The organism is Polaromonas sp. (assembly GCF_012927455.1).
In the GTDB taxonomy this organism is placed as follows: domain Bacteria; phylum Pseudomonadota; class Gammaproteobacteria; order Burkholderiales; family Burkholderiaceae_C; genus Polaromonas.
The window spans coordinates 626,246-681,771 of the sequence record NZ_JABBPE010000002.1; the positions used below are offsets into that span (position 1 = coordinate 626,246).

57 protein-coding genes and 1 tRNA gene (2 of these 58 running past the window's edge) are annotated in these 55,526 nt (G+C 60.0%); 35 read left to right on the plus strand and 23 right to left on the minus strand.

Going from position 1 to position 55,526, the window contains the following annotated elements; genetic code table 11:
- On the minus strand, window positions 1-1,291 hold the 5' portion of the coding sequence (gene scpA, locus HHJ18_RS03495) for a methylmalonyl-CoA mutase (protein ID WP_296911554.1). It extends 878 nt beyond the left edge of the window; only the first 1,291 of its 2,169 coding nucleotides appear in the window; the start codon lies at window positions 1,289-1,291; its stop codon lies beyond the left edge, outside the window.
- A 207-nt stretch (window positions 1,292-1,498) separates the two neighbouring features.
- Here scpA and HHJ18_RS03500 point away from each other — a divergent pair, with 207 nt between their 5' ends.
- Window positions 1,499-2,134: a GntR family transcriptional regulator gene (locus HHJ18_RS03500; RefSeq protein ID WP_296911556.1), complete on the plus strand. Its 636-nt coding sequence runs from the start codon at window positions 1,499-1,501 to the stop codon at window positions 2,132-2,134.
- Window positions 2,135-2,159: 25 nt separating this feature from the next.
- Here the strand turns inward: HHJ18_RS03500 and HHJ18_RS03505 are convergent, their stop codons facing one another.
- From HHJ18_RS03505 to HHJ18_RS03530, 6 genes are all read right to left on the minus strand, one after another.
- Window positions 2,160-2,597 (minus strand): TIGR02594 family protein, encoded by a 438-nt coding sequence (locus HHJ18_RS03505; RefSeq protein ID WP_296911558.1) that lies wholly within the window; start codon window positions 2,595-2,597, stop codon window positions 2,160-2,162.
- 104 nt (window positions 2,598-2,701) lie between these two features.
- Entirely contained in the window at window positions 2,702-4,285 is a 1,584-nt protein-coding gene (locus HHJ18_RS03510; protein ID WP_296911560.1) for a SpoVR family protein, read from the minus strand.
- Complete coding sequence (locus HHJ18_RS03515; RefSeq protein WP_296911562.1) at window positions 4,282-5,553, minus strand: YeaH/YhbH family protein; 1,272 nt, start codon at window positions 5,551-5,553, stop codon at window positions 4,282-4,284. Before HHJ18_RS03515 ends, HHJ18_RS03510 begins: the two co-directional genes overlap by 4 nt.
- Before the next feature lie 51 nt (window positions 5,554-5,604).
- Window positions 5,605-7,527: a PrkA family serine protein kinase gene (locus HHJ18_RS03520; RefSeq protein ID WP_296911564.1), complete on the minus strand. Its 1,923-nt coding sequence runs from the start codon at window positions 7,525-7,527 to the stop codon at window positions 5,605-5,607.
- A 203-nt stretch (window positions 7,528-7,730) separates the two neighbouring features.
- Window positions 7,731-8,732: a tRNA dihydrouridine(20/20a) synthase DusA gene (gene dusA / locus HHJ18_RS03525; RefSeq protein ID WP_296911566.1), complete on the minus strand. Its 1,002-nt coding sequence runs from the start codon at window positions 8,730-8,732 to the stop codon at window positions 7,731-7,733.
- Between the two features lie 606 nt (window positions 8,733-9,338).
- Window positions 9,339-9,821 carry a hemerythrin domain-containing protein gene (locus HHJ18_RS03530; RefSeq protein ID WP_296911568.1) on the minus strand — a complete coding sequence of 161 codons (483 nt, stop codon included), beginning with the start codon at window positions 9,819-9,821 and terminating at the stop codon, window positions 9,339-9,341.
- A gap of 344 nt (window positions 9,822-10,165) precedes the next feature.
- On the opposite strand from HHJ18_RS03530, the gene HHJ18_RS03535 reads away from it, so the two are divergent.
- The 4 genes from HHJ18_RS03535 (at window position 10,166) to HHJ18_RS03550 (ending at window position 13,970) form a co-directional block, all read left to right on the plus strand.
- The gene (locus HHJ18_RS03535; protein ID WP_296911570.1) at window positions 10,166-11,980 is read left to right on the plus strand and encodes a M14 family zinc carboxypeptidase; all 1,815 of its coding nucleotides are present in this window, start codon (window positions 10,166-10,168) and stop codon (window positions 11,978-11,980) included.
- Window positions 11,981-12,090: 110 nt separating this feature from the next.
- Window positions 12,091-12,486: an RNA-binding protein gene (locus HHJ18_RS03540; protein ID WP_296911571.1), complete on the plus strand. Its 396-nt coding sequence runs from the start codon at window positions 12,091-12,093 to the stop codon at window positions 12,484-12,486.
- Between the two features lie 107 nt (window positions 12,487-12,593).
- Window positions 12,594-13,313 (plus strand): glutathione S-transferase N-terminal domain-containing protein, encoded by a 720-nt coding sequence (locus HHJ18_RS03545; protein ID WP_296911573.1) that lies wholly within the window; start codon window positions 12,594-12,596, stop codon window positions 13,311-13,313.
- A gap of 21 nt (window positions 13,314-13,334) precedes the next feature.
- Window positions 13,335-13,970, plus strand: a complete 636-nt coding sequence (locus HHJ18_RS03550) for a 2-hydroxychromene-2-carboxylate isomerase (protein ID WP_296911575.1) — start codon at window positions 13,335-13,337, stop codon at window positions 13,968-13,970.
- Window positions 13,971-14,013: 43 nt separating this feature from the next.
- Here HHJ18_RS03550 and phbB read toward each other — a convergent pair whose 3' ends face one another.
- From phbB to phaC, 3 genes are all read right to left on the minus strand, one after another.
- Entirely contained in the window at window positions 14,014-14,751 is a 738-nt protein-coding gene (gene phbB, locus HHJ18_RS03555) for an acetoacetyl-CoA reductase (RefSeq protein ID WP_296911577.1), read from the minus strand.
- A 103-nt stretch (window positions 14,752-14,854) separates the two neighbouring features.
- Window positions 14,855-16,033 carry an acetyl-CoA C-acetyltransferase gene (locus HHJ18_RS03560; RefSeq protein WP_296911579.1) on the minus strand — a complete coding sequence of 393 codons (1,179 nt, stop codon included), beginning with the start codon at window positions 16,031-16,033 and terminating at the stop codon, window positions 14,855-14,857.
- A gap of 85 nt (window positions 16,034-16,118) precedes the next feature.
- Window positions 16,119-17,882, minus strand: coding sequence for a class I poly(R)-hydroxyalkanoic acid synthase (gene phaC / locus HHJ18_RS03565; protein ID WP_296911581.1), 1,764 nt, complete (start codon window positions 17,880-17,882; stop codon window positions 16,119-16,121).
- A gap of 98 nt (window positions 17,883-17,980) precedes the next feature.
- On the opposite strand from phaC, the gene HHJ18_RS03570 reads away from it, so the two are divergent.
- Window positions 17,981-18,304 carry a hypothetical protein gene (locus HHJ18_RS03570; RefSeq protein ID WP_296911584.1) on the plus strand — a complete coding sequence of 108 codons (324 nt, stop codon included), beginning with the start codon at window positions 17,981-17,983 and terminating at the stop codon, window positions 18,302-18,304.
- Here the strand turns inward: HHJ18_RS03570 and pgeF are convergent.
- Together pgeF and maiA are read right to left on the minus strand one after the other, a co-directional pair.
- Window positions 18,221-19,075 (minus strand): peptidoglycan editing factor PgeF, encoded by an 855-nt coding sequence (gene pgeF / locus HHJ18_RS03575; RefSeq protein ID WP_296911586.1) that lies wholly within the window; start codon window positions 19,073-19,075, stop codon window positions 18,221-18,223. The genes HHJ18_RS03570 and pgeF overlap by 84 nt on opposite strands.
- Entirely contained in the window at window positions 19,075-19,722 is a 648-nt protein-coding gene (gene maiA / locus HHJ18_RS03580; RefSeq protein ID WP_296911588.1) for a maleylacetoacetate isomerase, read from the minus strand. Before maiA ends, pgeF begins: the two co-directional genes overlap by 1 nt.
- 147 nt (window positions 19,723-19,869) lie before the next feature.
- Between maiA and HHJ18_RS03585 the strand changes: the two genes are divergently transcribed.
- Window positions 19,870-20,913: an NADP-dependent oxidoreductase gene (locus HHJ18_RS03585; protein WP_296911590.1), complete on the plus strand. Its 1,044-nt coding sequence runs from the start codon at window positions 19,870-19,872 to the stop codon at window positions 20,911-20,913.
- Here HHJ18_RS03585 and HHJ18_RS03590 read toward each other — a convergent pair.
- The 4 genes from HHJ18_RS03590 to HHJ18_RS03605 are packed head-to-tail and all read right to left on the minus strand — an operon-like array spanning window position 20,905 to window position 23,219.
- Entirely contained in the window at window positions 20,905-21,612 is a 708-nt protein-coding gene (locus HHJ18_RS03590) for a hypothetical protein (RefSeq protein WP_296911592.1), read from the minus strand. The genes HHJ18_RS03585 and HHJ18_RS03590 overlap by 9 nt on opposite strands.
- On the minus strand, window positions 21,605-22,354 hold the full coding sequence (locus tag HHJ18_RS03595; protein WP_296911594.1) for a PhnD/SsuA/transferrin family substrate-binding protein: 750 nt from the start codon (window positions 22,352-22,354) through the stop codon (window positions 21,605-21,607). Before HHJ18_RS03595 ends, HHJ18_RS03590 begins: the two co-directional genes overlap by 8 nt.
- On the minus strand, window positions 22,351-22,845 hold the full coding sequence (locus HHJ18_RS03600) for a PAS domain-containing protein (RefSeq protein WP_296911596.1): 495 nt from the start codon (window positions 22,843-22,845) through the stop codon (window positions 22,351-22,353). Before HHJ18_RS03600 ends, HHJ18_RS03595 begins: the two co-directional genes overlap by 4 nt.
- 11 nt (window positions 22,846-22,856) lie before the next feature.
- Window positions 22,857-23,219 (minus strand): roadblock/LC7 domain-containing protein, encoded by a 363-nt coding sequence (locus tag HHJ18_RS03605; protein ID WP_296911598.1) that lies wholly within the window; start codon window positions 23,217-23,219, stop codon window positions 22,857-22,859.
- Window positions 23,220-23,472: 253 nt separating this feature from the next.
- Between HHJ18_RS03605 and HHJ18_RS03610 the strand changes: the two genes are divergently transcribed.
- Complete coding sequence (locus HHJ18_RS03610; protein WP_296911600.1) at window positions 23,473-23,775, plus strand: antibiotic biosynthesis monooxygenase family protein; 303 nt, start codon at window positions 23,473-23,475, stop codon at window positions 23,773-23,775.
- A gap of 32 nt (window positions 23,776-23,807) precedes the next feature.
- Here the strand turns inward: HHJ18_RS03610 and HHJ18_RS03615 are convergent, their stop codons facing one another.
- On the minus strand, window positions 23,808-24,248 hold the full coding sequence (locus tag HHJ18_RS03615; RefSeq protein ID WP_296911601.1) for a MarR family transcriptional regulator: 441 nt from the start codon (window positions 24,246-24,248) through the stop codon (window positions 23,808-23,810).
- A 95-nt stretch (window positions 24,249-24,343) separates the two neighbouring features.
- On the opposite strand from HHJ18_RS03615, the gene HHJ18_RS03620 reads away from it, so the two are divergent.
- The 11 genes from HHJ18_RS03620 to HHJ18_RS03670 all read left to right on the plus strand — a co-directional run bounded on the left by HHJ18_RS03620 (window position 24,344) and on the right by HHJ18_RS03670 (window position 35,064).
- Window positions 24,344-25,537, plus strand: a complete 1,194-nt coding sequence (locus HHJ18_RS03620; protein WP_296911603.1) for a 3-hydroxybenzoate 6-monooxygenase — start codon at window positions 24,344-24,346, stop codon at window positions 25,535-25,537.
- Window positions 25,538-25,562: 25 nt separating this feature from the next.
- Entirely contained in the window at window positions 25,563-26,579 is a 1,017-nt protein-coding gene (locus tag HHJ18_RS03625; protein ID WP_296911605.1) for a tripartite tricarboxylate transporter substrate-binding protein, read from the plus strand.
- Between the two features lie 46 nt (window positions 26,580-26,625).
- Window positions 26,626-27,993 (plus strand): FAD-dependent oxidoreductase, encoded by a 1,368-nt coding sequence (locus tag HHJ18_RS03630; protein WP_296911607.1) that lies wholly within the window; start codon window positions 26,626-26,628, stop codon window positions 27,991-27,993.
- Window positions 27,994-28,038: 45 nt separating this feature from the next.
- Window positions 28,039-29,112 carry a gentisate 1,2-dioxygenase gene (gtdA, locus tag HHJ18_RS03635; protein WP_296911609.1) on the plus strand — a complete coding sequence of 358 codons (1,074 nt, stop codon included), beginning with the start codon at window positions 28,039-28,041 and terminating at the stop codon, window positions 29,110-29,112.
- Window positions 29,109-29,804 carry a fumarylacetoacetate hydrolase family protein gene (locus tag HHJ18_RS03640; protein ID WP_296911611.1) on the plus strand — a complete coding sequence of 232 codons (696 nt, stop codon included), beginning with the start codon at window positions 29,109-29,111 and terminating at the stop codon, window positions 29,802-29,804. Before gtdA ends, HHJ18_RS03640 begins: the two co-directional genes overlap by 4 nt.
- Before the next feature lie 239 nt (window positions 29,805-30,043).
- Window positions 30,044-30,532 (plus strand): TRAP transporter small permease, encoded by a 489-nt coding sequence (locus HHJ18_RS03645; protein ID WP_296911613.1) that lies wholly within the window; start codon window positions 30,044-30,046, stop codon window positions 30,530-30,532.
- The gene (locus HHJ18_RS03650) at window positions 30,529-31,848 is read left to right on the plus strand and encodes a TRAP transporter large permease (protein WP_296911615.1); all 1,320 of its coding nucleotides are present in this window, start codon (window positions 30,529-30,531) and stop codon (window positions 31,846-31,848) included. Before HHJ18_RS03645 ends, HHJ18_RS03650 begins: the two co-directional genes overlap by 4 nt.
- Before the next feature lie 103 nt (window positions 31,849-31,951).
- Complete coding sequence (locus HHJ18_RS03655) at window positions 31,952-33,004, plus strand: TRAP transporter substrate-binding protein (RefSeq protein ID WP_296911617.1); 1,053 nt, start codon at window positions 31,952-31,954, stop codon at window positions 33,002-33,004.
- Window positions 33,005-33,190: 186 nt separating this feature from the next.
- A complete protein-coding gene (locus HHJ18_RS03660) occupies window positions 33,191-33,745 on the plus strand; it encodes an NUDIX hydrolase (protein ID WP_296911619.1) in 555 nt (184 codons plus the stop codon).
- A gap of 187 nt (window positions 33,746-33,932) precedes the next feature.
- The gene (locus HHJ18_RS03665; protein ID WP_296911621.1) at window positions 33,933-34,916 is read left to right on the plus strand and encodes a recombination-associated protein RdgC; all 984 of its coding nucleotides are present in this window, start codon (window positions 33,933-33,935) and stop codon (window positions 34,914-34,916) included.
- A gap of 72 nt (window positions 34,917-34,988) precedes the next feature.
- Window positions 34,989-35,064: transfer RNA gene (locus HHJ18_RS03670), tRNA-Ala, on the plus strand.
- Between the two features lie 830 nt (window positions 35,065-35,894).
- Here HHJ18_RS03670 and HHJ18_RS03675 read toward each other — a convergent pair.
- Both HHJ18_RS03675 and HHJ18_RS03680 read right to left on the minus strand, forming a co-directional pair.
- The gene (locus HHJ18_RS03675) at window positions 35,895-36,587 is read right to left on the minus strand and encodes an MSMEG_1061 family FMN-dependent PPOX-type flavoprotein (protein ID WP_296911623.1); all 693 of its coding nucleotides are present in this window, start codon (window positions 36,585-36,587) and stop codon (window positions 35,895-35,897) included.
- Window positions 36,587-37,039: a BBE domain-containing protein gene (locus HHJ18_RS03680; RefSeq protein ID WP_296911625.1), complete on the minus strand. Its 453-nt coding sequence runs from the start codon at window positions 37,037-37,039 to the stop codon at window positions 36,587-36,589. The genes HHJ18_RS03675 and HHJ18_RS03680 overlap by 1 nt, the downstream gene beginning before the upstream one ends.
- A gap of 199 nt (window positions 37,040-37,238) precedes the next feature.
- On the opposite strand from HHJ18_RS03680, the gene HHJ18_RS03685 reads away from it, so the two are divergent.
- Window positions 37,239-37,493: a hypothetical protein gene (locus HHJ18_RS03685; RefSeq protein ID WP_296911627.1), complete on the plus strand. Its 255-nt coding sequence runs from the start codon at window positions 37,239-37,241 to the stop codon at window positions 37,491-37,493.
- Between the two features lies 1 nt (window position 37,494).
- Entirely contained in the window at window positions 37,495-38,487 is a 993-nt protein-coding gene (locus HHJ18_RS03690) for an AraC family transcriptional regulator (RefSeq protein WP_296911629.1), read from the plus strand.
- Between the two features lie 750 nt (window positions 38,488-39,237).
- On the opposite strand, the gene HHJ18_RS03695 is transcribed toward HHJ18_RS03690, so the two are convergent.
- The gene (locus HHJ18_RS03695; protein ID WP_296911631.1) at window positions 39,238-40,167 is read right to left on the minus strand and encodes a LysR family transcriptional regulator; all 930 of its coding nucleotides are present in this window, start codon (window positions 40,165-40,167) and stop codon (window positions 39,238-39,240) included.
- Between the two features lie 106 nt (window positions 40,168-40,273).
- Here HHJ18_RS03695 and HHJ18_RS03700 point away from each other — a divergent pair, with 106 nt between their 5' ends.
- From HHJ18_RS03700 to HHJ18_RS03735, 8 genes are all read left to right on the plus strand, one after another.
- Window positions 40,274-41,755 carry a form I ribulose bisphosphate carboxylase large subunit gene (locus HHJ18_RS03700; protein ID WP_296911633.1) on the plus strand — a complete coding sequence of 494 codons (1,482 nt, stop codon included), beginning with the start codon at window positions 40,274-40,276 and terminating at the stop codon, window positions 41,753-41,755.
- A 12-nt stretch (window positions 41,756-41,767) separates the two neighbouring features.
- Entirely contained in the window at window positions 41,768-42,208 is a 441-nt protein-coding gene (locus HHJ18_RS03705) for a ribulose bisphosphate carboxylase small subunit (protein WP_296911635.1), read from the plus strand.
- A gap of 31 nt (window positions 42,209-42,239) precedes the next feature.
- On the plus strand, window positions 42,240-43,196 hold the full coding sequence (gene cbbX / locus HHJ18_RS03710) for a CbbX protein (protein ID WP_296911915.1): 957 nt from the start codon (window positions 42,240-42,242) through the stop codon (window positions 43,194-43,196).
- On the plus strand, window positions 43,193-43,933 hold the full coding sequence (locus HHJ18_RS03715) for an HAD-IA family hydrolase (RefSeq protein WP_296911637.1): 741 nt from the start codon (window positions 43,193-43,195) through the stop codon (window positions 43,931-43,933). The genes cbbX and HHJ18_RS03715 overlap by 4 nt, the downstream gene beginning before the upstream one ends.
- Window positions 43,934-43,965: 32 nt before the next feature.
- Window positions 43,966-45,069, plus strand: a complete 1,104-nt coding sequence (locus tag HHJ18_RS03720; RefSeq protein WP_296911639.1) for a class 1 fructose-bisphosphatase — start codon at window positions 43,966-43,968, stop codon at window positions 45,067-45,069.
- Between the two features lie 86 nt (window positions 45,070-45,155).
- Entirely contained in the window at window positions 45,156-46,031 is an 876-nt protein-coding gene (locus tag HHJ18_RS03725) for a phosphoribulokinase (RefSeq protein WP_296911643.1), read from the plus strand.
- Window positions 46,032-46,097: 66 nt separating this feature from the next.
- Window positions 46,098-48,224, plus strand: coding sequence for a transketolase (gene tkt, locus HHJ18_RS03730; protein ID WP_296911645.1), 2,127 nt, complete (start codon window positions 46,098-46,100; stop codon window positions 48,222-48,224).
- Window positions 48,225-48,242: 18 nt separating this feature from the next.
- Window positions 48,243-48,917, plus strand: coding sequence for an HAD family hydrolase (locus HHJ18_RS03735; protein ID WP_296911647.1), 675 nt, complete (start codon window positions 48,243-48,245; stop codon window positions 48,915-48,917).
- A 101-nt stretch (window positions 48,918-49,018) separates the two neighbouring features.
- On the opposite strand, the gene HHJ18_RS03740 is transcribed toward HHJ18_RS03735, so the two are convergent.
- From HHJ18_RS03740 to HHJ18_RS03750, 3 genes are read right to left on the minus strand one after another with little or no spacing between them, the layout of a single operon-like run.
- Window positions 49,019-49,486: a hypothetical protein gene (locus HHJ18_RS03740; RefSeq protein WP_296911649.1), complete on the minus strand. Its 468-nt coding sequence runs from the start codon at window positions 49,484-49,486 to the stop codon at window positions 49,019-49,021.
- Window positions 49,486-50,835, minus strand: coding sequence for a heavy metal sensor histidine kinase (locus HHJ18_RS03745; RefSeq protein WP_296911651.1), 1,350 nt, complete (start codon window positions 50,833-50,835; stop codon window positions 49,486-49,488). Before HHJ18_RS03745 ends, HHJ18_RS03740 begins: the two co-directional genes overlap by 1 nt.
- Window positions 50,832-51,518: a heavy metal response regulator transcription factor gene (locus tag HHJ18_RS03750; RefSeq protein WP_296911917.1), complete on the minus strand. Its 687-nt coding sequence runs from the start codon at window positions 51,516-51,518 to the stop codon at window positions 50,832-50,834. Before HHJ18_RS03750 ends, HHJ18_RS03745 begins: the two co-directional genes overlap by 4 nt.
- A gap of 159 nt (window positions 51,519-51,677) precedes the next feature.
- Here HHJ18_RS03750 and HHJ18_RS03755 point away from each other — a divergent pair, with 159 nt between their 5' ends.
- The 6 genes from HHJ18_RS03755 to HHJ18_RS03780 all read left to right on the plus strand — a co-directional run.
- On the plus strand, window positions 51,678-52,025 hold the full coding sequence (locus HHJ18_RS03755) for a DUF4148 domain-containing protein (RefSeq protein ID WP_296911653.1): 348 nt from the start codon (window positions 51,678-51,680) through the stop codon (window positions 52,023-52,025).
- Between the two features lie 235 nt (window positions 52,026-52,260).
- Entirely contained in the window at window positions 52,261-52,626 is a 366-nt protein-coding gene (locus HHJ18_RS03760) for a copper-binding protein (RefSeq protein WP_296911655.1), read from the plus strand.
- 238 nt (window positions 52,627-52,864) lie between these two features.
- Window positions 52,865-53,221 (plus strand): hypothetical protein, encoded by a 357-nt coding sequence (locus tag HHJ18_RS03765; protein WP_296911657.1) that lies wholly within the window; start codon window positions 52,865-52,867, stop codon window positions 53,219-53,221.
- Between the two features lie 134 nt (window positions 53,222-53,355).
- Complete coding sequence (locus tag HHJ18_RS03770; RefSeq protein ID WP_296911659.1) at window positions 53,356-54,693, plus strand: TolC family protein; 1,338 nt, start codon at window positions 53,356-53,358, stop codon at window positions 54,691-54,693.
- A 39-nt stretch (window positions 54,694-54,732) separates the two neighbouring features.
- Window positions 54,733-55,293, plus strand: coding sequence for a hypothetical protein (locus HHJ18_RS03775; RefSeq protein WP_296911660.1), 561 nt, complete (start codon window positions 54,733-54,735; stop codon window positions 55,291-55,293).
- Window positions 55,290-55,526, plus strand: partial view of an HlyD family efflux transporter periplasmic adaptor subunit gene (locus HHJ18_RS03780; protein ID WP_296911662.1) — the start only. It continues 897 nt past the right edge of the window; the window shows 237 of its 1,134 coding nt (coding positions 1-237); the start codon lies at window positions 55,290-55,292; the stop codon falls past the right edge of the window. The genes HHJ18_RS03775 and HHJ18_RS03780 overlap by 4 nt, the downstream gene beginning before the upstream one ends.

Here is a 55,526-nt window from a genome sequence, read left to right on the forward strand (position 1 = left end):
CCATGGCTTCTACTTCTTCGATGATGGCCCAGGCGGCATCGGCCATGTCCTGGGTGAGTTTTTCCATCATGTAGCTGCCGGCCCAGGGGTCAATCACGCTGGTGATGTGAGTTTCCTCCTGGATGATGAGCTGGGTGTTGCGGGCAATGCGTGAGCTGAATTCTGTGGGCAGCGCGATCGCTTCGTCAAAGCTGTTGGTGTGCAAACTTTGCGTGCCGCCAAATACCGCCGCCATGGCTTCGATGGTGGTGCGCACCACATTGTTGTACGGGTCCTGCTCGGTCAGGCTCCAGCCGCTGGTCTGGCAATGAGTGCGCAGCATCAGGCTCTTGGGGTTCTTCGCGTCAAAACTTTTCATGATGCGGCACCAGAGCAGACGGGCGGCGCGCATCTTGGCGACTTCCAGGTAGAAGTTCATGCCGATGGCCCAGAAAAAACTCAGGCGTCCGGCAAAGCCATCAACATCGAGCCCCTTGCCCAGTGCAGTTTTGACATATTCCTTGCCGTCTGCCAATGTAAAGGCCAATTCGAGCGCCTGGTTCGCGCCGGCTTCCTGCATGTGATAACCCGAGATCGAGATCGAGTTGAACTTCGGCATCTTCTGCGCCGTGTACTCGATGATGTCGCCAATGATGCGAATGCTGGGCAGCGGCGGGTAAATATAGGTGTTGCGAACCATGAACTCCTTGAGGATGTCGTTCTGGATCGTTCCGCTTAGTTGGTCCTGGCTCACACCCTGCTCTTCGGCCGCCACCACATAGCCCGCCAACACTGGCAGCACCGCGCCGTTCATGGTCATGGAAACACTGACCTTGTCGAGCGGGATCTGTTTGAAGAGGATTTTCATGTCCTCAACGCTGTCGATAGCTACGCCGGCCTTGCCCACATCGCCGGTCACGCGCGGGTGGTCGCTGTCGTAGCCGCGGTGCGTCGCCAGATCAAACGCGACAGACACGCCCTGTCCACCTGCGGCGAGCGCCTTGCGGTAAAACGCATTGGATTCTTCAGCAGTCGAAAAGCCGGCGTATTGGCGAATCGTCCATGGCCTGACGGAGTACATCGTGGCCTGCGGGCCGCGAATAAAGGGCTCAAACCCTGGCAATGTATTGGTGTACGCCAGGTCCTTGGTGTCCTCAGCCGTATACAGAGGCTTGACACTGATGCCGTCTGGCGTTTGCCAGTTCAAGGCATTCACATCACCGCCGGGGGCTGATTTGGCCGCCGCCTTGGCCCAGTCGTCCAGGTTGCTGGCGTTGAAAAAAGTAGACGGCGAAGTTTTTTTGGGGCTCATAGCAGGTTTTGCGGCAAGAAATGAAGCTGGCTGCCAAGCCTTTTTACTCGCTTTTTTGACAGTTGGGCAAGTTTACATCATTTATAATTATTGATGCAAAATTAGGTTTGATGTAAACTTTCGCCACTTTTGACCCGATTTCTGTTGGCTGTTGAATATTCCCGCAGTGCTGCGCTTAACCGCCGAAACCATTGAATTAACTCATACATGGCCGTAGTTTCCCTTACCCCCCGGGCGCTTTACGTAGAAGTGGCGGAGCTGTTGCGCGAGCGCATTTTCAGCCGCGAACTGGCACCGGGCAGTTGGATTGACGAGCTCAAGCTGGCCGAGGAATACGGCATCAGCCGCACGCCCCTTCGGGAAGCCCTGAAGGTGCTGGCGACCGAGGGACTGGTCACCATGAAAGTGCGGCGCGGCGCCTACGTGACAGAGGTGTCTGAGCGCGACTTGACCGATGTTTACCACTTGCTGGCCCTGCTTGAAAGCGATGCCGCCGGAGTGGTTGCGACCCAGGCAAGTGAATCGCAGCTCCATGAACTGCAGGACTTGCACCGCGAACTGGAAAAGGCGACGGGCAACCGGGAACGCTTTTTTGAAATCAACGAAGCATTTCACACGCGCCTGCTGGAAATTGCCAACAACCGCTGGCGCGACCAGATGGTGGCGGACCTGCGAAAAGTGATGAAGCTGAACCGCCACAACTCACTACTCAAAAGCGGACGCATTGAGGAATCGCTGGCCGAGCACCGCGCCATCATGGCGGCGCTGAGCGCGCGCGACGCCGAGGCGACAGCACTGCGCATGCGCGAACATTTCAGAAGCGGGCTGGAAGCGGCGAATTAATGCTGAAAGCCCTGATCCTTGGCAGCTATTTATTAGAGCCTGCCGCCGCAGGCCAGCGGTAGCCCAGCACGCACTCCAGCGGATAAAAATGCTCACGTACCTGCTCAAGCTGATTACCGCCGAGTAGATAAATATATTGCGCATCAGCGCGCAGATAGAAACCGACATGACCTTTCCAACTGCCTGGATCGTCGCGGTACAACACCACCAGGCAACCAGACACCGGTTTTTCCAGCGCCTGGCCCCACGCAAGCCATGAGCGCGCAAGCGCTGAGCCGGTACCCGCTATACCCACTTGGGCCAGACACCAATTCACAAACGAGGAACACCACGATGCCTTGTCGTCATAACCACGAAGGTTTGTCACTTCGTGGTATTGCCTGATGCGCGGGTTGCTCTGCCCGGCCGGGTATTGGGCCACGCCGACTTCAGCCGTGGCAACTGGCAGCCAATGTGGCTTCATGAGACTTTAGGATTTGACATAAATGGGGAAGCCCGATGCGCGAGATTGCAAAAGTCGGCGCGAAACAGGCCGGGCCATCACTAAGGCCTGCGGCCCGGTGAACATCACACCACCGCGCCCGGATGCGGCGTCGGCGCCACCTTCCACTGCTTGATTATTTTTCCGTGCTGGTCAACACTTTCAAGCCGTACCAAAAAGCCCCACAAACGCCCAACATGCTTGATGACTTCCTGCGCATCATCGTTGAGCGGGCGGTTATTGTGCTGCGTGTGGCGCAAGGTTAATGAACGGTCGCCGCGAACATCGACGTTCCATACCTGGATGTTGGGCTCGCGGAAGCTCAAGTCGTTCTGGCGCGCCAACGCCTCGCGCACGTGCCGGTAACCGCTGTCATCGTGAATGGCAGAGACTTCAAGGTCGGCCTCGGTGTCGTCGTCAACGATGGAAAACAGCCGGAACTCGCGTATTAGCCGGGGGGACAGGTATTGGCCGATAAAACTCTCGTCCCGAAAATGCCGCATGGCGTAATCAAGCGTCTCGCGCCAATCGGAGCCCGCCACATCCGGAAACCAGCGTTTGTCTTCGTCGGTAGGGCTTTCGCACATCCGCCTAAGGTCGCTGAACATGGCAAAGCCAAGCGCGTAGGGATTGATCCCGCTGTAACCGGGATGGTTTGGCGGCGGCTGGTAAACCACATTGGTATGGGAGCGCAGGCACTCAATCATGAAACCGTCGCTTAACAGTCCGTCGTCATACATGGCATTGAGCAAGGTGTAATGCCAGAACGTTGCCCAGCCCTCATTCATGATCTGAGTCTGACGCTGCGGATAGAAGTACTGCGCGATCTTGCGCACGATCCGTATCACCTCGCGCTGCCAGGGTTCGAGCAAAGGCGCGTTCTTTTCGATGAAGTACAGAATATTTTCCTGCGGCTCCGCCGGAAATCGGCGGTTGGTCTTTTCAGCCGGCTTGTCGGCCGCCTTTGGCAGCGTACGCCACAAGTCATTGATCTGCTGCTGCAAGTAGACTTCGCGGTCCTTGCGGCGCATTTCTTCTTCGGCAAGCGACAGCTTTTGCGAACGCTGGTAGCGATCAACGCCGTGGCTCATCAGCACGTGACAGCTGTCCAGCAGTTCTTCGACCGCATCGACCCCATGGCGCTCCTCGCACTCGGCGATATAGGTTCTGGCATACACCAGGTAATCGATGATCGAGCTTGCATCGGTCCACATCCGGAAGAGGTAGTTGCCCTTGAAGAACGAGTTGTGACCGTAGCAGGCGTGGGCCATCACCAGCGCCTGCATCGGCAAAGTGTTTTCCTCCATCAAGTAGGCAATGCAGGGATCCGAATTGATGACGATCTCATAGGCCAGTCCCATATGGCCGCGACGGTAGCTTTTTTCGGTGGTGATGTACTGCTTGCCGAACGACCAGTGCCGGTAGTTGACCGGCATGCCGACCGAGGCATACGCATCAATCATCTGACCCGCAGTGATCACTTCGAGTTGCACCGGGTAGGTCTTCAGCCCAAAGCGCTTTGCCATGCGCTCGATCTCGGTATGGTAAGTCGTGATCAGCTCAAAGGTCCAGTCGGACGGGCTGGGCAACGGGGTGCGACCCTGCCCCCGCCCTGGCGCCGGTACATCCTTGGGACCGTCAGCGTCCGCAGAGGTTAGAGGGGTACTCATGCAGGCTGCCCTTTCTTGAAAAGCTCACGGAACACCGGATAAATCTCGGACGCGTCGGTGATTTTTTGCATGGCAAAGTTTGGGTGAGCTTCGCGCACCTGGGAATACACCTCCCACAGGTTCTGACGTTCTTCAGCCACCTGAATATAAGCAAAGTAGCGCGATGCCGGCAGCAGTTTTTCAACCAGCAGTTCCCGGCATTTGGCCGAGTCCTGGTGCCAGTTGTCGCCATCGGAAGCCTGAGCTCCGTAGATGTTCCATTCGGTTGGGGAGTAGCGGGCCTGGATGATCTGGTGCATCAACGTTAAGGCACTGGACACCACGGTTCCCCCGCTTTCCGTTGATTGAAAAAACTCTTGTTCCGAGACTTCGGAGGCCTGGGTGTGGTGGCGAATAAAAACGACATCCGTCTTCTGGTAATGCCGCATCAGGAAGAGGTACAGCAGAATGAAAAATCGTTTGGCCAGATCCTTGCGCGCCTCGTCCATCGACCCCGAAACATCCATCAAACAGAACATCACAGCTTTGGAAGCCGGCAAAGGCACTCTGACCCGGTTACGAAAACGCAGATCAAAAGGGTCGAGAAACGGAATTCTCATGAGCCGGCGTCCCAAGGCCTCAATCTGGGCTTTCAGCGCAAGTATCTCGCTGCGTGGCGTGAGCGCATCACGCTGCATCGCGACCAGCAACGCTTGCAATTCCCTCATTTGTTTTCGGGCATCACCGCCCATGGCGATACGCCGGCTAAGCGCGATGCGCATTGATCGCACGACATGCAGGTTGGTCGGCGTACCTTCTGAAATAAAACCAGCACGCTGCATTTTCCATTCCAGCGCATCGGGCAGCAGCTGTGTACGCACCAGATGCGGTAGAGCCAGATCATCGAAGAAATACTGCATGAACTCTTCACGCGTGATGCGAAACACAAAGTCATCTTCGCTGACGCCGTCCGGACTGGCACCCGGACCCTGTCCGCCACCCCCGCCCTTTTTCGGCCGGGAAATATGATCGCCACGCACGAATTCCTCGTTACCGGGGTGCACCCGCTCCTGCGTGCCTCCCGGCCCGTGGCCAAACACTGGCTCTGACACATCCCGACGCGGCAAGGTGATGTCTTCGCCCTGCTCTATGTCGCGGATACCCCGACCCGCGACGGCTTTGCGAACAGCGTCCCGAATCTGATCGCGGTAGCGCCGCAGGAACCGTTCTCGGTTGCCTATCGATTTGTTCTTGCCCGACAAGCGCCTATCGATGACTTGCTGGAGCATCCTGATCCCCGGTTGGTCTGTAAAGGCGCGCGCAGTACATCACTGCGGGCTTCAGGAACTCTTGCGAACTCTGAGGTACCACTCGCACAGCAAGCGCACCTGACGGGCGCTATACCCCTTGGCCACCATGCGGTTGAGGAAGTCTTCGTGCTTTTGCTTCTCTTCCGCGCTCGCCTTGGCGTTGAATGAAATGACAGGCAACAGGTCTTCCGTATTCGAAAACATTTTCTTTTCGATCACCGCGCGCAGCTTCTCGTAACTGGTCCAGGCCGGATTCTTGCCGGCGTTGTTAGCGCGTGCGCGCAGCACGAAGTTGACGATCTCGTTACGGAAATCCTTCGGGTTACTGATGCCAGCCGGTTTTTCTATTTTCTCCAACTCGGCATTGAGCGCCGAACGGTCAAAGATCTCGCCTGTATCGGTATCCCGGTACTCCTGGTCCTGAATCCAGAAATCTGCGTAGGTCACGTAGCGGTCGAAAATGTTTTGTCCGTATTCCGAGTACGACTCTAGATAGGCAGTCTGAATTTCCTTGCCGATGAATTCTGCGTAGCGCACCGCCAGATTTTCCTTGATGAACGCGAGGTAGCGCTGCTCGATCTCGGGCGTGAATTGCTCACGCTCGATTTGCTGCTCCAACACGTACATCAGATGTACCGGGTTGGCGGCGATTTCGGTGGAATCAAAATTGAAAACCTTGGAGATGATCTTGAAAGCGAAGCGGGTCGAGACACCGCTCATGCCTTCGTCCACCCCGGCGTAGTCACGATACTCCTGGTAGCTTTTGGCTTTCGGGTCGGTGTCTTTCAGATTTTCACCGTCGTACACCTGCATCTTGCTGAAGATGCTGGAGTTTTCAGGCTCTTTGAGGCGCGTCAGCACGGCAAACTGCGCCATCATCTTCAGCGTGCCGGGTGCGCAGATCGCGCCGGCCAACGAAGAGTTGCGAATCAGTTTTTCGTAGATCTTGACCTCCTCTGACGAGCGCAGACAATACGGCACTTTGACGATGTAAATCCGGTCCAGAAAAGCCTCGTTATTTTTGTTGTTTTTAAATGCTTTCCATTCGCTTTCATTGGAGTGCGCCATCACAATGCCGTCGAAAGGAATCGCACCAAACCCTTCCGTTCCCTTAAAATTTCCCTCCTGGGTTGCTGTCAACAAGGGGTGCAGCACCTTGATCGGCGCCTTGAACATCTCGACGAACTCGAGCAGGCCTTGATTGGCCAGGCACAAGCCACCGGAATAGCTGTAGGCGTCCGGATCGTCCTGGGCGAAAGTTTCCAGCTTGCGAATATCAATCTTGCCGACCAACGAGGAAATATCTTGATTGTTTTCATCGCCGGGTTCGGTCTTGGCGATCGCGCACTGCCGCAGGACGGACGGGAAACGCTTGACGACCCGGAATTTTCGGATGTCGCCGCCGAACTCTTCCAGACGCTTAACCGCCCAAGGCGACATGATGCGCTGAAGGTAGCGCGGAGCAATGCCGTATTGAGATTGAAGCACCGGAGCATCTTCGGCGCTGTTGAACAGGCCTAGCGGCGACTCATTAACAGGCGAGTCTTTCAACGCATAAAACGGCACCTGCTCCATCATCTGTTTGAGCCGCTCTGCTATCGAAGACTTGCCGCCACCGACCGGTCCTAACAGGTAAAGAATCTGCTTCTTTTCCTCCAGTCCCTGCGCCGCATGGCGAAAGTAAGACACCACCTGTTCGATCGGGTCTTCCAGCCCATAGAAATCGCGGAAGGCCGGGTAGATCTTGATCACCTTGTTGCCAAAGATGCGCGACAAGCGCTGATCATGGTGGGTGTCAAATATCTCCGGCTCACCGATTGCCGCAAGAATACGTTCGGCCGCAGTTGCATAAACAAGCGGGGTTTTTTTGCAAAGCTCGAGGTACCCCTCAAGCGACAATTCTTCTTCCCGCGTCTGTTCATAACGCGTCAGAAAGTTACGGACAACATCCATAAAACCTCCTTCTCAGGCGGGGCCTGTGAACCACATCAAGTTGAGAAACTATCAACACCACTTTACCGTATACCTGACCTGAATGTATACCCTGACTCGGGTGAAGGATAGAGTGCAAATACGACAAAAAGTTCTACATCAGCAGGTCAACATCAAAGGCATCTCATTGAAGACCTGATTTTTGCCACTGTTGAATTATTTGTTCAAGCCGTTTTTTGCACTTCGCTGTGCGATAGCAGCATTACGTCACGCGGCTGCAGATCTTTAAGCTTGTGATCGCTCCACACTTGGCGCCAGCGTCGCGCTCCAGGCAGACCGTGGCGCAACCCCAGCATATGCCGTGCAATTGAACTCCAGGGCGTGCCATGCGCGGCTGCCTCTTGGGCCATGTAATGCACCATCTGCTCTTCGACAGTTTCGCGGGTCAGTTCGGCGATCGGCTCCGCTCCGTAAAACGCTGCATCCCACGACGCCAGCCACCACGGATTGTGATAAGCCTCGCGGCCCACCATGACACCATCGAGCCCGCGGAGTTGCTCGGCAACTTGTTCAGGGGTGGTGATTCCCCCATTTACGACGATGTTGAGGCCGGGAAATTCAGCCTTGAGGCGCTGTACCAGTTCGTAGCGCAGTGGCGGCACCTCGCGGTTTTCCTTTGGACTAAGACCCTTTAGCCAAGCGTTTCGCGCATGCACGATGAAGGTTGGGCAGCCGGCCTCACTCACAGCCCCCACAAAGTCGCGCACAAACTCATAACTCTCGTTTTTGTCAATGCCAATCCGGTGTTTGACGGTGATTGGCACTGCCACCACATCGACCATGGCTTTGACGCAGTCGGCCACCAGTTGAGGCTCGGCCATCAGACAGGCGCCAAACGCGCCGCGCTGCACGCGCTCGCTAGGGCATCCACAATTGAGGTTGATTTCGTCATACTCCCACAACTCACCTAGCTTGGCGCAGCGCGCCAGATCGGCCGGCTCGCTGCCTCCAAGCTGCAGCGCCACGGGATGCTCTTGGGCATTGAAGCGCAGGTGACGCGCGACATCGCCATGAAGCAGCGCCCCAGTGGTCACCATCTCGGTGTAAAGCAAGACGTTTTTGCTGAGCAGCCGGTGAAAGTAACGGCAGTGGCGGTCAGTCCAATCCATCATCGGGGCGACGGACAACTTCCAGTGACTGGCGGGAACCGGGGTAAGACTTGGCATGCACCGATTATCCCAGCCCGTTTTGGCGCCTGGCGCCTTTGAGACTTTGCCCTCAAGCCACGCCTCCAATACCGCTACGACCAGTTGATCAATTTTGCCCATGAACTGCTCGTAACTGCGAGTCTTGACGAAGGCGAAAGCCCAAGCGGTCGCGGATATCCTGGCTGAGGGCGGCGTGCCCGGCCACACAAGGCGCAGCTTAAAGCTACTCGGGCAATATCGGACAGAATTCGAATCCAGCTTTATGACCAAGGCGCATCGGCCGTATTGGCTTATTTTTTTTGCTGCCACTGGGTAGCTGCTGGAGTGCGGTCGGGATAAGCAGAGCACTGTGACCCCGCCCGCAACTCGCGCAGCGTAATTGAAACAAAAATCCGGCTCTTGCGGCTATCTGGCCCAGCGCACGAGGATGCTAGCGATATCAATCGCCCCTCTTAAACAACAGCCTTATTTTCACGCCGTTTAAATTGATCACCCAATCCAGGAACCCGTTGAAATGACACCGCACCGACCATGGCATCCGATGCGCAGTCGCCTGGCAGTGGCGGCACACTTTCGCGCACGGGATGCCTTGGAGGATGCTGCTGTCGACAATTTCAGACCATCTCAGGCCTCTGATTTGTATTCTTCCATCAACTCCATTTTTCGTTGGCTGAGTTCATCGGCCATGAACACCAGGTCCAACTTTGACTTACGCGCCTTCACAAAAATTTCTTCGCGTTCTTCCTTGACATGGTGGTCGATATATTCGCCCAGCACCGTAACTCTGGCGTCGTACAAATCGTCTTCGGGGCTCATCCCCGAAATCTGCGCAATCAGGTCTTTGGCGGTACCGTGTTCCACTTCGGCTTCATCAAACAAGAAATCATCGTCGATGGCATCGCGGAGTTGGGGATAGAAAATTTCCTCTTCAATTTGCGCATGTACAGTCAATTCCTGGCAAATCTGCTCAGCGATGCCCAGTTTTTCTTCTGAGGGTGCGTCGGCATTACAAAGCTTCTTGTAGTCGTTGAAAAGTTTCTTGACTGCCACATGATCGGCGTCCAGCAGGTCTACGGCATCATTTTTCTTGGCGAGTGCTTTAGGCATGACGAGTCCTCTTTCATGTTAAGAAATTGTGGATGGGATAGCAGCAGGCCCACCAGTCCGCAAACCTGCCGCTCAGTAAATTTAGGCAGGCACTAGCGACTAACCTGTCGGACACCCCTGAGGAAGCATGTAGGAGAAAATGAACTCGCCACACACACTTACCGCAGGCAGTCGCTGGGCCAAAAAATGCGTTTTTCTCAAGCGCAACTGCCTGCCGCCTATGTTCTCAGGACGGGTACTATAAGTGGTCACGCAAGCGCAGCATGGTTGCGTAACCGGTGAGCAACGCCTAATCAATGACCAACGAGCCCATGCTCAGGGCCCAGGAAAAAACGATGCAACCCATGCCGCTCTCCCTACGCACAACCCCTGCTGATGGTCCGCTCTGGTGGATTCACAAGCGCAGGCTGGCCATGCTCCTGCCGCCAGCGCTGGTTACTCTTTTGATTGCCTGTACTTCTGTGCCGCTGCCCCCCTGGACGCCGGCTAATGCGCCCGCCACAAGCGCGCCCGGCGGCGCTGAGACAAGCAAGCCGCCCCCACCCGTTGCCGTAGAGACATTCCCGGTGGCGCCGCCTGCGACCTTTGGACCACCCACCGCGCCCGCCAATCAGCCGGCACCGTATAGCGAAGCAGTGGCTGCCCGCTTTGCAGCACCATCGGTGAGTTACAGCACCCCCGGCCTGCAAAGCGGCCGCATTGCCTTCACCAGCCAGTCCGAAATTCAGGCTTGGTTGCGCGACCAGGCGGCGTCTGCGTCACGATCAGGCATCAAAGCCGCCGTACTTCCCTTTGGCAAATCTCAGCGCGGCGAAACATTGGAGGCGCTGGTCCTGACCCGCGGCAGCGCCACAGACCCAGCGGCATTGATGGCGACCGGACGGCCGACCGTTCTGCTGATTGGTCAGCAGCATGGGGACGAACCTGCCGGCAGCGAGGCACTGCTGGTGATTGCAAGGGAATTGGCGCAAGGTCTGCTCCAAGCGACGCTTGAACGCATCAACGTGGTGATAGTTGCGCGTGCCAATCCCGATGGCGCTGACCAAAACCAGCGCGGCACCACGGGCGGGCTGGACATGAACCGCGACCACTTGCTGCTCAACACGCCGGAGGCACAGGCGCTGGCCGCGCTTACGCGCGACTATCTCCCCACGGTGGTAGTAAATGCCCATGAATACAGCCCCGTAAACCTTTTCCTGGAAAAATTTGGCGCAGTCCAGAAATTCGACGCGTTGTTGCAGTACGCCACCAATGCCAATACCTCAGAATTTCTAACCAAGGCCGCCGAAGAATGGTACCGCCGCCCGCTGCTTGCCGCGCTCAAGGGCCAGGGTCTTACAACAGAGTGGTACTACACCACCTCGTCCGATCTGGCCGATAGAAAAGTTTCTATGGGTGATTTACGGCCCGATTCCGGCCGCAATGTGGGCGGGTTGAAAAATGCTGTCAGCCTGCTGGTCCAAAGCCGCGGCACGGGCTTGGGCCGATTGCATATCCAGCGGCGTGTGCACACCCATGTCACGGCTCTCAGCAGCGTGCTGGCCAGCACGGCACAGCGCGCCGTCGAACTCAGCCAGTTGCGCCCGTATATTGACAAGGCCATCAGTGCCCAAGCCTGCAAAGGTGAGGCCATCGTGCAAGCCGCTCCCACCGAGGCCCAGTACGATCTGGTTATGCTGGACCCGGTCAGCGGGACCGACAAGGCCGTCACGGTCGATTGGGACTCGGCGCTGGCACTGCGCAGCCTCAAGACACGCGCACGTCCGTGCGGTTACTGGTTATCGGCGGCATCCAGCACAGCGGTCGAGCGGCTACGCTTGCACGGCGTGAAGGTTCTTCGCATCACCGAGCCCGGCTCTCTGCTTGGCGACAGCTACCGGGAGATCTCGCGCTCGGAGGGCGAGCGCCAGGATGGGCGCGAGCCTGTCCCAGGCGCCAGCCCTATCGTTCTGGCGCAGGTCAGCCTGACGCGCAGCGTGGTCGATGTAGCGCGCGGCAGTTATTATGTGCCGCTCAATCAGCCTTTGGGCAACCTGGTGCTCGCGGCGCTGGAACCCGACACCCAGAGCAGCTACTTTGCCAACCGGATTCTTGACGGCCTACAAAGCACAGTGCGCGTGATGGTGGAGCCCAACCTCAAGCTCGAAGAATTGCTCTAAGTTTGCGGAGGCAAGTACCTTACAGACGATAAAGGCCGCATCCGATTGCGCTCAATCTCTTTTTGCTGGTTAATGCGGGAAGTAATTAGCTGATTCATAAGGAGGTTTGCATGAAAAACTTTGAACTCACCCAAAAAATGTTGAGCTTAGGCGGCGTTTTTTACCCTACGGGTTATGCCTTCATCATGTTTCCATCCGTTGAAGATGCAATGCAGGTGGCCCGCGAACTGGAAACAAGCACTGACGGCATCATGCTGCTGACACCGACGACCATCCTGTCTCAAATCGGCAAGGCAGATGACCATTCGGATGTGGCGCTACCCAGTGTGGGAACTGAAGGCACCACCGTCCGCAAATACGTGGACTTGGCCCGGGAAGGCCACCACGCACTTATGATTCCAACTCACTCCGAGAAAACCACGGAGCAGGTAATGTCAGTGGTACGCAAGCTGCCTTTTTCATATGCACAAAGGTACCACCTGCTGGCAATTGAAGATTTGGAGTAGGCCTTCTGCCGGCCCCATCAGAGCAGCCAGCTCGGACAGGAACACCCTCGCAATCTTCGTTAAGGCGCAAGAGTCAACTCAACACGTCAAACGCCGGAGAACTTTTGATGATTGACCTGCATTACTGGCCCACACCCAACGGATGGAAAATTTCCATCATGCTGGAAGAATGCGGACTGCCCTACCGCTTTGTGCCTGTCAACATTGGCAAAGGGGCACAGTTTTCAGATGATTTTCTGGCCATAAGCCCGAACAACCGCATGCCGGCCCTCGTCGACCGCGCACCCGAAGGCGGGGGTGCGCCCGTGGCGGTGTTTGAAAGCGGTGCCATTTTGCTGTACCTGGCAGAGAAAACCGGGTGCTTCCTGTCCGCTGAGCTGCGGGAGCGTTACCAGACACTGCAGTGGTTAATGTGGCAGATGGGCGGACTGGGGCCGATGGCCGGGCAAAACGGCCATTTCCTGTTGTACGCGCCTGAAAAGATTCCTTATGCCATAGACCGTTACGGCCAGGAGGTGGACCGGCTTTACGGCGTTCTCAACGCACAGCTGGCGCGTACCGGCGCTTATGTTGCTGGCCCAGACTATGGTATCGCCGATATGGCTATTTTCCCCTGGGTACGCACGCACAAGGCGCAGCAGGTTGATCTGCAAAAATTTCCACAGGTGCAGCGCTGGTACGACACGCTGTTCCAGCGACCCGCCGTCAGACGCGGGCTGGACCTGGGCAAAGAACTGCGCGCCCCGGCCCTGACGGATGAAGCACGCAAAGCCCTGTTTGGCCAGACCGCGCAAAGCGTGCAACAGGGAGAACACAAAAGTGTTTAACCTCAAAAAAGCGAGACCCGAATGATTGAATTTTTCTTTGACTGCTCCAGTCCCTGGACCTACCTGGCCTTTCGCAACCTTCAGCCGCTGGCGGCCGAACTCAAAGAGCCGATCAGCTGGCGGCCGGTGCTGGTGGGCGGCATTTTCAACAGCGTCAATCAAGGCATTTATACGGCACGCGAAGACATGAACGCGCCCAAGAATCGCTACATACTCAAAGACGTGCAAGACAGCGCACGCGAGGCAGGGCTAAAGATCAGATTTCCGCCCCAGGTTTTTCCGGTCAACAGCGTCAAGGCGATGCGCGGCTGCCTGTGGATTGCCCAGGACCCGCAGGCGCGGGGTCGTTTCGTCGACTTTGTTGAGGCCGTGTTTGCAGCCTATTTTGGCCAAGACGAAGACATCTCCCAAGACGAGGTGCTCGCCAAAATCTGTCGCAAGGTCGGCCTTGACGAGCAGGCATTTTTCGCAGGCATTGTCATGCCAAACATCAAGGAACAGCTGAAAGCCAACACCGACGAAGCCGTCCGGCGCGGCGCTTTTGGCTCCCCCACTTTCTTCGTCGGCGATGACATGTATTTCGGCAATGACCGCTTGTCACTGGTGCGGTCGGCCGTGCTGCGCGCGCGGGGTAACGCCCCGCCGTCACCGCCATAAAAAAACCCGCCGAAGCGGGTTTTTTTATGGCGCGTGAGCGCACTCAGCCCATGTGCAGGCCGCCGTTGAGCGAGAAATCCGCACCGGTGGCATAGCCGCCTTCGTCCGATGCAATCCAGGAAATGATGGATGCAATCTCTTCGGGCTGGCCCAGCCGCTTGGCCGGTACGCCCGCGACAATTTTCTCCAGCACCTCGGGGCGTATAGCCTTGACCATGTCGGTGCCGATGTAACCCGGACTCACGGTGTTGACGGTCACACCCTTGCTGGCCACTTCCTGGGCCAGCGCCATGGTGAAGCCGTGCAGGCCAGCCTTGGCGGTTGAATAATTCACCTGGCCAAATTGGCCTTTCTGGCCGTTGACCGACGATATGTTGACGACGCGACCAAAACCGGCCTGAACCATGTCTTCAATGACCTGCTTGGTCACATTGAACATGCTGTCAAGGTTGGTCGAAATAACGGCATCCCAATCGGACTTGCTCATTTTTCGAAACTGTCCGTCGCGCGTAATGCCAGCGTTGTTCACCAGCACCGTGACCGGGCCATGGTCGGCCTTGACTTTGTCGAAGGCCGCCACCGTGGAATCCCAATCGCCCACGTTGCCCACGGATGCGTGAAAGGTGTAGCCCAGGGCCTTTTGCTCGTCCAGCCATTTGGTGAAATCACGCGTTGGCCCGCAGCCCGCCACCACCGTGAAGCCATCTTTGGCCAGCCTCTGGCAGATGGCGGTTCCGATACCGCCCATACCACCCGTGACGTAAGCTACTCGTGTTGTCATTGCCTTCTCCTTGATTTTGTAACTGTTGCGAAATTATTTTGCTATTAAATTAATAGCTGACTACGCCCGTTCTTATTGGGCGTAAGCTTGTTTTAGCTGATATTCAGCGTTCCACACAGAGGGCAACCCCCATACCGCCACCAATGCACAGACTGGCAATGCCTTTTTTGGCGTCGCGGCGCACCATTTCGTGCAGCAGCGTTACCAGGATGCGGCAACCGGACGCGCCAATCGGGTGACCAATGGCAATAGCGCCGCCGTTGACGTTGACCTTGCTGGTGTCCCAGCCCATCTCATTGTTCACCGCACAGGCCTGCGCCGCAAAAGCTTCGTTGATTTCGAGCAGGTCCAGCTCTTGCGCCTTCCAACCGGCCCGGGCCAGCGCCTTGGTCGATGCCGGCACCGGCCCCATACCCATGAAGGCCGGATCCAGTCCCGTGGTGGCGTAGCTGGCAATGCGCGCCAGCGGCTTCAAACCCAGCGCCGCAGCCTTTTTGGCGGTCATGACCATGACGGCGGCCGCGCCATCGTTCAGGCCCGACGCGTTGCCAGCGGTGACACTACCGGCCTTGTCAAACGCCGGGCGCAAACCGGCCAGCACATCAGCATTGGTTTTGCGGTTGATGAACTCATCGGCAGCAAACAGCATCGGTTCGCCTTTTTTCTGCGGTAGGGAAATAGGAATGATCTCGTCCTTGAAACGGCCGGCATCCTGCGCGGCTGCGGCCTTGGTCTGGCTGGCCAGCGCCAGCGCGTCCTGCGCTTCACGGCCTATGCTGTATTTTTTGGCAACGTTTTCTGCCGTGATGCCCATGTGGTACTGGTTGTAGACGTCCCAGAGACCGTCAACGATCATGGTGTCAACCATCTTCCAGTCGCCCATGCGCTGGCCTTCGCGCGAACCGTTCAGGACGTGCGGCGAGGCACTCATGTTTTCCTGGCCCCCGGCAATCACGATTTCGCTGTCACCGGTTGCCACGGCTTGCGCGGCCAGCATGACGGACTTCAGCCCCGAGCCGCAGACCGCGTTGATCGTCAGGCCCGGAATACCGTGCGGGAAACCGGCCTTGATGACCGCCTGGCGCGCCGGATTTTGGCCGACACCGGCCGCCAGAACCTGGCCCATGATGACTTCACCGACCTGTTCGGCGCTCAAACCGGAGCGCTCCAGCACCGCCTTGATGACGGCGGCGCCCAACTCGGTTGCCGGCATTTTTGCCAGCGAGCCACCAAATTTTCCGACTGCGCTGCGGCCGGCTGAAACGATAACGATGTCTTCCATGATGCTGATCCCGTTGTGAAGTGATGAGTGAATGTAAATGTGAATGTGAATGTAATTGTCAGAGTGAAATTAGCCTGGTCGCGCTTCAGGCCTTGACCTTGACATAGCTTCCCGGCGCAGCCTCAATAACCCTGTGCTTGCGGCTGCCGTAGCCTTTGGGCGCAGCCACCTGCTTGCCGGCATGCCCTTGGAGCCAGTCGGCCCAGTCTGGCCACCAGCTGCCGGGGTGCTCGGTCGAGCCCTTGAGCCAGTCGGCCTGCGCCACGGGAAATTTGCCGTGTGGCAGCTTGTCATGGGTCCAGTAGCTGCGCTTGTTTTTGGTGGGCGGATTGATGACGCCGGCAATATGGCCCGAAGCGCCCATCACAAAACGCTTTTTGCCGGGGAGAACCTGCGTCGACGCATAGGCACCGCCAATCGGCACGATATGGTCCTCACGCGAACCGTAGATATAGACCGGCATATCGAGCTGGCTCAAATCGACTTTCTCGCCACACACCACGGTTTTGCCCGGCTTGATCAGGTTGTTTTCGAAATAGGTGTTGCGCAAATACCAGGCGTAAAACGGGCCGGGCAGATTGGTCGAATCACTGTTCCAGTAAAGCAAGTCAAACGGCGGCGGTGTTTCGCCTTTGAGGTAATTGCCGACCACGTAATTCCACACCAGGTCGTTGGGACGCAGAAAACTGAATGTGGATGCCAGCTCCTGCCCCTTGAGCAGCCCGCCCTTGCCCATCTCTGACTCGCGCTGGCTGACGGAAGCTTCGTCAATAAAAATGTCCAGAATGCCGGTATCGCCAAAGTCAAGCATTGAGGTCAGCAGCGTGACACTGGCCACCGGCTTTTCACCGCGCGCTGCCAGCACCGCCAGCGCGGTTCCCAAAATGGTGCCGCCCACGCAGAAACCCAGGGCATTGATGGTTTTGGCACCGGTTATTTCTTGCACCACCTCGATGGCCTTGATGGCGGCGTGCTCGATGTAGTCGTCCCAGCTCTTGCCGGCCATCGACTCATCGGGGTTGCGCCAGCTCACCACGAAAGTGCGGTGGCCTTGCGCCACCGCATAGCGGATCAGTGAGTTCTCGGGCTGCAGATCAAGAATGTAAAACTTGTTGATGCAGGGCGGCACGAACAGGAAAGGCTTTTCGTGGACCTTGGCGGTCAGCGCCTTGTATTCAAGCAGCTGGAAGAATTCGTTTTCAAACACCACCGCGCCCTCGGTCGTGGCAACGTTTTTGCCAACCTCAAAAACGCTCTCGTCGGTCATCGACACATGGCCCTGCTTCATGTCGTGCATCAGGTTTTGCAGGCCCTTGGCGATGCTTTCCCCCTTGCTGTCTATGGCTTTTTGCTGGGCTTCGGCATTCAGGGCCAGAAAATTGCTGGGTGCGCAAGCCGCCATCCACTGCTCGACCGCGAAGCGAATCCGTGCCCGGGTTTTGGCATCGCCTTCCACCGCCTCGGCCAGTCCCATCAGCGCACTGGCGTTGATCAAATAGGTGGAAGCAGCAAACCCCGAAACCGGATTGGCCTTCCACGCCTCAGAGGAAAAGCGTCGATCAGGCGGAGCTTGTGCCGCCCCATCGGCGCTGGCCAGCAGGCCCTTGTTCCATAGCGCCGAGGCATCTTCAAGGTAGCGCTGCTGCAGCGCCTGCAGCTTGAGTGGATCGAAGTGTATGGGTGGCTGAGCCTGGCTCGGCTGAGGCAGCTTGAATTGAGACAGGTCCATGGGAGGAAAACCTGCCGGCATGCCGACCGGCGCCAAAGCGCCCATGGCCTGCTGCAGGCCCGCACCAAAGGTTTCTTGCATCTGTTGGGCCAGCTGGGCCCAGTTTGCGTCAGAATTCATCGTGTCTCCTTGCTGGTTGGGGTCTTGCTGACCCTTTTTATATCCCCTTTCAGTATCGTGTTATTTGCTTCTGAATTCCTGACAAAACTGGGAGTTTTATGTATTTGATCGTTATCGCCTGGATCTATGTCGTGCTCATGATGAGTGTGGCCGAAGCCACCAACAGCACCGGTACTTTGCTGGGCGCATTGATTACATTTGTACTTTATGGGCTGGTACCGGTGGCGCTGGTGATTTACCTGATGGGCGCGCCGGCACGCAGCAAGGCGATCAAGAAACGTGAGGCGGACGAACGGGCACGTCGCAGCGCGGCCGAATCGGCTGGATCTGGCGCGGCGTCAGTCCAGCCAGATGCAGGCGGCCATGCGCCCGGTAGTTCCGAAGCCGCTGCTGGCGTCGCGCCGGTGCGAAAAGAACCTTAAGGGGTTGCTCACGGTGCACCAGGGCGCGCTGCCGTCGTTGCCATAAATCTGTGTAACGCCCAACGCCTGCAAGCGCAGGCGCGCCAGGCCTTGCAGATCGGCCAAATACTTGCATTCCCCGCTTGCATCGGCTGGCGCCAGGGCGACAAAACAGCGGCTGGCTTTGGGCTGCGCCGCGACAAACGCCGCCCTCACTTCAGCTCCCACCTCAAAGGCCGAAGGTCCAATGCACGGGCCCAGCCATGCTATTGTTTTAATAGCTGCTTGCGCCCGTCCTGATTGGGCTAGAGCCCTAAATGATGCATAAACGGCCTCCAGAACGCCGTTTTGACCGGCTTCAAGGCCGCCCCCCGCCAGACCGCGCCAGCCGGCATGCGCGGCAGCCACCACATCGCCCACCTCGGTACTCAGCAGCACCGGCAGGCAGTCGGCCACCATGACGGTGCAAGCCAGTTGGCGCTGCGTCGTCACGCAGGCGTCCGCCTGCAGTCCATCGCTGCTGGCGCTGTCCAGCGTCAGCACCGCGCTGCCATGAACCTGCTTGAGAAATACTGCCCGAGTGCCGCTGGCGCGTTGCAGCAGCGCGCGGTTGGCCTGGACCTGCGCCGGCTGGTCGCCCACATGGTCGCCCAGGTTCATGCTGGCATAAGGCGCGGAAGAAACCCCGCCGGCACGCGTGGTAAACAGCGCCCGGACATTGCCAGGCGCTGGCCAGTCGGGCACTACCCAGTCGACGGGCCAGGCGCCGGGCGCCGCAGGCAGGCTTTGCATCAAGCCTCGAAGTCGGGACAGGCCGACGGTTGCGCCTTCTGAAAAGCCGGCAATGCCATGCAGGCCTCGAAGGCCGCCATGGTGCGCGGCAAGCCGTCAAGGTTCACGTCAAAACGCCTGGCATTAAAGATTTGCGGCACCAGGCAGCAGTCGGCCAGCGTAGGCGTGTCGCCGTAGCAAAATCGGAAATGGCGGGCGGCCGGCAACTGGCTGAGCTGCCGCTCGAAAGCTTCCAGCCCGTCACGACACCAATGCCGGTACCAGCTGTTCTTGGCCTCGTCCACCACCTTCAGCTCCTTCACCAAATACTTGAGCACGCGCAGGTTGTTCAGCGGATGAATTTCGCAGGCAATTGACTGCGCCAGCGCGCGCACCTTGGTGCGGCCCAGGGCATCGACGGGCAGCAGCGCTGGCGCGGGATGCTTCTCGTCAAGGTATTCAATGATGGCCATCGATTGCGACAACCTTTCGCCATCTACCTCCAGCATGGGCACCAGCGTGTCAGCCGACAGCGCCGCATAAGGTTCATTCCTGTGGTCCCCCTTGGCAATATGGACCGCAACGTATTCGTGGGGCAGCCCCTTGAGTTCAAGCGCAATACGCACGCGAAAGGAGGCGGACGAGCGGAAATAGCTGTAAAGTTTCATGGAGAAAGCATAAACCGAAACAGTCCGTGGAGGCATTCCGCAGCCCGCCTGGTTGGCCCGGGAAGAATCGCCTGCGCGACTGAACGGCGGGACCGGCGCCACTACCATCACCCCTCCTGCAACAACCCGATAAACCTGGAGACACCCATGAGCGCCATCGCCGCCCTTGCTGACTTGACCAACCACCAGGTCTGCCTGGCCAGCCGCCCGGTCGGCCTGCCGACCCGCGCCAATTGGACCTTTTCCAGCGAGCCGGTGGCAGCACCCGGCCCCGGCGGCGTGCTGGTCAAGACGCTGTACCTGTCGCTCGACCCGGCCATGCGCGGCTGGATGAACGAAGGCAAAAGTTATATCGCGCCGGTGGAGCTTGGCGCCGTCATGCGCGCCGGCGGCGTGGGCCAGGTGATCGCCTCGCAAAACCCGGCGTTTGCCGTGGGCGACTATGTCAATGCCGGGCTGGATGTGCAGGAATACTGCCTGATTGCGCAGGACCAATTAAAGCGCAGCGGCATGTTCAGGATAGACCCGCGCCTGGGGCTGACGCCCTGGCTCAATGTGTTGGGCATGCCCGGCATGACCGGCTACTTTGGCCTGTTTGACGTTGGCCAGCCCAAAGCTGGCGACACCCTGGTGGTGTCCGGCGCGGCCGGCGCGGTAGGCCAGACGGTGGGGCAACTTGCCAAGCTCAAGGGTTGCCGCGTGGTGGGCATCGCTGGCGGCCAGGCCAAGTGCGACTGGGTCGTCAACGAGCTGGGCTTTGACGCCTGCATCGACTACAAGAACGGCGATGTAAAGGCCGGCCTGAAAGAGCACTGCCCCAAAGGCGTAGACATCTATTTTGACAATGTAGGCGGCGAGATTCTCGACACCGTGCTGACCCGCATTAGCCGCGGTGCCCGCATCATCATTTGCGGCGCCATCAGCCAGTACAACAACACCACGCCCGTCAAAGGCCCGGCCAATTACCTTTCGCTACTGGTGAACCGCGCCCGCATGGAAGGCATTGTGGTGTTTGACTATGCCGACCGTTACCCGCAGGCGGTGGCCGAATTGGCGGGCTACCTGAAAGCCGGCACGATGAAAAGCAGGGAAGACGTGGTGCAGGGCCTGGACAATTTCCCAGAGGCCCTGCTCAAGCTGTTCAACGGCGAGAACTTTGGCAAGCTGGTGTTGCAGGTGGCATCAGAGTAAGCCGCCCAGTGCCGGGTGTACCGGGTGTGCCGGACCTACCGGGCCAGCGGGCGTTTGCGTCTTGCCGGCCGCACCGAAGCGGTTTCCCGCCTGCTTGATAGCCCAGAACAGCTCGAGCAGTGCCGGGTTGTTCAGCCGCGGCTCTCCCATAATAATTAGCCAGTAGCCGGCACCGTCGACCCAGAACGGCACAAACGAACAGCTCGGTTGCAAGAACGGAGCGCCGCCATGAAAGGCCACGCAACGGGTGGCACCATCCCAGCCACGCCGCGCCTGGCGCGCAGCAAATTCCGAATAGTCGGCGGCGGCAGCGCTCACAATCTCGGCCTGGTCCTGCGCCATGCCGGCCCGCCCCAGGCAGAAGCCCCCCTCCGACGCCAGCACCGCGCGGCACTCACCCGACAGCGAAGCGATCACCCTCGGCAAGAAGTCGTCCAGCCGCGCCTTCGGGCTCTGCACCGGGCGGCGCAAGGGCTGTACCCAGCCGTTGACTACGGCGCTTGAGAAAACGGCCGGTGCCTGCACATGGGCGCTGGTCCAGTCCACCATGTCCAGCGTCCACTCGCCGGCCAGCAGGGCTTGCAAGGCCAGTTCGGTCTCACCCGGCGTCTTGCAGGCAAACGCGTGCAGGGCGCCCGCCGGCGTCAGCGCGAACCATTGAGCGGCCGGGCTGCGCGTGCTTTTAGTGTTGTTAGTCAAGCAGCGCGTCCATCAGATCCATCATGACCTCGGCATCTTCCGGTGTCATGGCCTCGAAACCCTTGGGCAGACCCAGCGCGTCGAGCACTGCGTCGTCCCCCTTCTCGTGACCGATGCCGAGCAGCGCCTCGCGCAAGAAGGGTAAATTGCTAAGCATCCGAGGATGCGCCAACATGACGTGAGAAATATCACTAATCTGGCTTTCAATCAACACGCGCATCTGGCTGCGCGTGGTCTGCGTCAGCGAGGCATAGACCTCGGCCAGGAAGAACGCGGCCTGCACCTTGCCGCTGATCGCCAGTCGGGCGGCGGCCTGGAAGCTGTCCACGACGACCCATTCGATCATGGGTTCGATCAGGTCGGCCGGCTCCAGCAGACGCAAACCGATCAGCTTGATGTCCTGGTGCTCGGTCAACGCGATACGGTTGCCCGGCTTGATGTCCTCGACCCTGTGCAGAGCGGATTCAACCTCGGTTGCGATCACCATCTCGTCGAAGCACTGGGCCGGCCGCGCGAACGGGACATAGCCTTGGTCGCGAATCATGCGGGTGGCATCAAAGGGGTTGGCATACACCAGGTCGGCTTTGTCCTGCGCCAGCAAGGCGGCCTGCTCGGTCGGGCTGGCCGGCGTCAGCAGGTGCAGGCGCAGCCCGGATCGGCGCTGCAGCGTCGTGTTGAGCATGTGCCAACCGGCGAAACGCTGCGGCGCGAAGTCGGGGGCGATCAGAAAATTGAGGGTCATGAGGCAGCCTTCTCTTGCTCCAGCCATTGACGGTAAAGCGGGATCAGTACGGCGATGCAGGTACGCGAGGGCTTGCGGCGCACCGAGGTATAGCCGGTGCATTGGCCGTTGCGTATATTGGGTACAGTCGTAGCGTAGACCCAATAGTAGGCGCCGTCGCGCCGCAAATTCTTCACGTAGCCATGCCATTTCCGGCCTTGCGCGACGGTTTCCCACAAATCCTGAAAGACCCGCTTGGGCATGTCGGGATGGCGAAGGATGTGGTGCGAGGCGCCTATCAGTTCCTCGCACGTCCAGCCGCTGGTTTCGACAAAAGCGTCATTGGCATGCGTGATGAGGCCGGCCAGGTCGGCGCGGGAAACGATCAGGCGCCCGTTCGGAAACGGCACTTCAACATTGGTAGGGAAGACGGTGCGCGACTGGCCATCTGCGTAGTTCAGGCGCACCGCCACTGCGTCGGCGGACAGAGCCGTCATGTCGGAGAGCGGCATGCTGATCACCATCAGAGCAGATGCGACAGCGTTTCGGCTGCGCGCTTGATATCGAGGAAGATCAGACCCAGCTTGGCGTCGGACTTGGCCAGCACCGTCAGCACGGCCTCGGGGCCGACGGCACTCATGATCACATAACCGCGCTCGCCCTGGATCAGCACGCGCTCCAGCGAACCGCGCGTCAGCTCATGCGCGGCACGGTCGCCCAGCGACAGCAGGGCTGCGGACATTGCGCCCATGCGGTCCTCGTCCATGCCACGCGGCAGCGCCGAGGCCATCATCAGGCCGTCAATGGAAATCAGCGCCGACGCCTCGATATCGGCCGTTGAGCCATTCAGTTCTTTCAGCGCCTGCTGAAACTTGTCTGTGCGCATCCTCTTCCACTCCTTGACGTCGACCGAAACACCAGCCGTACATTAGATGGAATTGACGTCTTGTTACCTTTGACATAAATCAAACTTATTAGTAACAAAGTCTGCGGGGGCAGTAGACAACCTATGGCGATGCAAAATCGACGCCCACGGGCGCAGTATGCGCACAGACGCGCCTGACGGTTTGAGGTGAAGAGACCTCTGTTGCGCAACCAACCCGCTATGACCAGCCTATGAAACTAAAACAGGAGACTCCATGATTCTCGAACTCGCCGACATCCGCATTCAGCCCGGCCAGCAGGACGCTTTTGACGAAGCCATTCAGCGCGCCATCCGCACCGTGGTTGGCAAAGCCAAGGGATTTCAGGGCTACAAGGTCAACAAAGGCATCGAAAGCCCCGAGCGCTACCTGCTGCAGATTTTTTGGGAAACGCTGGAAAACCACACCGTGGACTTTCGCGGCTCTCCAGCGTTTACGGAGTGGCGCGCCATTGTGGGACCGTTTTTTGCCGGCCCGCCCACGGTGGAGCATTTCGAGCTGCTGGCCAAATCGGACTGAGTTGAACCTTTCGGTGGTGCAGCACCGGCTTATTAACTGTCCGCTTCGTGCCCGGCAATCAGCTTGCCAAGCAGCAAGCCAAATTGGGCTCGTTCGTCTTCGTCGAGCGGGCCGACGATACGTTGCTGGGCACGGCTCACCGCGCGCTGCATTTGTAAGGCGATCTGCTCGCCTTGCGGAGCGATCCAGAGAAGTTTGCGGCGTTTGTCAGCCGGATCAGCCACCCGCTTCACCCATTCCTTGGCTTCGAGCCGGCCAATCACCGAGCCAAGTGTTGCCGGATCAAACACAACCCGCCCCGCCAACGTGATCTGATCCTCGCCGGGGCGGTCTATCAGCGCATTCAGAATGGCAAACTGCACCGGCGTCGCATCAAAAGCGGCGGTCTCTTCCATGAAGATGGCCACCGCCAGCTGATGCGCCCGCCGAATCAAATGCCCGGGCGCTGCGGTGAAGTTAAAGCTTTTTGTCATGGTTTCAAGTTTAAATCTCAAGGGTAATCACCCAGACAACCCACCGTCATAGTAAGCATACTTATTATTAATCCAGCCCGCTACAGGCATCCAACATGGCACAAACAACTTCCTTCATTATTTCGGGCGGCGGCATTGGCGGCCTGGCAGCCGCGCTGGTGCTGGCGCAGGATGGCCATGCGGTGAGCGTGCTGGAACAGGCTGACGCCTTCAGCGAAATTGGCGCCGGCATCCAGCTCGGCCCCAATACCTTTCGGATGTTCGACTACATGGGCCTGACGGAAGCCGTCAACCGGGTGGCATTTTTCCCGCCCGGGCTGGGCATGAACGACGTGCGCACCGGCGAAAAAATCGTGCGCGTCAAGCTTGGCGACCTGGCCCGCGCTACTTACGGCTTTCCTTATGGTGTGATTTACCGAGCCGACCTGCACCAGCTGCTGCTGCAGGCCTGTCAGACGCGGCCCGGCATCACCCTGCGCACGCTGGCCAAGGTCGAATCCTTTGAGCAATCGGCCGACGGCGTGCGCGTGCAGCTGGCCGGTGGCGAAAGCGTGCAGGGCAGCGCCTTGATTGGCGCCGACGGCCTGTGGAGCAAGATCCGTGAAGTGATCGTGGGCGACGGCAAACCCCGCGTGTCGGGCCAGGTGGCCTATCGCGCGGTGCTCAGGCGCGAACAGGTTCCGGCCCACTTGTGGAATGACGACGTGACCCTGTGGGGCGGCGAAAAAACCCATCTGGTGCATTACCCGCTGCGCCGCGGGGAGCTGTTCAACCTGGTGGCGGTGTTTCACAGCGATAAATACGACGAAGGCTGGAACACCTTCGGCGACAGCGCCGAGCTGACTGAGCGTTTCGCCCAGGCCTGCCCGCAGGTCAGGGAATTGCTGGACAAGATCGACACCTGGAAGATGTGGCTGCTGGGCGACCGCGAACCGGTGAAAAACTGGACCGACCGGCGCGTGACGCTGCTGGGCGACGCCGCCCACCCCATGCTGCAGTACCTGGCCCAGGGTGCCGGCCAGGCGATTGAAGACGCCGTGGTGCTGCGCGAAGCCTTGCGCTTCACGCGTGGCGACGTGCCGCGTGCCTTTCAGAAGTACCAGCAGGCCCGGTATTTGCGCACTGGCCGGGTGCAGCTGACGGCGCGTTTTTACGGCGACATTTACCACGCGGCGGGGGTTCAGCGCGAGCTGCGCAACCAGTTGTTCCAGAGCGGAACCGAAAGCGCCGGCTTTGCCGGACTGAAGTGGATGTATGACGGAATCGAGCCATCAAAGCTGTTCCAATGAAGAATTCAAGGCCTTCGGAGAACCCATGAGACTGCTTGCCGCGTACTTCGCGTACATCGCGTATTTGCGCGCTACATTTTTGATAGCTGCTTGCGCCCTACCCATATGGGCTACAGCCCAAAATGACATGCAAAATGGCAAAACCGGGGCAGTCTGGCCGACGCGCGCCGTGCGCATCCTGGTGGGTTTCCCCGGTGGCTCGACACCCGACATGGCGGCACGCACCCTGGCCGAGCCGCTGGCCAAAGCGCTAGGCCAGCCGGTCATCATTGAAAACCGGCCAGGCGCGTCCGGCAACATTGCCGCTGACCAGGTTGCCAAGGCCAATGACGGCCACACGCTGGGCGTCGTCATCAATGGCAACCTGACTTCGGCCAAGCTGCTTTTCCCCAAGCTGCCTTACGACCCGGCCAAAGACTTCGCCCCGATCTCGCTGCTGGCCACCGCGCCGCTGCTGCTGGTGGCGCCCGCCAGCCAGCCGGGCGGCGCCGCATTCTTCGCGGCCGCGCGGCGCGGTGGCAGTCAATGGAACTACGGCTCGGTCGGCAATGGCTCGGTGGCGCATCTGGGCATGGAGCTGCTGAAAAGCCGCGCCCCGGGCGTGGCGCCGCTGCATGTGCCCTATCCGGGCAACCCGCAGGTCGTCACCGCCATGCTGGGTGGGCAGATCCAGATGGCGCTGATGCCACCGGGCGTGGCGATGCCGCATGTGCGCTCGGGCAAGCTGCGCGCGATTGGCCTGGCCGGTGGCCGCAGTGCGCTGGTGCCGGATGTGCCGCCGCTGGCCGACGCCGGTCTGCGCAACGTTAACCTGGAAGTGTGGACGGCGCTGGTCGGCCCGGTCAGCCTGTCCAAGGCTGCCCAGACGCGGCTGGCCCAAGAAGTACCGCGCATCCTGCGTGAGGCGGACACCCGGCAAAAACTGTTCGACCAGGGTTGGCAGGCGGTGGGCAGCTCGCCCGAAGGCTTGAAGCGTCGCATCCAGGACGAAGCCGCGATGCTGGGCAGCATCATCCAGACGCGCGGCATCAAAATTGAATAATCCAAATAATCGCTGAAAAACCGGATAAGTAGCCGCTCACGCAGCCATGTCATTCATCACCGAACCCGCCCGCAGCCTGCCCGTTTACGGCGAGTTCGACGTGGTCGTGCTCGGTGGCGGGCCGGCCGGCCTGGCCGCCAGCGTGAGTGCGGCGCGCCGCGGCGCACGCACCTTGCTGGTCGAGCGCTACGGTTTTCTGGGCGGCATGGGCACGGCCGGTGGCGTCACCAACTTTGCCGGCCTGTATGGCAAAAAAAATGGCGAGATGCGGCAGGTCGTGCATGGCGTGGTCGACGAGCTGCTGCAACGCATCGCTGCGCTAGGCGGGCTGAATGAGCCGCAGGACGGCATGCAGGGCCGCATCCGCGTGCGCTCCTACGATGTCTCGGCCTACAAATGCGCGGCCGACCAGCTGCTGCTGGCCGCCGGGGTGCAGTTGCTGTTTCACGCCTGGGCCGGCGCCGTCGTCATGCAGGGCCGCCACATCAGCGCGCTGCTGGTGGAAACCAAATCGGGCCGTCAGGCGATTCGCGCCCAGCGCTTCATCGACTGCTCGGGCGATGCGGACCTGGCGCATTTCGCCGGCGTGCCGTTTGAGCTGGGCGACGGCCAGGGCAGCGCGCTGTTTCCCTCGACCATGTTCCGCGTCGGCCATGTCGATGGCGCGCGCGCGCTGGCGGCGGTCGGTGAGTTCAAGGCCATCAACGCCCTGATGGCGCAAAGCCAGGCGAGCCAGCCCGGCCGCTACCAATTTCCCCGTGAAGGCGCGATTCTCAGGCCCCAGAAAAACCCCAGCGAATGGCGCGCCAATGTCACGCAGATACGCAACGCGGCCGGCAGCGCCATGGACGCCACCGACGCACGCCAGCTAAGCGAGGGCGAGTTGGAAGGGCGGCGCCAGATCACCGAATACTTCCGTTTTTTGCGCGCTGAAGTACCGGGCTTTGAGCAGTCGGCCATCGTCGACATTGCGGCGCAGGTCGGCATCCGCGAAACCCGGCGTATTCAGGGTGCCTATGCGCTGAGCGGCGAAGACATCCTGTCGTCGGCGCGCTTCGATGACGCCATCGGCATCAACGCCTGGCCGATGGAGCTGCATGCCGAGGGCCGGGTCGATTGGCAATTTCCGCGCACTATCGACGCGGCGCAAGGACGCGCCTTCAACGACTTGCCCTGGCGCATGCTGCTGCCTACCGGCGTCAACAACCTGCTGGTGGCCGGGCGTTGCGCCTCGATGACGCACGAAGGCCAGTCCGCCGCGCGGGCCAGCGGCGCCTGCTTTGTGATGGGCCAGGCGGCGGGCACGGCGGCGGCGCAGTTGCCAGCCGGTCAAAGCTTTAGTGAGACCGACGTGCCGCAGCTGAAACAGCAGCTGTTGCAGGACGGCGTGTATTTCGACGATGGCGATGCGTGACGCGCCGTTCGAGCAGCAAACCATCAATAAAAACTGGACCTCACCATGGACATGACAGATCCTGCCAGCCTTGCCACGGAGCGCAAGGCGTTTTACGAAGCCATTGCCTCTTACAGCATGACGCCGCTATGGGAGGTGCTGCACGCGCTGGTGCCGCCCTCGCCCGCCACGCCCTGCCAGCCGGCGCTCTGGAAATACGCCGACGTGCGGCCTTACCTGATGCGCGCGGGCCAGCTCATCACGGCCGAAGAAGCCGTGCGGCGGGTGCTGATTCTGGAAAATCCCGCCTTGCGCGGACAGTCGTGCATCACCCAATCGCTGTATGCCGGCCTGCAACTGATACTGCCCGGCGAGGTGGCGCCCAGTCACCGACATACGCAAAGCGCACTGCGCTTTGTGGTGGAAGGCAACGGGGCATACACCGCGGTAGACGGTGAACGCACGCACATGGCGCCGGGCGACTTCATCATCACCCCGAGCTGGACCTGGCACGACCATGGCCACCAAGGCGCTGTTGAAGCCGATGCGCCCGTGGTCTGGCTCGATGGTCTGGACATTCCCATGCTGCGCTTCTTCGATGCCGGTTTTGCGGAAAACGGCACTGCCAAACAGCAGGTCGTGACCAAAGCTGAAGGCCTGAGCCGCCACCGCTACGGCGCCAACATGCTGCCGGTGCGCTATGACGCGCCTTTCGGCCAGACCTCCCCGATCTTCAGCTACCCCTACGAACGCACGCGCGAGGCCCTGTTTGAGCTGGAAACACATGCCGAAATCGATGCCTGGGACGGCGCCAAGCTGCGTTATGTGAACCCGGCCAGCGGCGGCTCACCGATGCCGACCATGGCCACCTTCATGCAGCGGCTGCCAGCGGGCTTTGCCGGCAAACCCTATCGCCAGACCGATGGTGCGGTGTTCAGCGTGGTCGAGGGCTCAGGCAGCGTGACCCTAAGCCGCAATGATCAGCTTTGGACCTTTGAATTCGGCCCGCGCGACCACTTTGTGATTCCATCGTGGCACACTGCGCAACTGCATTCGATGCAAGGTTGTGTGCTGTTCAGTTTTTCAGATCGCCCGGTGCATCAGGCCTTGGGCATACATAAAGAGGATAGGCTGCCATGAGTTTTGTATTTACACCACCCGCCATGGTCTCCGTGCCTGTTGTGGGTTCCGAAAATCGTTTTCCGGTTCACCGCATTTACTGTGTCGGCCGCAACTACGAAGAGCACGCCAAGGAAATGGGTTTCACGGGCCGCGAGCCGCCCTTCTTCTTCATGAAACCAGCCGACGCCCTGGTCGTCGTCGAAGCGGACAGCACCGGCACCATGCCCTACCCCAGCCTGACCAAAAACTTTCACCACGAAATTGAACTGGTGGTGGCCATTGGCACCGGGGGAAAAAACATCAAGGCCGCTGACGCCCACAAGCATATTTATGGCTACGCCGTTGGCCTGGACATGACACGCCGCGATCTGCAGGGCGAGATGAAAAAACAAGGTCGCCCCTGGTGCATCGGAAAGGCCTTTGACCACTCCGCACCGATTGGCCCGATCACGCCGGTCGCGCAAGCCGGCGACGCCCAGAACGCCGAAATCTCCCTGCAGGTGAACGGCCAGGAGCGCCAGCGCAGCCATGTGTCCAAGCTGATCTGGAATATTGGCGAAACCATAGAGCACTTGTCGGCCGCCTGGGAATTGCAGCCGGGCGACCTGATTTACAGCGGCACCCCCGAAGGCGTGGCGGCCGTGGTGTCGGGCGACACCCTGGTCGGCAAGGTGGCAGGCCTGAGCACGCTGACCATCCAGGTCGCGTAGGCCTGACTGCCCGCGAAAAATTTCCTTGCACGCCCGTTGTGCTTCGACGTTCGCGGGTAGCTTGCGCAATGCACGCGCGGCCGTTTAGACCATCGCGCAAATACCCGACCCGCTCGGGGAAACCCGCCTGACCCGCTGCGGCGGGCTTCTTCATAATTAGCCTGAGGCAAGGCGCCGGGTGGTGCGGCCTTCACCTCAACGCCTAGATCAACCCATGAACCCACCGGCTGGAGACAAGTTTGAAAATTCTTGAAAACCTCGCAAAACTGTGCGCCATCATCGCGGGCGTGCTGTTGACCGGCATCACCTTGATGACCTGCGCCAGCCTGATAGGCCGCAACACCACCGGCGACTCCATCGTCGGCGCCTTCGAGCTAACGGGTGTCGCCGCCGGTGCTGCTATTGCGCTCTTCATGCCGCTGTGCCAGCTGCGCCGCGGAAACATCATTGTTGATTTTTTCACGGCGAACATGAGCGCCGCCGTCAATGACAAACTCGACCGCTTCGGCACCCTGCTGCTGGTGCTGATTTTTGGCCTGCTGGCCTGGCGCACCACGCTGGGCGGCCTGAATGTCTACTCGGCCAATTCCGAAACCCAGATCATGGGGTTTCCCGAGTGGATCGTCTACGCCATGATGGTGCCGCCTTTTGTCCTGACAGGGTTGATTGCCCTGCGCCAGACGCTGTTTGGTTTTGGCTCCGAAGAAGCTGCAGAGACCCCGATATGAGTTCATTGAGTTTGACGCTGCTGATCTTTGGCAGCATGCTGGCCCTGATGGCCGTGCGCGTGCCCATCGCGGCCAGCATGTTCGCCGCCGGGGCCATCGGCTATGTGACGCAAACAGGTTGGGCGCCGTTTGCCAGCTTCCTCAATGCCCAGGCGTTTGCCCGCTTCGCCGGCTACGACCTTTCGGTCATTCCGCTGTTCATTTTGATGGGGCACTTTGCCACCAAAGGCGGTATCAGCAAATCGTTGTTTGAGTTTGCCGCCGGCGTGATGGGCCGCTTCAAGGGCGGGTTGGCCATGGCCTCGCTGCTGGCCTGCGCGGCCTTCGGCGCGATCAGCGGCTCTTCGGTAGCAACTGCGGCCACCATCACCGGTGTCGCCTTGCCTGAAATGCAGCGCCACGGTTACTCGGGCCGGCTGGCCACGGGAACGCTGGCGGCAGGCGGCACGCTGGGCATCCAGTTGCCGCCTTCTATCGTGCTGGTGATTTACGCGATTCTTACCGAACAGAACATCAGCAAGCTGTTTGCTGCTGCGGTGATTCCCGGCATTATCGCCATGTGCGGCTACATGATCGCGGTGGCGATTTATGTGCGCGTTGTGCCTGGCCATGCGCCAGAAGTCCAGGCAGACCGTCAGGGCGTGACGCTGCACTCCCTGATTGGCGTGGCCCCCATCGTTGTCATTTTCCTGCTGGTTTTCGGTGGCATCTACGGCGGTTTCTTCACCCCTACCGAGGGCGCGGCCGTGGGGGCGGCTTCGACATTTCTGACCGCCCTGCTCAAGGGCGAGATGACCCTGGGAAAATTCAAGGAGTGTTTCTACGGCACGGCGGTAAGTGCCTCCATGATTTTCCTGATTTTCATTGGCGCTGACCTGATGAACTCGGCGTTGGCGCTTACGCAGGTTCCTAACCAACTGGCCGCGCTGGTGGGTGGCTGGGGGCTCTCGCCATTGGTTGTAGTCGTGGCGATCCTGCTCTTCTATGTGCTGCTTGGAGCCGTCATGGACGAGCTTTCCATGCTGTTGCTGACCATTCCGATCTTTTTCCCCATGGTGATGGCGCTCGACTTTGGTATGGCCAAAGAATCGGTCGCCATCTGGTTTGGCATCATGGTGCTGATGACAGTGGGTTTCGGCCTGATTGCGCCGCCGGTCGGGCTGAATGTTTACATCGTCAATGGTCTGGCCAAAAATATCCCCATGGGCGAAACCTACCGGGGGGTGATGCCTTTCCTGATCAGCGACGTGCTGCGCACCATGCTGTTCCTGTTCTTCCCCATCATTCCACTCTGGCTTGTGGGGTTTATCAGGTGAACGAGCGCGCGACTTTCGGGCTTCGATGCCGTGCTACGGGTAAGCACCAAAAGCGGCTGACTGCTTTTACCGTTAATTTCAATACACAGGAGACTTTTTAATCATGATTCAACGTCGTATCCTTTTGAAATCCGGCGCTGCCGTCGCCCTTGGTGTACCGGCTTTGAGTGGCCGGGCCCAGCAAGTGGTCACACTCAAATTCCACACCTTCATGGCGCCGCAGTCCAATGTCTGGCTGGCCATGCACAAACCTTGGATGGAAAAGGTCGAGAAGGAATCGGGCGGCCGCATCAAATTTGAAGCCTATCCCGCCATGCAGTTGGGCGGCACGCCGGTGCAGCTGTACGACCAGGTAAAAGATGGTGTGGTTGACGTAGTGTGGACGCTGCCGGGCAATACGGCCGGACGTTTCCCGCGCATTGAGGCCTTTGAGCTGCCTTTCATGATGACCAACGCTGAAGCTACTTCCAAGGCCTATTGGGAGTATGTACAGACCGTGGCGGTTGACGAATTCAAGGACACACAGGTGCTGGCGCTGCAGGTTCATGGGCCCGGCGTCATTCACACCGTCGACAAGCCGGTCAAATCCATCGCCGACATGCGCGGCCTCAAGCTGCGCGCGCCGACCCGCCAGGTCACCAAACTGATGGGTGTGCTGGGCGCCACGCCGGTGGGCATGCCGCTGCCGCAGATTCCCGACGCGCTGAGCAAGGGCACCATCAATGGTTGCGTGATTCCCTGGGAAGTCGTGCCTTCGGTCAAAGTCAACGAACTGACCAAGTTCCACGCCGAATTTGATCCCGCCGGTGGCAGCCTGTACACCACCACCTTCGTGATGGCCATGAACAAAGCCAAATACAACGCCCTTCCACCTGATCTGAAAAAGGTCATCGACAACAATTCCGGTATGGCCACCTCGGCCCACCTGGGCAAGATCCAGCAGGGCAACGACGTGCCGGGGCGCAAGAGCGCTAGCGACCGCGGCAACACCATTTACACCATCAACGCGGCGGAAGCGCAGGAATTCCGCCGCAAATCGCGCACCGTCGAAGTCGAGTGGATCGAAGACATGAACAAGAAAGGCTTCGACGGCAAGAAACTTCTGGACACGGCGCGCAGCCTGATAGAAAAGCACAGCAAAACCAGCAAAGCCTGAGTGGCTGGCAGGCCTAATGCTGGCATTCTTTGAAAAAACCGTGTTTTGACCCGTTTTTTTTGTATCATTTAGGCCTCTAGTCCAATGAATACGGGCGTAAGCAGCTATTTATTTAATAGCACCTCGATGGTGCTATGCGCTTTCAGGCAGGTGACTCGCCGCCGGCAAAATCGCTACACTTATTTGATGCACCGCCCACCCTTGAAACACTGCCGCGTTTGCGGCACCGCCGTGGCCTACCGCCTGCCCGACGACGGCGACACCAAAGAGCGCGCCGTCTGCCCCGCCTGCCACACCGTCCACTATGAAAATCCGCTCAACGTGGTGGGCACCGTGCCGGTGTGGGGTGATGATGGCGCGCAGGTGCTGCTCTGCAAACGCAGTATCGAGCCGCGCCGGGGCAAGTGGACGCTGCCGGCCGGTTTCATGGAAATGGGCGAAACCACCTCGGAAGGCGCGGCCCGCGAGACCGACGAGGAAGCCGGCGCGCAGTTTGAAATGCAGGGCCTGTTTTCCATCATGAATGTCGTGCGCGTCGGGCAGTTGCACCTGTTTTACCGCGCCCGGCTGCTCAGCGCCGAGTTCAATCCCGGCCATGAAACGCTGGAAGCCAGGCTGTTTACCGAGTCAGAAATCCCGTGGGACGAGCTAGCCTTCAGAACCGTCAAGGAGACGCTGGAGCATTACTTTGCCGACCGCCGCAAGGGAAGTTACGGCATTCATGTAGTCGATATTGCCTAAGCCAGAAGCCCCGCCAACATGTAAGCAAGTGCAGTGCGCGTCTTAACTGTCACTTAGAATTTCGGGTGTCGGGCGCATCGCCCGCTGCGCCCTTCTCTCACCCTTCGCCCGTTCTCTTTCTCGCCAGGTCAGCAGCCGGTTTCGCCGCTCGCTGCCCCACCACCGCCACCCAACACCCCGGAATTTCATGTTCAAATCCGCTTCCTATTTCCGTATCGCCGACGACTTCGTACTGCCTCCCCTGGATGCCCTTGAAGAAGCGCTGCAAGCGACCCGCTTCATGCCCTGCGGCGCCACCCAGCCGGAGTCCAGCGGCTGGGTCGCGCCTCGCGGCAACAAGAGCATTGCTTTGGTCGAAGTTATTGATCATCAGGTCATCCTGCAACTGTGCACAGAGCGCCGCCCGCTGCCGGCGTCTGCCGTGAAGGCCGCGATCGACGAATGCATTGAAAAATACAAGCAGGAAACCGGCCGCGAGCGCGTCAGCGCCAAGATCAAGAAAGAGTTCAAGGAAGAAGCCATCCAGAGTCTGTTGCCCCGCGCCTTCACCAAACGCTCCTCGACCACGCTGTGGATAGACCCGGTCAACAAATTCCTGGTGGTGGACTCCGGCAGCCTGGCCGGCGCTGACAAGGTGGTCAGCCACCTGGTTGAGGTGCTGGGAGACATTGCGGGCTCCCGTCCCGGCCTCATGGCCAGGCCGGTGCAGACGACGATGTCGGCCGCCGCCGCCATGGCGCACTGGCTCGCCAGCCGCGAGGGGCCGGTAGGCTTCACGGTTGATCGCGACTGCGAACTCAAGATGCCTGACGACCAGAAGGCGGCGGTGCGCTACTCGCGCCACACGCTGGAAATTGACGAGGTCGCCGAACATATCGCGGCCGGCAAGGTACCAACCCAGCTGGCCATGACGTGGAACGACCGCGTGTCTTTCGTGCTCACCGATACCGCCCAGGTGAAGAAAATCAAACTGCTAGACGTCGTGCTCGACGGTGTGCAGGAAGGTGGCAAGGACGACGACGGCTTCGACACCGACGCTGCCATCGTGACCGGAGAACTGTCGGCCCTGATCCCCGATCTGCTGGAAGCGCTGGGCGGCGAGCTGTCAAGTGATGACGCGGTAGCTCCAGCCGAAACCACGACGGCGCCGCGCGAGCTCGCGGGCGCTTAAAACCTGTTCCATTTCCGATCTGCAATAAGCGCTTGCCCCCGCCCCCGCTTTATTGCTAGACTGACAACCGTAGGGGGGGTAGCTCAGCTGGGAGAGCGCTGCGTTCGCAATGCAGAGGTCGTGAGTTCGATCCTCATCCTCTCCACCACTTTTCAAAGCCAACTGTTCTCAGTTGGCTTTGTCGTTTCTGGGCTTCCCCCGCGCCACGCGGGGTTCCGGCCGCCTCTGCGTGTGCCACCCAGCGCAGGGTGACCTCTCACAACGGCCTCGTTGCGCCGCCGTTCGATTCTTTTCTGTTCTCTGTTCTTTAAAAATATTGGAGAGCCCTGTCGATTTGGCACGCGGAAAACTGCTTAGCGTTCAACAAGTTGCGCGTGTGCCACTGAGGGAGGTTCGAGGGGGCAAAGTGGTTATCGGATGCGAATAGGCTCGCTGATTGCGCCAGCATTCACCTGCTGGAGTAGGGCGACCGGTGCGTGAAAGCTCGGCTCGACGGCTGGTTGGGCGTCAGGAACTGCAAAGGCATCGGCGAACGGTGCTCCACTCGGGAATCCGAGCTGACGCGACTTTAGACAGAACGGCAAGACCCAGAGTCGCAGTCCGTCCAACTTCGGGAATTCGAAGACGGGCAGCGGCTGGTCGAAGGTAGCTGTCTTCGGGAAAAGCGAGGACCTACGCAAGGAGCTGGAAGCGTTGTTCGAGAACCAGAACAAGGGCCAGACCGCCAGCGCCACTTCAATTCCGGCGACTTTCCTCCGCGTGACGGTTCATGTCCGGTAGCTGCGGTTTTTATATAGCAAAGGCCTCCTGCATCGGGCCACGTTTAAGCCGCGCGTAAACCGGCAGCGAGGCGGTTGCCTGCTGTAGCGACCAATACCGGCTTGCCCGGGTCTCTCTGGGGAGTTAATGGCAAGGTCCTTTGCATTTCTGCGACCAGTGCTTCGCACAACCTGTTGAATGACGGCTGGGGCGTCATTTCTAATACAGGCGTGTCGCGGCATCGTTGTCGACTATTGCCTGCATTTCTTCAACCGACTGTCGCAACTTGCCAGCTGAAACCATCGTTTCCGCGAGAGACGGAAGACCAGACAAAGTGGGCCAGAACTCCGGCTTCCAGAGGTTTGACCGAATAATGCACTTGGCGCAGTGGAAAAACATCTGATTGACTTCGACAATGATTGCGAACTCTGGAAGCCTGTCCCCGACCGCCATTTGTTCGCGAATTTCTAGGTCACGAACGATGATGGCGCGACCACTGACGCGCAATGTCTCCTGCTTTCCGGGCACGAAAAAGATCAGACCAATCTGGTCGTTGACAACAAGATTTACGAAGGTATCTGCTCGATGGTTTCCGAGTCGATCCGGAATCGCAAGAGTCTTCTCATCAAGCACGCGTACGAATCCCGGGGGGTCACCCTTGGGGGACATGTCCATTCGCCCGTCAGCGCCGCTCGTACCAATCAGAAGAAACGGAGATCTTCCAATAAATTCTCGGGCATGAGAGTCGAGTTCGTTCAACTCTTTCCGAATCACCAGGGCTGAGGGGCTCCCCATAACGGATCTGAACTGCTCTTCAGTGGTGACGACCTCGCGAAACCTAGATTGCAGATCCATTGCGAACTCCTTTTTTATGACAGGTTGGATGACGGCCAACGTGGAGAAATCTTGCATCACTGTGAAGCTCCCATAGGTTTCGTGTGCCGGAACAAATTGTCCGGATCGAACTTGCGTTTAAGCGCTGCCATACGCGTCAGGTTCGGGCGGCCGTACGTGGCTTCGATACGATCCGACCCCTCTTCTTCCGTCAAAAGGTTGACGTAAACGCCACCGGTGAAACAAGTCCGGCTGGCTTCTAAGCAATCGCGTGCAAGCGCGGCGCAAAGCAGGTCGCCGGGTACCGGTGCGGCGTGCGTTCCACCAATCGCCCGGTGCACGCCGTATTCGATGCTCGCTGTCGCGTGGCTGCCGAAGTGCACTCGGCCCGACATCGGATCGAGGCTGTCGCCTCCTGCGGTCCACGCGTTGTCAACCAAGGCGGCCTGGTTAGGGTCTCGCGCATAGGTGGTACGCAACGGCGCCTGCAGCGCCCGCACGGCATGGTGCGCATTGCCGGTATTGGTCATGAAAGCAGTATGGTCGACGGGCTTGAACTGTCGTTACCTGCGACACCGGAACTCTTATCCGGAACTCGCATTTCAACCGTGAATGAACTAGGGCCAATCCGCAGCACCGGTTTTTTGTCCGAGGCTCCGGCGCGAGTCGACATCGCCGGTGAAGCAGCAGACAATGGAATCTTCGCCCATCACCATCCGGAGTCTCAGCATGACGACGAACGCACACGTTGGGGCTTGCCTCTCGCGGGCTTGCGACGCATTCGAGCTACGACCTTCCGCCCCGGTTCAGGAGGACTCGCCCGCTGTTGCGGTGTGGGACGGCGCGCTCGGTACGAAATTGATGCACCCAGCGTTGGGTGACCTCGTGGAAGCGGCGCACTCCCTTGCGCCGCTCTCGGGCGCATTGCGGCAACCGACCGACATCGCACTCGATCTTCGGCTCGCGGCAACCGCCGGCGCCTGAAATGGATGCACTGTCCGAGGTGCTTCGCGTTGTCCGCCTGAACAGCGCGGTGTTCTTCAATGCGAGGTTCAGTGCCCCGTGGTGCTTTTCCTCCCCCGAGGCGAGCAGTGTGATGCAGATCCTGCATCCGGGGGCGGAGCGGCTGGTGATCTTTCACCTTCTGACCGAGGGCGAGTGCAGGGTGGAGGTGGAGGGCTCGCCACCCGGTGTACTCCGTGCGGGCGAAATCATCGTGTTTCCGCACGGCGACGCCCACGTCATGGCGTCCGCGCCGGATGTCCACCCTGCGCCGCCCGCGGACCTGCCGTCGCTCCTCCGCAGGGGGCCGCGCGAGCTGCGGTTCGGAGGAGGTGGAGCCGCGACGAAATTCATCTGCGGCTATCTCTCCTGCGACCCGCGCTTGTGTCGCCCGATCCTGAACGCGCTTCCGCGCGTGCTGACAGTGAGCCTGCGCGGGCAAGGCGAGCCCGGCTGGCTGGAAAGCTCGATCCGTTACGCAGTGGCCGAGGCCGCGTCCTCACGCCCCGGCGGCGCCGGCGTGCTCGCAAAACTGTCCGAAGTTCTCTTTATCGAGACATTGCGCCGGCACATGGAACGACTGCCGCCGGAGCACACGGGCTGGCTCGCCGGTGTCCGCGACCGGGTTGTCGGCCGGGCGTTGGCGTCGATGCACGCGCGACCTGCGCATCCCTGGACGGTGGAAACGCTGGCCGGTGAATGCAGCATTTCCAGGTCGGTGCTTGCCGAGCGGTTTACGCACTACGTCGGGCAGTCGCCGATGCACTACCTCACCCGGTGGCGGATGGCCCTCGCCGCGGGAATGTTGCAGACCAGCTCGCTGAGCATCACGCATGTGGCGCAGGACGTGGGCTACGAGACGGACCCTGCATTCAGCCGCGCTTTCCGGCGCGAGTTCGGCATGCCGCCGGCTGCCTGGCGCGGCGCCAACGGTATCAGGGGCCTGGGGAGCGCTCAGCAAGGGGGCAGCGAATAAATCAACTTCGGGAATATGCAACACTTTGACGCCCGCTTTCTCTGCGTCAAGATGAAAATCTTTATTCTGAAGAGTTGACCCAATTTCATGATTTATAGCTTTGTTGTTGCTCCACAAGTGCAACGGCCACCACTCGGTATTAGGGTCACTTTGATTGACTGCTCGGGACAAAAGGGCCCAAACATCGTTTTCAGCTTTCTTGCAGCTAATAATTAGTGTGGTGTATACGCTGAACCCATTCACACTGCTCACTTTGTAGGCTATCAAATCCATCTCTCGCGGAGTTTGCGTGAGGTCGTCCAGGTAATACTTGCTGCTAATCACAGTCCAGCCAGCGGACTTTAATGTGCGAGATGTTTGGTATTCCAGGGGAAAACCCGTTTTCAGAATCTCCTTGGTAAACAGGGAAAGATCGGTAACGGCTTGCTTCGGTGGTTTTTTAGGTGGCTTCATCGGGATTTGTTGCAGCTGGGTTAGTCCGTACATAAGCCCTAGATAGCTAAAGCCCTATTCGATGAGGGCTTACTTCTGAACTGAGCGGGGCTGGAGAGACGGTCTTCCAAGACTCTGCTGCGTCCGTTTGGGGTACACCCATGCTGTACGGTCAGGGATGATGGGAATAGTGTCCAACTTGACTGGGTTTCTTATTTATCGCCTTCTCCTCTCCACCAGATGGTAAAAACCTGAAAATCCAGTCGATCAACGGCTTGCCATTTTCAGGTTTTTTGCTTTCACCGGCCCCCCAAAATTTCATGCCCGTGCTGTCTCTGAGCCGAACATCGCTGCTAAATGTGCCTCGCCGCGCTCCAGAATCAAATAGCGGAAAGCTTCGGCCGCCGGCGACAGCATCTTGGCCGCAGCATTCACCAGGTGCCAGCGTCGCATCAGCGGCAGCCCCTCTACATGCGGCGCAGCGATCAGCCCGCTGCGCAATTCCAACCCGATGGTATGCAGCGAGACCATGCTCACACCCAAGCCGGCCATCACCGCCTGCTTGATGGCCTCGTTGCTCGACATTTCCATGATGAACATAGGTTGGAGGCGGTGTGAGGCGAGATACTCTTCCAGCGCCGCGCGGGTGCCGGAGCCCGGCTCGCGCACGATGAAACCTTCCCGCGCTAACGCTACGGCAGGCACGCCCTCCAATTGGGCGAAGGGGTGATTCGGCGCCGTTACCAGGACATGCGGGTGCATCGCAAAAGGTTCGGCGCGATTGGGCCATTCCTTGGGCGCCCTACCCATCACCGATATGTCCACCTCGTTGTTTTGCATCAGCGCCACCAACTGTTCGCGATTGCCCAAGCGCAGCCGCACCTCAACGGAGGGGTGCTCGCCATGGAACTGCGCCAGTAACTGCGGTAAGAAGTATTTGGCTGAGCTAACCATGCCGATCGTCAGCAAGCCTGATTCGACGCCCGTGAAGCGGGCCATGGCGTCCTCGGTTTCCTTAAGCGTGGCCAGCAGGCGCCGCGCATAGACGACGAAGTACTCGCCGGCAGTGGATAGCGACAGCTGGCGCCCGGCGCGGTCGAACAGTGGCAATCCGACCTGCGACTCGATGTCCTTTATTGACATCGAGACCGCGGGTGGCGTGAGGTGCAAAGCCTCTGCAGCGCGCTGCATGCTGCCCTGGCGCGCCACCTCAGCAAATACCCGCAATTGACGAAAGGTAATATTCATAAATAAGTAAAAGCTTATCTGAAAGCAAAATATATCTTACTTTACCTTATTCAACTCCATTGCTAAGGTCGACGCGTCAACCCATTTAACCAATTGGAGGCCCCCTGTGAAACCATCCGCCGAAAGCACCGTCACCGCCGACACAGAGATTCTGGACAAGAAGCAGCGCTACTCAGCCGGCGTTCTCAAGTACCGCCAGATGGGCTACTGGAATGCTGACTATCAACCCAAGGACACCGACGTCCTGGGCCTGTTCCGCATTACGCCGCAAGAAGGTGTCGATCCGATCGAGGCCGCCGCCGCGGTGGCCGGCGAATCGAGCACGGCCACCTGGACGGTGGTGTGGACCGACCGGCTGACCGCCTGCGACAGCTACCGCGCGAAAGCCTACAAGGTCGATCCCGTCCCCGGTCAACCGGGGCAGTACTTCGCCTGGATCGCCTACGATCTGATCCTGTTCGAAGAGGGCTCGATCGCCAACCTGACGGCCAGCCTGATCGGCAATGTGTTCTCCTTCAAGCCTTTGAAGGCAGCGCGGCTCGAAGATATCCGCCTGCCGGTCGCCTATGTCAAAACCTTCAAGGGGCCGCCGACCGGCTTGGTGGTCGAGCGCGAGCGCCTCGACAAGTTCGGCCGGCCACTGCTGGGCGCCACCACGAAGCCCAAGCTGGGCCTGTCGGGCCGCAACTACGGCCGCGTGGTCTACGAGGGCTTGAAGGGCGGGCTGGACTTTATGAAGGACGATGAGAACATCAACTCGCAGCCCTTCATGCACTGGCGCGACCGCTTCCTTTACGTGATGGACGGCGTCAACAAGGCAAGCGCGGCAACCGGTGAAGTCAAGGGCAGCTACCTGAACGTGACCGGCGCGACGATGGAAGACATCTATGAGCGCGCCGAGTTCGCCAAGGAACTGGGTTCAGTCGTGATCATGCTCGACCTGGTGATTGGCTGGTCGGCGATCCAGAGCATGGCCAACTGGGGGCGCAAGAACGACATGATCGTGCATATGCACCGCGCCGGCCACGGCACCTACACGCGGCAGAAAAACCACGGCGTGAGTTTCCGCGTGATCGCCAAGTGGCTGCGCCTGGCCGGTGTCGACCACTTGCACACCGGCACCGCGGTCGGCAAGCTTGAGGGAGACCCGATGACTGTGCAGGGCTACTACAACGTCTGCCGCGACAGCTACACGAAACAGGACCTGCCACGCGGCCTGTTCTACGACCAGGACTGGGCCGACCTGCGCAAAGTGATGCCGGTGGCTTCTGGCGGAATTCATGCCGGCCAGATGCACCAGTTGATCGACCTGTTCGGTGACGACGTGATCCTGCAGTTCGGTGGCGGAACGATCGGCCACCCGGCCGGCATCCAGGCCGGTGCGGTAGCCAATCGCGTGGCGCTCGAATGCATTGTCAAGGCGCGTAATGAGGGCCGCGACATCAAGAACGAAGGGCCCGAAATTCTGCAGGCCGCTGCGCGCTTTTGCACGCCTTTGAAACAGGCGCTCGACACCTGGAAGGACGTGTCGTTCAATTACGCATCCACCGATACCAGCGATTTCGCCACCACAGCCTCGGTTGCTTAAAGGATCAACATCATGATGACCAACCCCACCGCCCGCATCACGCAAGGCCAGTTCAGCTTCCTGCCCGAACTGACAGACGCCGAGATCACGCTTCAAATCGAGTACGGCCTCAAAAAGGGCTACGCCTGGAGCGTTGAATACACCGACGACCCGCATCCGCGCAACACCTACTGGGAAATGTATGGCATGCCGATGTTCGACCTGCACGATGCGGCGGGCGTCATGCAGGAGCTGCAGGCCTGCCGCAAGACTTTCCCCAACCACTACATCCGCCTGATGGCCTTCGACTCCACGCGTGGCGTTGAAACCATCGCGATGAGCTTCATCGTCAACCGGCCCGCCAGCGAGCCCGGTTTCGGCCTGGTGCGGCAGGAGGTCAATGGCCGCTCGATGCGCTACACCGTGCACAGTTACGCCACCGATAGCGCCGAGGCCCAGCGCTACGGCGCCTGAGAGTAACTTCAACGCACACCGGACGCTTGCCATGACCGCACCGCTGTACTCCATTCCCGGCGCGCCGGCCGGCACGTCGTTGGTCACGCCCGCGGCGCTGGCCGAGCCGGCGCGCACGGTGGCCGACATCCTGGCGCAAAGCCAGGTCGAGTCGGTGATGGACGAGCTTGACCGTGATTTGATCGGCCTGGCGCCGGTGAAGACCCGCATCCGCGACGTCGCCGCGCTGCTGGTGATCGACAAGCTGCGTGCCCAGCACGGGCTGGCCGCGCAGGCGCCCTCGCTGCACATGTGCTTCACGGGCAACCCCGGCACCGGCAAAACCACGGTGGCGTTGCGTATGGCCGAGATTTTGCACCGCCTGGGCTACATACGAAAAGGCCATGTGGTTAGCGTCACGCGCGACGACCTGGTGGGCCAGTACATCGGCCACACCGCACCCAAAACGAAAGAAGTACTGAAGAAGGCGATGGGCGGCGTGCTCTTCATCGACGAGGCGTACTACCTGTACCGCCCAGAGAACGAACGCGACTACGGTCAGGAAGCGATCGAGATCCTGCTGCAGGGGATGGAGAACCAGCGCGACGACCTGGTGGTGATCCTCGCCGGCTACAAGGACCGGATGGACACCTTCTTCCAGTCCAATCCCGGCATGAGCTCGCGCATCGCGCACCATCTGGTCTTCCCCGACTACGACGTGGTCGAACTGCTGCAGATAGCCGACCGCATGCTGGCATCCACGCACTACCAGTTCGGCGTCGGTGCCCGTGAGGCCTTCGACGCCTACCTGCAACGGCGCACCGTGCAACCACATTTCGCCAACGCACGCAGCGTGCGCAACGCGCTCGACCGTGCCCGCCTGCGCCAGGCCAGCCGGCTTTATGCCGATCGCGAGTCCGCCCTGAGTGCCGAGGACCTTAGCACCATTGCCGCCAGCGACATCCTCGCCAGCCGGGTTTTTGCCAACATCGAAGGGGACGCACCGTGACGCCTGTTCCATTGCGTGCCTTGATCTTTGACGTTGACGGCACGCTCGCCGACACCGAAAGCGCCCACCGCGCCGCCTTCAACCAGGCTTTTGCCGCGGCTGGCCGCGACTGGGTCTGGGACGAGGCCCGTTACACCAAGCTGCTGGAGGTTTCGGGTGGCAAGGAGCGCATCCTGCATTACTGGCAGCAGGTGCAACCCGACATCCGGCCCATCAACGGCTCGGCGGTGCCCGACACGGTGCAGCACCTGCACGACTTGAAAACCGCTGCCTATGAGCAGGCGGTGCAGGACGGCGCGGTGCGCTTGCGCCCCGGCGTGCTGCAACTGATTGAGTCGGCCTATCGCGAAGGCCTGCGCCTGGCCATTGCCACAACCACCTCGCCCGTCAACATCGCAGCGCTGCTGCGTGCCACGCTGGGCCCGGACTGGTCGCGTTATTTCATGGTGATTGAGGACGCGTCCACCGCGCCCCTTAAAAAACCCCATCCGCAGGTGTATCTGCAAACCCTCAAGCGCCTGCAATTGCCTGCCAGCGCGTGTCTGGCCTTTGAGGATTCGGCCAACGGGCTGCAGGCCGCGCTCGGCGCCGGTTTGGCAACCCTGATCACGCCCAACCACTTCACGGCGGATCACGATTTCACTGGGGCGCTACGCATCCTGCCCGATCTGCTGGGCGCCAGTGTGGCCGATTTGCGCGCCTGGCATGCGGCGGCTCCGGCGTCTGACCCATCGTAAGACAACAAGATCAACTTCCAGGAGACTTCACCATGCCCTTGACCAAACGCTTCACGCTGACGCGTTACCTGATTGAGGAGCGCCGCCGCTTTCCCGGCGCCGGTGGCGATTTCAACGCCTTGATTCTCGATGTGGCACTGGCGTGCAAGGCCATCGCCCGCGCGGTGGCCTTTGGGGAACTGGGCGGCACGCCAGGCCAGCCTGCGGCCAAAGTGGGCGATGTGGGCGGCGCTGTCAATGTGCAGGGCGAGACGCAAAAGCCCCTGGACGTCATCAGCAACCAGTATTTCACCGGCATGAATGAATGGGGCGGGCACCTGGCGGGCATGGTGTCCGAAGAAATGGAGGGCGCCTACCAGATCCCCAAGGCCTATCCGCGCGGCAAGTATCTGCTGGCGTTTGATCCACTGGACGGCTCCAGCAACATCGACGTAAACGTGTCGGTGGGCAGCATTTTTTCCATCTTGCGCGCGCCCCAAGAGGTGATTGACAGCGGCCGCGACGTGGTCGAGTCTGATTTTTTACAGCTCGGCTTAACCCAAGCGGCGGCCGGTTACGCGCTCTATGGCCCCACCACCATGCTGGTGCTCAGTGTGGGCAACGGCGTGGCCGGCTTCACGCTGGACCCTAGCCTGGGCGAGTTCATGCTGACGCACCCCAACCTAAAGGTACCCGCCGACACGCAGGAATTTGCCATCAACGCGTCGAACAGCCGCTTCTGGGAGCCGCCGGTCACGCGCTATGTCGACGAATGCCTGGCCGGCAAGACCGGCCCGCGCGACAAGGATTTCAACATGCGCTGGATTGCCAGCATGGTGGCCGAGGCGCACCGCATCCTGATGCGCGGCGGCGTCTTCCTGTACCCGCGCGACAGCAAAGACGCCTCCAAACCTGGGCGGCTGCGCCTGCTGTACGAGGCCAACCCGATTGGCTTCATCATCGAGCAGGCCGGCGGGCGCGCCAGCACCGGGCGCGAACCCATGCTGGGTGTGCAGCCGACCAGCCTGCACCAGCGCATTGGCCTGGTGTTCGGCTCCAGGCATGAGGTCGAGCGCATCGAGCGCTACCATGCCGAGCCCTTCAAGCCGCTGGAAACGACGCCGCTGTTTACCGAGCGCAGCTTGTTCCGGGTTTGATATGCTCACTAATTGATAGCTGCTTGCGCCCGTACTGTATGGGCTATAGCCTGATTTGACCACTTTTTTTGACTCAGGAGCCGCCCATGTCAGAACGCCACCCCATCATTGCCATCACAGGATCGAGCGGCGCCGGCACCACGTCGGTCACGCGCACCTTCAGCAACATCTTCAGGCGCGAAGGGGTCAACGCAGCCATCATCGAGGGCGACAGCTTTCACCGTTATGACCGCCTGGAAATGAAAAGCAGAGCCGCCGAAGCAGAAAAAGCGGGAAACAATAACTTCAGCCACTTCGGTCCCGAGAACAACCTGTTTGCCGAACTCGAAACCCTGTTTGCCCGCTACGCGGCAAGCGGCACCGGCAAATGCCGCAAGTATCTTCATGACAGCGAGGAAGCTGCACCCTACCAACAAAACCCCGGCACCTTCACGACCTGGGAAGACGTGCCCGGGCAGACCGACTTGCTGTTTTACGAAGGCCTGCACGGCGCCGTGGTCACGCCCGAGGTCAACATCGCCCAGCACCCCGATTTGCTGATTGGCGTCGTGCCGGTCATCAACCTGGAGTGGATTCAAAAGCTCTGGCGCGACAAGTCCCAGCGCGGCTACAGCACCGAGGCCGTCACCGACACCATCCTGCGCCGTATGCCCGATTATGTGAATTACATCTGCCCGCAGTTCATGCACACGCACGTCAACTTTCAGCGCGTCCCCATGGTGGACACTTCCAATCCCTTCATTGCCCGGGATATCCCCTCGCCCTCCGAGAGCATGGTGGTGATCCGGTTTGCCCAGCCCAAGGGCATTGATTTTCAGTATTTGCTCAGCATGATTGATGCGTCCTTCATGAGCCGGGCCAACACCATCGTGGTGCCCGGCGGCAAGATGGAACTCGCCATGCAGCTGATCTTTACGCCCTTCGTCTGGCGAATGATGGAGCGCAAGAAAAAGGCCTCTTGATACTTTATTGGACAGACTGCGGCTACCCGCACTGCGCCAGTTTCATCCCCAACCGATCAAAAAACCATGACCCATCCCACACCTCCCACACCTGAATTCGCTCGCCAGATGGCCAACGCCATCCGCATGCTGGCCGTCGATGCGGTTGAAAAAGCCAGGTCCGGCCACCCCGGCGCCCCCATGGGCATGGCCGATATCGCCGAGGTACTGTGGAATCGGCACCTGCGGCACAACCCGGTCAATCCTCACTGGCCCGAGCGCGACCGCTTTGTACTGAGCAACGGCCACGGCTCCATGCTGCTGTATGCGCTGCTGCACCTCACCGGCTACAACCTCCCCATGAGCGAGCTGAAAAACTTCCGCCAGCTGCATAGCCAAACGCCGGGCCATCCTGAAGTCGGCTTGACTCCTGGTGTGGAAACCACCACCGGCCCGCTCGGCCAGGGCCTGGCCAACGCGGTCGGCATGGCGCTGGCCGAGAAGCTGCTCGCCAGCGAATTCAACCGGCCCGAGCACGCCATCGTCGACCACTTCACCTACGTTTTCATGGGCGACGGCTGCCTGATGGAAGGCATCAGCCACGAGGCCTGCTCACTGGCCGGCACGCTGCGCCTGTCCAAACTGGTAGCGCTTTACGACGACAACGGCATTTCGATCGACGGCCACGTCGAAGCCTGGTTCACCGACGACACACCCAGGCGCTTTGAGGCCTACGGCTGGCATGTGATTCCTGACGTGGACGGGCACGAGCCGGCGGCTGTGGACGCCGCGATCCGCGCCGCCAAGGCGCAGGCCGGCCAGCTAGATGGCAAGCCCACGCTGATCTGCTGCAAGACCGTGATTGGCATGGGTTCGCCCAACAAGGCCGGCACGCACGACGTGCACGGCGCAGCACTGGGCGCAGCCGAGGTTGCTGCCACCCGCGAAGCTTTGGGCTGGAGCGCTCCGCCTTTCGAAATCCCCGCCGACATCGCCACCGCCTGGAATGCCGTAGAGCGCGGGCAGACGGCGGAAAAAGTCTGGCGCCTGCGCTTTGAGGCCTACCGCAAGCGCTACCCGCTGGAGGCGGCAGAGTTTGAACGCCGCATGGCTGGAGACCTACTGCCTGCCTTGGCCGAGCAGCTGCCCGAGTTGCTTGCCGGCATAGCCGCGCAGCGCGCTGCGCTGGCCACGCGCAAAGCCAGCCAGAACGCGCTGGACGTGCTGGCCCCGCTGCTGCCCGAGTTCTTTGGCGGCAGCGCGGACCTGACCAGTTCGAACCTCACCAACTTCAAGGGCTGCGTCAAGGCCGGCCGGGATGCCTGGGGCAACCACCTGAGCTACGGCGTGCGCGAGTTCGGCATGGCCGCAGTCATGAATGGCATCGCCTTGCATGGCGGCTACCTTCCCTATGGCGGCACCTTTTTAACCTTCAGCGACTACAGCCGCAACGCCATCCGCATGGCGGCCCTCATGAAGCTGCGCGTGATTCATGTGTTCACGCACGACAGCATTGGCCTGGGCGAAGATGGCCCGACCCACCAGAGCGTGGAGCACATCCCGTCCCTGCGCATCATTCCGAATCTGGACGTATGGCGCCCAGCCGATGGGCTGGAAACAGCCGTGGCCTGGGCCAGCGCGGTGGCGCGCCAGGGCGGCCCCAGCGCGCTGTGCCTGTCGCGCCAGAACGTGGCGTGTCTGACCGATGCAGGCATGGTTGCGTCCATTCGCCGCGGCGGCTATGTGCTGTCGGACATGGCGGCTGCGCAGGTGGTAATTGTCTCAACCGGCTCCGAGCTGGAATTGGCCATGCAGGCGCAGGCCATGCTGGCGGCCGAGGGCCTGGCGACCCGGGTGGTGTCCATGCCGTGTACCAATTTGTTTGACCGTCAGACCGAGGCCTACCGGGAAGCGGTGCTGCCGATGAGTCTGCCCGCCGTGGCGATCGAGGCGGCGCAGCCCGACTTCTGGCGCAAGTACGTAGGGCGCAGCGGCGTGGTGGTGGGCATGGCCGGCTTTGGTGAATCGGCCCCGGCCAGGGATTTGTACAGCCACTTTGGCATCACCGCACAGCGCGTGGTGGAGGCTGCGCGCACGCTGGCGCAGCGCCGCAAAGCTGGTTCAGCTGGTTCAGCTGGTTCAGCTGGTTCAGCTGGTTCAGCTGGTTCAGCAGGCGCTGCCCGGGCAGAAACTTCGGTTCACGAAACCGCCTAAGCACCGAATGAGCACCACATGAACCATTCCTTCGACCTCATCGTGTTTGACCTGGACGGCACGCTGATTGAAACCGCCCCGGAAATTGCCGATGCCGTCAATGACACGCTGCGCCACTTCGACTTGCCCGAGGTGACCCAGCAGCAGGTGAACGACTGGATTGGTCACGGCACGCGTGAATTGCTGATTCAGGCGCTGGCGCAAAGCGGCCAGCTTGACGCCGCCGCCGTGCGCGCCAGCGAGCGACTGGCGCTGATCGCGGCCGACTTTGACAAGCGCTATCAAGCCCGCTGCGGCACGCGCAGCCAGCTTTACCCCCAAGTGCGCGAAACGCTGCTTGCCCTGCGCGAGCGCGGTGTCAAGCTGGCCGTGGTGACCAACAAGGAGAGCCGCTACACCCGCACCGTGCTGGACGCGCACCAGCTGGCCCCGCTGTTTGATCTCGTGGTGAGCGGCGACACTTTGAGCAGCAAAAAGCCCGACCCGGCCGGCATAACAAGCTGCCTGACGCAATTCGGCGTGCCGCGCCAGCGCGCGCTGTTTGTAGGCGACTCGTCCATCGACGTGAACACCGCGCGCAACGCCGGGGTAACGGTGTGGGCGCTGCCTTATGGCTACAACATGGGACAGCCGATTGAGGCCAGCGCACCGGACCGGGTTATTGCAGATTGTTCTGCGCTATTGAATTTATAGCGGATTGCGCATAGTTGACGAGGGCCACAGCGATTTTTTTTAATGATGAGGCTATTTCAATGGCAGCGAACGGCCGCCACACTCATGCTGCGCTGGCCATCTCATTCGAGTGCCTTTTTTGACCCAAGTGCGACGATGTAAAAGATCACTGGCGGAAGAATGAGCATCTGCAAAAGCGGGGTGAGGCCGATATTGACGCCCGTTATCACCGCTATCACCGGCATGTCCGCCGTGTAAGTCCAACGCTGCAGGACATGGACGGCTAGCCACTCGAGCGCGACGGCAATGATGAGGCCCGTCATCAGCATCACGCCATAGCCTTTTAGTTGCGGCGCAATAAACCAGTCCGACCGCCTGAAAATAATCCAGCCTGCCGCATGGATAGTCCACACGATGAGGCCATCCCCCAGACTTGCGACGAAGCAGTGCCACCAGATATTTTCCCAGCTGCCCATTCCGACAAAGAGAAAAGCTTGTCCGATCTCCCAAAAATAATTCAGCACGACTGACACGACAAACAAGCCTGCCATGGTGCGCAGCGGGCCGGCGCGAGCGGGTTGCGCTTTCATTAGAGTGAATTCTCCTGGGTGGTTATCGTCAGTAGTAGGCCGATCGACGTTCGACCTTCGACTGATCGCGCGAAAGGCTGTCCGCCATGCATGCGGGCAATCGTCGCGACTATCGCCAGTCCCAGCCCATGATGGCTCTCGGCCTGAGCGCGGGACGGGTCGGCACGGTAGAAGCGATCGAACAGGCGCGGCAGATGCTCTGCCGCGATGGTTTGCCCGCGATTGGTTACTGCCAACTCTGCAAAGCCCCCATCACGCAGCGCCAACTCAATACGAACCAAGCTGCCGCGTTCGGCATAGCGCGTGGCGTTGCCCAAGAGGTTGGAAATTGCCCGCTTGACAAGCGGCACATCGAAATCGCCCGCGATGTCGCCGGCGATTTCTATTTGCAATGCCGCGTCCGACAAGGCGGCCTCATGGAAGTCAGCCACGTCAAACGCGACTGCCGCCAAACTGGGCACATGTGTGCGGCGCGCGCTCGCCCCGCGCTCGGATTGCGAGAGGAACAGCATGTCCTTGATGATGCCTGACATGCGGTGCAGGTCTTCCAGATTGGAACCCAGCGTGTCGCGCAAGGCCTCAGGGTGTCGCGCTTTGCGCAGCGCCAACTCGGTGCTGGTAATGATGATGGACAACGGCGTATTCAACTCGTGCGCGACATCGGAATTGAAGCCCTCCAGCTGCGCATAGGCACGTTCAAGACGCTCAAGCAGCGCATTGAACTGTTTAACCAGCGGTTGCAGCTCTCCAGGTTGCGCCGAACCATCAAGTCGCCTACCCAGTGTGTTGGCGGCCAGGTCGCGGGTCTGGTCTACCAGATGCTGTACTGGCGCATGCCCCAGGCGGACCAGCAGAAAACCGCCTACCGACACCACGAAAGAGCCCAGCAGTGCGGCCGCCGCGAGCGTCACGGCAAGCCGCTGCAACAAATCGTCATCGGCGCGTGTGTTCAGCGACAACTGGGCGATCACGCTGCCAAAGAGGCTCTCCGGTGATGCCAGCGTGAACGTCACTGCGTGTGCGTGCTTGACGTCAGCGCTTTGCGGCGCGCTGCGGTAAACGCGAGCGCCATCCTGACCGCGCAGCTCAAGCAGCAGATCGTCATGACCGGTGAAATAGTCGTCGAGTTTGTGTTTTAGGCTGGGCAGATCGCCCTCATGCTCGGCCTCGTTGAGAAAATGGGTGACAACATCTTGCTTTTGCGCGAGCGAGTCAGCCTGTCTGGCTGCCAGGGTGAATGCCGTCGCGGTGTAGACCGCCACTGAGACCAGCGCCAGCCCTACGAAGGTCTGAATCGCCAGCCAGGTCGAGAGCCGCCTATCGAGGGACCAGATTGCACCGTGCTTCACGAACGCCGATCCTCAAGTACATAGCCCATGCCGCGCATCGTATGGAGCAGCGGGCGGCCGAAGGGCAGGTCAAGTTTGCTGCGCAGTCTGCGGATCGCGACCTCGATCACGTTGGTCTCGCTGTCAAAGTTCATGTCCCACACTTGCTCGGCAATCTCGGTGCGTGACAGTACCTCACCCTGGCGCCGCAGCAGCAGGGTGAGCAAATTGAATTCCTTGGCGGTAAGGTCGAGGCGCTGGCCCGCACGAGTAGCTTTGCGACGCAGGAGGTCAAGTTCCAGATCAGCCAATTTGAGCACGCTTGCCTCGGCTAAAGTCTGCCCGGGCGTGAAGCGTCGCATGAGTACCTGAATGCGCGCCACCAGCTCGGAGAACGCGAAGGGCTTGACCAGGTAATCGTCGGCGCCGCTTTGCAGGCCGCTGACGCGGTCCTCGACGCGGCTCAGGGCAGTCAGCATCAGCACGGGCGTCGGCTTGCTCTGTCTTAGCGCGACCAGGACCCCCAGGCCATCGATACCCGGAAGCATCCGGTCAAGGACGATCACGTCGTACTGACCTTCGACCGCCAGGTGCAGGCCATCGATGCCATTGTGGGCCACATCAACAACATAGCCTTCTTCTGTCAAGCCCTTGCGCAAATACTCGGCCAGTTTGACTTCATCTTCGATGACCAGGATTTTCATGCCTGCATTTTCACGCAAGGCGTGGCTCGGCCACATTACAAAAATGTCATCCGGCTGTTGGCGTCCTGTTGGCATCGCTTCTTTAAAGTTCATTCCATGCCCTCAGGCATTAGCCGCAGCAAGTCGCTTCGGACTGAACTGAACCCAAAGGACGTCATCATGAACATTCGCAAAACCATTCTTCTGTCAACAGTCGCCATCGCGTTCGCTGCACCCGGCCTGTCATCCGCTACGTCGTTGTGGCAGCCGGCGAAAGGTGAGTCTGGCGGGGAATTCCTCGCTGACCATTTCCAGAGCAGCAAAACCCGCGAAGAAGTCGCGCAGGCAGTGCAGGCCACCCCCAAAGACGCAGACTCCCTCGCGACGAACGAGCGGAACCGAACATCAAAAGTGGCCGCAAAAACGGGGCAAAGCAAAACCCGCGCTGAAGTCCAGCAAGAGTTGCTCAACATGTCGGCCGAAGAAAAGCAGCGCATGCGCGAGCTGTACAGTGGTGGTAATCGCTAAATACTGTTTGGTGGCTTGTTGAAGCACCCAAAATCGCATTAAAAATTGGACAAGAATCGGGATGATCCCGGCCGGCGAACAAAGATCCAGGCGCAAAACTGATAGCCATGGGCCTGGATATTTACAACTCCCCTCGCTTTATGCCCAGGCAGTTGTCGCTGACGGGCCGGGGCTCGCTTCGTACTAACCTGCATCTTTGTCCCCCTTTTTAGTCCCACAACACGTTAAGAAACCCATGAAAACCCTCAAGACCGCGCTAGTTATTTCAACTCTGCTGCTTGGCGCCGCCCACGCTCAAACCGCAGCCAAACCCGGCATGGACGGCATGAACATGGAGGCTACTCAGAAAGGCGCCCCCATGGGCACGATGAACATGGCGAACATGGTGGATGGCGAAGTGCGCAAGGTCGACAAAACGGCCAAAAAGATAACCTTGAAGCACGGCGAAATCAAGAACCTGCAAATGGCCGGCATGACCATGGCGTACCAAGTCAAGGACGCGGCAATGCTCGACAAATTGAAAGCCGGCGACAAGGTTCGCTTCATGGCCGAGAAGGTTGGCGGCGCCATTGTCGTCACAGCGATCGAGCAGGCTAAATAAGGCTAAGGCGGGCAACGCCTGGATCATGAAACCGAAGGGACGCCAGCGCCATGGAAAAGCACATTGCGGCCGAACCAAGGTCTCATGCTCTGACAGCGCCGCCTTTTGCTTGGATTTGAGGGTGTAATGCGGTGTCATTGTCCTGAGCAATCACGGCAACGGACGCTAATCCCCAGGCCCTGCCCGGCTAAAGCCGCCAAGCCCACCCAGTCAATAGACAGTAACTATAATTTTCGCAATGCGTTTGCTGGTCACGATTTTTCTTTTGGTGCTTATGCCAATGCAGCTCACTTGGGCTGCATTGAGCGTCTATTGCCCACACGAAACAAGCTCGCCTGCGCGGCAGGTCGAAAACCACGATCACCAGCACCAGACTGCTGTTGATCTGGAAGACGGCGGCGACCCACACGCTACCGGGAACGTGAATGCCGATTCGGGCGCATGCCATGCGGGGCATGGCACGGCACTATTTGGCTCGCAGCGTTTGCCGGCTGTTAGCGTCTCGTCCGAGATCTACACCACCTATCAGATTCAGGTTCCTTCCCCTCCTCATTTGCCCGTGCCCGAACGTCCCAACTGGGCTTACCTCGCCTGATCGGCGAGGTGGGGCTTCTTCTATCCTCTCGTGCCTTTGGCATGCCGCCTTGCGTGGCGTGCACGAGTGCACGGCGATCCTGTTGATCGCACTTCGCCGATTCCCCAAGTGTCTTTTAATCACTGGAGAGTCGGATGTTCCAAAGAAATCGAAAAGATGGGTTGACCTGTACCTTGCTGGTGCTGGCCGCCTGCAGCGCCTGGGCGCAACCAGCGCAGCCAAACCCACTTGGCGGCTTGCCCGCGCCCACCCCCGCGCTGACAGCGCCTTCTTCCCCCGGGGGTGTCAGCCCTCCATTGACGCTGAGGCAGGCGTTCGACGCGGCCTGGCTACGCCAACCAGAAGCTCAGTCACGGGAGGCACGCCAGCAGGCTGCCAGCGCCCGCAGGCAGGCAGCTGACAGTTGGACGCCCGAGCCTGCCGCCCTTGAGTTGTCGGTCAAGAGCGACCGCCTGAACCAGAATCAAGGCAGTCGCGAGATCGAGGCAGGCGTGGCCATCCCGCTGTGGCTGCCGGGCGAGCGATCACGCACTGGCGCTTTGGCCGATGCGGAAGGACGTGCGACAGCAAGTCGGGTCGTGGCGGCCCAACTGCGCACCGCAGCCAGCGTGCGGGAGTTCTATTGGCTTTGGCAGCGCGCCCGCGTGGAGCATGATTTGTCTCAGGAACGCCTGAGCAATGCGCAAGCGCTTGTTGCGGACGTCACCAAACGGGTCAAGGCAGGCGATCTGGCGCGGGCGGATCAGCATCAGGCCGACGGGGCTGTGGCGACCGCCGAGGCGGGATTAGCCGAAGCAGCCAGCACGCTGGCCGGTGCATCCCATCAATTGCGAACTCTGACCGGCACCCCACCGGAACCTAACGGCCTTGCCGGACTCAACGCGGGCGCTGTGGCCGAACCTGTCCCGGCAATACCTCCAGATTTCGCGTCCCTGGATAGTCGCCACCCAGCTGTCGCTGAACTCCTGGCCCGTGCGGACGTTGCGCGCCGCTCAACCGAGCTGGCTGGTGTGCAGACGCGCAGCAACCCCGAATTGACCCTGGCAACGACCAGAGCCCGGGGTTTATACGGCGAGCCATCCCAGCAAAGCCTCACCTTGGGCATCCGCATCCCCTTCGGCTCGGACAGTCGCAGCCGGGCCAAACTGGCAAGCGCGCAGGCCGAGGGCATCGAAGCGGAGGTGCAGCTTGCGTTGGAGCGGGAGCGTTTGCTGTCTGAACTCGACGCTGCCCGCATTCGCCTTGAATCTGCGCGCAGCCAGGTCAGCGCTGCGGACAAGGGCTCGCAACTTGCCCGTGAGTCCCGGGGCTTCTTCCAAAAGTCGTTTCGCATGGGCGAAACCGACCTGCCGACACGATCGCGCATCGAGCTTGAGGCCATCGCCGCCGAACGCCAGGCCGCCCGGGCGCGCATTGATCTCGCCGCGGCGGTATCGAGCTTGCGCCAGGTTCTGGGACTTTTACCTGAATAACCCCCCTTAAATATCAGAGCGAACTTGAGAACTCCAAACATGACCATCCAAAAAAGGCTGAACGCCTTCTGCCTGGCGGCGTTCATTGCCGTCACACCGTTCACTGTATTTGCTGACGCGGGCCACGATCACGGCGCCGCGTCCTCGGCTGCGGCCGGATCAGGCCAGCCACGCTTTACCGCCATATCCGAGACCTTTGAGCTCGTCGGCGTGCTGAGCGGCAAATTACTCACCCTTTACCTGGACCGCGCTGACGACAACAGCCCGGTCAAGGACGCCAAGCTAGAGCTCGAATTGGGGGGTGTGAAGCTGGACGTCAAACCGCGTGGCGAGGGCGAATTTGAAGCGGCGCTCGCGCAAGAGCTCAAACCGGGCATGACTGCTGTGACGGTGACGGTGGTCGCGGGCCAGGAGACCGATCTGCTGGCCGGTGAGCTGGACTTGCGCGAAGGCGCTCAAACCGATGTATCGGTGGGCAGCCGGCCATGGAAAAAGTACGCCACCTGGCTTATTGCCGGGCTGCTCACGCTGGCGCTGCTGGCCTGGGGCCTGCGCCGCATGCGCGCTTATCGAATCAACCGGCTTGGGGGTAAAAAATGAAGAAACGTTTTCTGACATCCGCGGTATGCGCCGCCTTGTGTGCGTCGCTGCTGGCATTGACGGCCCCAGTTTGGGCGGCAGGAGACCACGAAGGGGGCCACGGCCCTGCTGGCGCCGATCCTGCAGCCACCGGCAGTGGGCCGAAACGACTGCCCGATGGCAGCGTCTTTCTGCCCAAGCCGGCCCAGCGCCAGATGGGCGTGCGTACACTGGTCGGCGAGGTGAAACAGTTG

Bases quoted from the DNA above. Each gene is read 5' to 3' on its own strand.
- phaC (WP_296911581.1), bottom strand. From the start codon at position 17,882: ATGAATTCTGACGCAAACTGGGCCCAGCTGGCCCAACAGATGCAAGAA.
- HHJ18_RS03560 (WP_296911579.1), bottom strand. From the start codon at position 16,033: ATGGAAGACATCGTTATCGTTTCAGCCGGCCGCAGCGCAGTCGGAAAA.
- tkt (WP_296911645.1), top strand. From the start codon at position 46,098: ATGACCCATCCCACACCTCCCACACCTGAATTCGCTCGCCAGATGGCC.
- HHJ18_RS03775 (WP_296911660.1), top strand. From the start codon at position 54,733: ATGACCATCCAAAAAAGGCTGAACGCCTTCTGCCTGGCGGCGTTCATT.
- HHJ18_RS03720 (WP_296911639.1), top strand. From the start codon at position 43,966: ATGCCCTTGACCAAACGCTTCACGCTGACGCGTTACCTGATTGAGGAG.
- HHJ18_RS03755 (WP_296911653.1), top strand. From the start codon at position 51,678: ATGAACATTCGCAAAACCATTCTTCTGTCAACAGTCGCCATCGCGTTC.
- pgeF (WP_296911586.1), bottom strand. From the start codon at position 19,075: ATGCAAAGCCTGCCTGCGGCGCCCGGCGCCTGGCCCGTCGACTGGGTA.
- HHJ18_RS03660 (WP_296911619.1), top strand. From the start codon at position 33,191: ATGCACCGCCCACCCTTGAAACACTGCCGCGTTTGCGGCACCGCCGTG.
- HHJ18_RS03600 (WP_296911596.1), bottom strand. From the start codon at position 22,845: ATGCCGCTCTCCGACATGACGGCTCTGTCCGCCGACGCAGTGGCGGTG.
- HHJ18_RS03545 (WP_296911573.1), top strand. From the start codon at position 12,594: ATGATTGACCTGCATTACTGGCCCACACCCAACGGATGGAAAATTTCC.
- HHJ18_RS03705 (WP_296911635.1), top strand. From the start codon at position 41,768: ATGATGACCAACCCCACCGCCCGCATCACGCAAGGCCAGTTCAGCTTC.
- HHJ18_RS03770 (WP_296911659.1), top strand. From the start codon at position 53,356: ATGTTCCAAAGAAATCGAAAAGATGGGTTGACCTGTACCTTGCTGGTG.
- HHJ18_RS03585 (WP_296911590.1), top strand. From the start codon at position 19,870: ATGAGCGCCATCGCCGCCCTTGCTGACTTGACCAACCACCAGGTCTGC.
- HHJ18_RS03640 (WP_296911611.1), top strand. From the start codon at position 29,109: ATGAGTTTTGTATTTACACCACCCGCCATGGTCTCCGTGCCTGTTGTG.
- HHJ18_RS03680 (WP_296911625.1), bottom strand. From the start codon at position 37,039: ATGACCAATACCGGCAATGCGCACCATGCCGTGCGGGCGCTGCAGGCG.
- HHJ18_RS03520 (WP_296911564.1), bottom strand. From the start codon at position 7,527: ATGGATGTTGTCCGTAACTTTCTGACGCGTTATGAACAGACGCGGGAA.
- HHJ18_RS03655 (WP_296911617.1), top strand. From the start codon at position 31,952: ATGATTCAACGTCGTATCCTTTTGAAATCCGGCGCTGCCGTCGCCCTT.
- HHJ18_RS03605 (WP_296911598.1), bottom strand. From the start codon at position 23,219: ATGCGCACAGACAAGTTTCAGCAGGCGCTGAAAGAACTGAATGGCTCA.
- maiA (WP_296911588.1), bottom strand. From the start codon at position 19,722: ATGAAACTTTACAGCTATTTCCGCTCGTCCGCCTCCTTTCGCGTGCGT.
- HHJ18_RS03500 (WP_296911556.1), top strand. From the start codon at position 1,499: ATGGCCGTAGTTTCCCTTACCCCCCGGGCGCTTTACGTAGAAGTGGCG.
- HHJ18_RS03765 (WP_296911657.1), top strand. From the start codon at position 52,865: ATGCGTTTGCTGGTCACGATTTTTCTTTTGGTGCTTATGCCAATGCAG.
- HHJ18_RS03510 (WP_296911560.1), bottom strand. From the start codon at position 4,285: ATGAGTACCCCTCTAACCTCTGCGGACGCTGACGGTCCCAAGGATGTA.
- HHJ18_RS03750 (WP_296911917.1), bottom strand. From the start codon at position 51,518: ATGAAAATCCTGGTCATCGAAGATGAAGTCAAACTGGCCGAGTATTTG.
- HHJ18_RS03675 (WP_296911623.1), bottom strand. From the start codon at position 36,587: ATGCAAGATTTCTCCACGTTGGCCGTCATCCAACCTGTCATAAAAAAG.
- HHJ18_RS03630 (WP_296911607.1), top strand. From the start codon at position 26,626: ATGTCATTCATCACCGAACCCGCCCGCAGCCTGCCCGTTTACGGCGAG.
- HHJ18_RS03505 (WP_296911558.1), bottom strand. From the start codon at position 2,597: ATGAAGCCACATTGGCTGCCAGTTGCCACGGCTGAAGTCGGCGTGGCC.
- HHJ18_RS03530 (WP_296911568.1), bottom strand. From the start codon at position 9,821: ATGCCTAAAGCACTCGCCAAGAAAAATGATGCCGTAGACCTGCTGGAC.
- HHJ18_RS03650 (WP_296911615.1), top strand. From the start codon at position 30,529: ATGAGTTCATTGAGTTTGACGCTGCTGATCTTTGGCAGCATGCTGGCC.
- HHJ18_RS03685 (WP_296911627.1), top strand. From the start codon at position 37,239: ATGACGACGAACGCACACGTTGGGGCTTGCCTCTCGCGGGCTTGCGAC.
- HHJ18_RS03570 (WP_296911584.1), top strand. From the start codon at position 17,981: ATGTATTTGATCGTTATCGCCTGGATCTATGTCGTGCTCATGATGAGT.
- HHJ18_RS03760 (WP_296911655.1), top strand. From the start codon at position 52,261: ATGAAAACCCTCAAGACCGCGCTAGTTATTTCAACTCTGCTGCTTGGC.
- HHJ18_RS03725 (WP_296911643.1), top strand. From the start codon at position 45,156: ATGTCAGAACGCCACCCCATCATTGCCATCACAGGATCGAGCGGCGCC.
- HHJ18_RS03625 (WP_296911605.1), top strand. From the start codon at position 25,563: ATGAGACTGCTTGCCGCGTACTTCGCGTACATCGCGTATTTGCGCGCT.
- HHJ18_RS03735 (WP_296911647.1), top strand. From the start codon at position 48,243: ATGAACCATTCCTTCGACCTCATCGTGTTTGACCTGGACGGCACGCTG.
- gtdA (WP_296911609.1), top strand. From the start codon at position 28,039: ATGGACATGACAGATCCTGCCAGCCTTGCCACGGAGCGCAAGGCGTTT.
- HHJ18_RS03540 (WP_296911571.1), top strand. From the start codon at position 12,091: ATGAAAAACTTTGAACTCACCCAAAAAATGTTGAGCTTAGGCGGCGTT.
- HHJ18_RS03615 (WP_296911601.1), bottom strand. From the start codon at position 24,248: ATGACAAAAAGCTTTAACTTCACCGCAGCGCCCGGGCATTTGATTCGG.
- phbB (WP_296911577.1), bottom strand. From the start codon at position 14,751: ATGACAACACGAGTAGCTTACGTCACGGGTGGTATGGGCGGTATCGGA.
- HHJ18_RS03690 (WP_296911629.1), top strand. From the start codon at position 37,495: ATGGATGCACTGTCCGAGGTGCTTCGCGTTGTCCGCCTGAACAGCGCG.
- HHJ18_RS03535 (WP_296911570.1), top strand. From the start codon at position 10,166: ATGCCGCTCTCCCTACGCACAACCCCTGCTGATGGTCCGCTCTGGTGG.
- cbbX (WP_296911915.1), top strand. From the start codon at position 42,240: ATGACCGCACCGCTGTACTCCATTCCCGGCGCGCCGGCCGGCACGTCG.
- dusA (WP_296911566.1), bottom strand. From the start codon at position 8,732: ATGCCAAGTCTTACCCCGGTTCCCGCCAGTCACTGGAAGTTGTCCGTC.
- HHJ18_RS03695 (WP_296911631.1), bottom strand. From the start codon at position 40,167: ATGAATATTACCTTTCGTCAATTGCGGGTATTTGCTGAGGTGGCGCGC.
- HHJ18_RS03610 (WP_296911600.1), top strand. From the start codon at position 23,473: ATGATTCTCGAACTCGCCGACATCCGCATTCAGCCCGGCCAGCAGGAC.
- HHJ18_RS03665 (WP_296911621.1), top strand. From the start codon at position 33,933: ATGTTCAAATCCGCTTCCTATTTCCGTATCGCCGACGACTTCGTACTG.
- HHJ18_RS03550 (WP_296911575.1), top strand. From the start codon at position 13,335: ATGATTGAATTTTTCTTTGACTGCTCCAGTCCCTGGACCTACCTGGCC.
- HHJ18_RS03740 (WP_296911649.1), bottom strand. From the start codon at position 49,486: ATGAAAGCGCAACCCGCTCGCGCCGGCCCGCTGCGCACCATGGCAGGC.
- HHJ18_RS03515 (WP_296911562.1), bottom strand. From the start codon at position 5,553: ATGCTCCAGCAAGTCATCGATAGGCGCTTGTCGGGCAAGAACAAATCG.
- HHJ18_RS03620 (WP_296911603.1), top strand. From the start codon at position 24,344: ATGGCACAAACAACTTCCTTCATTATTTCGGGCGGCGGCATTGGCGGC.
- HHJ18_RS03595 (WP_296911594.1), bottom strand. From the start codon at position 22,354: ATGACCCTCAATTTTCTGATCGCCCCCGACTTCGCGCCGCAGCGTTTC.